Source organism: Mesonia oceanica, from assembly GCF_902499555.1.
Lineage (GTDB): Bacteria > Bacteroidota > Bacteroidia > Flavobacteriales > Flavobacteriaceae > Mesonia > Mesonia oceanica.
The window spans coordinates 57,672-115,342 of sequence record NZ_CABVMM010000003.1 but is presented as its reverse complement, the minus strand read 5'-3'; the positions used below and the strand labels follow the sequence as shown (position 1 = coordinate 115,342).

Annotated in this window: 38 protein-coding genes, 1 tRNA gene and 1 pseudogene (2 of these 40 cut by a window edge); 12 read left to right on the top strand and 28 right to left on the bottom strand. The window is 33.5% G+C overall.

Annotated elements, in window-relative coordinates; genetic code table 11:
* The 3 genes in view from FVB9532_RS04285 to FVB9532_RS04275 are tightly spaced (at most 15 nt apart) and all read right to left on the bottom strand, a layout consistent with a single transcriptional unit that may run on beyond the window.
* Window positions 1–1,684: the 5' portion of a peptide MFS transporter gene (locus tag FVB9532_RS04285; protein ID WP_150543971.1), read on the bottom strand. The gene continues 383 nt to the left of window position 1, outside the view; only the first 1,684 of its 2,067 coding nucleotides appear in the window; the start codon lies at window positions 1,682–1,684; its stop codon lies beyond the left edge, outside the window.
* A gap of 15 nt (window positions 1,685–1,699) precedes the next feature.
* Entirely contained in the window at window positions 1,700–3,265 is a 1,566-nt protein-coding gene (locus FVB9532_RS04280; protein ID WP_150543970.1) for a peptide MFS transporter, read from the bottom strand.
* A 6-nt stretch (window positions 3,266–3,271) separates the two neighbouring features.
* Window positions 3,272–5,449, bottom strand: coding sequence for a S9 family peptidase (locus FVB9532_RS04275; RefSeq protein WP_150543969.1), 2,178 nt, complete (start codon window positions 5,447–5,449; stop codon window positions 3,272–3,274).
* A gap of 202 nt (window positions 5,450–5,651) precedes the next feature.
* Between FVB9532_RS04275 and FVB9532_RS04270 the strand changes: the two genes are divergently transcribed.
* Both FVB9532_RS04270 and FVB9532_RS04265 read left to right on the top strand, forming a co-directional pair.
* Window positions 5,652–6,959 (top strand): hydroxymethylglutaryl-CoA reductase, degradative, encoded by a 1,308-nt coding sequence (locus FVB9532_RS04270; protein ID WP_150543968.1) that lies wholly within the window; start codon window positions 5,652–5,654, stop codon window positions 6,957–6,959.
* Window positions 6,949–7,878: a GYDIA family GHMP kinase gene (locus tag FVB9532_RS04265; protein ID WP_150543967.1), complete on the top strand. Its 930-nt coding sequence runs from the start codon at window positions 6,949–6,951 to the stop codon at window positions 7,876–7,878. The genes FVB9532_RS04270 and FVB9532_RS04265 overlap by 11 nt, the downstream gene beginning before the upstream one ends.
* A gap of 55 nt (window positions 7,879–7,933) precedes the next feature.
* Here the strand turns inward: FVB9532_RS04265 and FVB9532_RS04260 are convergent, their stop codons facing one another.
* The 6 genes from FVB9532_RS04260 to FVB9532_RS04230 form a co-directional block, all read right to left on the bottom strand.
* Window positions 7,934–10,009 (bottom strand): SurA N-terminal domain-containing protein, encoded by a 2,076-nt coding sequence (locus FVB9532_RS04260; RefSeq protein ID WP_150543966.1) that lies wholly within the window; start codon window positions 10,007–10,009, stop codon window positions 7,934–7,936.
* A gap of 232 nt (window positions 10,010–10,241) precedes the next feature.
* Window positions 10,242–11,531, bottom strand: a complete 1,290-nt coding sequence (locus tag FVB9532_RS04255) for a hemolysin family protein (RefSeq protein ID WP_150543965.1) — start codon at window positions 11,529–11,531, stop codon at window positions 10,242–10,244.
* A 190-nt stretch (window positions 11,532–11,721) separates the two neighbouring features.
* Window positions 11,722–12,288 carry an LPS export ABC transporter periplasmic protein LptC gene (gene lptC, locus FVB9532_RS04245; protein ID WP_150543964.1) on the bottom strand — a complete coding sequence of 189 codons (567 nt, stop codon included), beginning with the start codon at window positions 12,286–12,288 and terminating at the stop codon, window positions 11,722–11,724.
* A gap of 10 nt (window positions 12,289–12,298) precedes the next feature.
* Window positions 12,299–13,693: a hypothetical protein gene (locus FVB9532_RS04240; RefSeq protein WP_150543963.1), complete on the bottom strand. Its 1,395-nt coding sequence runs from the start codon at window positions 13,691–13,693 to the stop codon at window positions 12,299–12,301.
* Window positions 13,694–13,710: 17 nt separating this feature from the next.
* A complete protein-coding gene (locus FVB9532_RS04235; protein WP_150543962.1) occupies window positions 13,711–14,949 on the bottom strand; it encodes a beta-barrel assembly machine protein BamG in 1,239 nt (412 codons plus the stop codon).
* Window positions 14,949–15,680 carry a type III pantothenate kinase gene (locus FVB9532_RS04230; protein ID WP_150543961.1) on the bottom strand — a complete coding sequence of 244 codons (732 nt, stop codon included), beginning with the start codon at window positions 15,678–15,680 and terminating at the stop codon, window positions 14,949–14,951. Before FVB9532_RS04230 ends, FVB9532_RS04235 begins: the two co-directional genes overlap by 1 nt.
* 99 nt (window positions 15,681–15,779) lie before the next feature.
* Between FVB9532_RS04230 and FVB9532_RS04225 the strand changes: the two genes are divergently transcribed.
* From FVB9532_RS04225 to FVB9532_RS04190, 7 genes and pseudogenes are all read left to right on the top strand, one after another.
* A tRNA-Phe gene (locus FVB9532_RS04225) sits at window positions 15,780–15,852 on the top strand.
* 288 nt (window positions 15,853–16,140) lie between these two features.
* Window positions 16,141–17,157, top strand: a pseudogene (locus FVB9532_RS04220) (RHS repeat domain-containing protein); the annotation flags it as partial.
* A complete protein-coding gene (locus FVB9532_RS04215) occupies window positions 17,150–17,491 on the top strand; it encodes a hypothetical protein (protein WP_150543959.1) in 342 nt (113 codons plus the stop codon). The pseudogene FVB9532_RS04220 and the gene FVB9532_RS04215, both read left to right, overlap by 8 nt.
* Before the next feature lie 245 nt (window positions 17,492–17,736).
* Window positions 17,737–18,210: a hypothetical protein gene (locus tag FVB9532_RS04210; protein ID WP_150543958.1), complete on the top strand. Its 474-nt coding sequence runs from the start codon at window positions 17,737–17,739 to the stop codon at window positions 18,208–18,210.
* Between the two features lie 420 nt (window positions 18,211–18,630).
* The gene (locus tag FVB9532_RS19970) at window positions 18,631–18,870 is read left to right on the top strand and encodes a hypothetical protein (RefSeq protein WP_317132287.1); all 240 of its coding nucleotides are present in this window, start codon (window positions 18,631–18,633) and stop codon (window positions 18,868–18,870) included.
* Between the two features lie 298 nt (window positions 18,871–19,168).
* Window positions 19,169–19,909: a toxin-antitoxin system YwqK family antitoxin gene (locus FVB9532_RS04195; protein WP_150543955.1), complete on the top strand. Its 741-nt coding sequence runs from the start codon at window positions 19,169–19,171 to the stop codon at window positions 19,907–19,909.
* Between the two features lie 8 nt (window positions 19,910–19,917).
* Window positions 19,918–20,949, top strand: coding sequence for a site-specific integrase (locus tag FVB9532_RS04190; protein WP_150543954.1), 1,032 nt, complete (start codon window positions 19,918–19,920; stop codon window positions 20,947–20,949).
* Window positions 20,950–21,187: 238 nt separating this feature from the next.
* On the opposite strand, the gene FVB9532_RS04185 is transcribed toward FVB9532_RS04190, so the two are convergent.
* The 19 genes from FVB9532_RS04185 to FVB9532_RS04095 all read right to left on the bottom strand — a co-directional run bounded on the left by FVB9532_RS04185 (window position 21,188) and on the right by FVB9532_RS04095 (window position 54,281).
* On the bottom strand, window positions 21,188–30,775 hold the full coding sequence (locus FVB9532_RS04185; RefSeq protein WP_150543953.1) for an RHS repeat-associated core domain-containing protein: 9,588 nt from the start codon (window positions 30,773–30,775) through the stop codon (window positions 21,188–21,190).
* A 24-nt stretch (window positions 30,776–30,799) separates the two neighbouring features.
* Window positions 30,800–31,516 carry a LolA3 family protein gene (locus FVB9532_RS04180; protein ID WP_150543952.1) on the bottom strand — a complete coding sequence of 239 codons (717 nt, stop codon included), beginning with the start codon at window positions 31,514–31,516 and terminating at the stop codon, window positions 30,800–30,802.
* 3 nt (window positions 31,517–31,519) lie between these two features.
* Window positions 31,520–32,950 carry a T9SS type A sorting domain-containing protein gene (locus tag FVB9532_RS04175; protein ID WP_150543951.1) on the bottom strand — a complete coding sequence of 477 codons (1,431 nt, stop codon included), beginning with the start codon at window positions 32,948–32,950 and terminating at the stop codon, window positions 31,520–31,522.
* 3 nt (window positions 32,951–32,953) lie between these two features.
* On the bottom strand, window positions 32,954–34,384 hold the full coding sequence (locus tag FVB9532_RS04170; protein WP_150543950.1) for a T9SS type A sorting domain-containing protein: 1,431 nt from the start codon (window positions 34,382–34,384) through the stop codon (window positions 32,954–32,956).
* A 3-nt stretch (window positions 34,385–34,387) separates the two neighbouring features.
* Window positions 34,388–35,806, bottom strand: a complete 1,419-nt coding sequence (locus FVB9532_RS04165; protein WP_150543949.1) for a fibronectin type III domain-containing protein — start codon at window positions 35,804–35,806, stop codon at window positions 34,388–34,390.
* Between the two features lie 196 nt (window positions 35,807–36,002).
* Complete coding sequence (locus FVB9532_RS04160) at window positions 36,003–41,732, bottom strand: hypothetical protein (RefSeq protein WP_150543948.1); 5,730 nt, start codon at window positions 41,730–41,732, stop codon at window positions 36,003–36,005.
* 214 nt (window positions 41,733–41,946) lie between these two features.
* Complete coding sequence (locus FVB9532_RS04155; protein WP_150543947.1) at window positions 41,947–42,489, bottom strand: hypothetical protein; 543 nt, start codon at window positions 42,487–42,489, stop codon at window positions 41,947–41,949.
* 55 nt (window positions 42,490–42,544) lie between these two features.
* Complete coding sequence (locus tag FVB9532_RS04150; protein ID WP_150543946.1) at window positions 42,545–43,045, bottom strand: hypothetical protein; 501 nt, start codon at window positions 43,043–43,045, stop codon at window positions 42,545–42,547.
* A gap of 2 nt (window positions 43,046–43,047) precedes the next feature.
* The gene (locus FVB9532_RS04145) at window positions 43,048–44,010 is read right to left on the bottom strand and encodes a hypothetical protein (protein ID WP_150543945.1); all 963 of its coding nucleotides are present in this window, start codon (window positions 44,008–44,010) and stop codon (window positions 43,048–43,050) included.
* A complete protein-coding gene (locus FVB9532_RS04140) occupies window positions 43,997–44,527 on the bottom strand; it encodes a hypothetical protein (protein ID WP_150543944.1) in 531 nt (176 codons plus the stop codon). The genes FVB9532_RS04145 and FVB9532_RS04140 overlap by 14 nt, the downstream gene beginning before the upstream one ends.
* Window positions 44,524–45,690, bottom strand: a complete 1,167-nt coding sequence (locus FVB9532_RS04135; protein ID WP_150543943.1) for a hypothetical protein — start codon at window positions 45,688–45,690, stop codon at window positions 44,524–44,526. Before FVB9532_RS04135 ends, FVB9532_RS04140 begins: the two co-directional genes overlap by 4 nt.
* Before the next feature lie 8 nt (window positions 45,691–45,698).
* A complete protein-coding gene (locus FVB9532_RS04130) occupies window positions 45,699–47,603 on the bottom strand; it encodes a type II secretion system protein GspD (protein ID WP_150543942.1) in 1,905 nt (634 codons plus the stop codon).
* Window position 47,604: 1 nt separating this feature from the next.
* Window positions 47,605–48,999 carry a GspE/PulE family protein gene (locus tag FVB9532_RS04125; protein WP_150543941.1) on the bottom strand — a complete coding sequence of 465 codons (1,395 nt, stop codon included), beginning with the start codon at window positions 48,997–48,999 and terminating at the stop codon, window positions 47,605–47,607.
* Window positions 48,996–49,469, bottom strand: a complete 474-nt coding sequence (locus FVB9532_RS20030; RefSeq protein ID WP_194716480.1) for a prepilin peptidase — start codon at window positions 49,467–49,469, stop codon at window positions 48,996–48,998. The genes FVB9532_RS04125 and FVB9532_RS20030 overlap by 4 nt, the downstream gene beginning before the upstream one ends.
* A 4-nt stretch (window positions 49,470–49,473) precedes the next feature.
* Complete coding sequence (locus FVB9532_RS04115; protein WP_150543940.1) at window positions 49,474–49,893, bottom strand: type IV pilin protein; 420 nt, start codon at window positions 49,891–49,893, stop codon at window positions 49,474–49,476.
* 37 nt (window positions 49,894–49,930) lie between these two features.
* Entirely contained in the window at window positions 49,931–51,043 is a 1,113-nt protein-coding gene (locus FVB9532_RS04110; RefSeq protein ID WP_150543939.1) for a type II secretion system F family protein, read from the bottom strand.
* Window positions 51,027–51,500 carry a hypothetical protein gene (locus tag FVB9532_RS04105; RefSeq protein ID WP_150543938.1) on the bottom strand — a complete coding sequence of 158 codons (474 nt, stop codon included), beginning with the start codon at window positions 51,498–51,500 and terminating at the stop codon, window positions 51,027–51,029. Before FVB9532_RS04105 ends, FVB9532_RS04110 begins: the two co-directional genes overlap by 17 nt.
* Before the next feature lie 302 nt (window positions 51,501–51,802).
* Window positions 51,803–53,017 (bottom strand): hypothetical protein, encoded by a 1,215-nt coding sequence (locus tag FVB9532_RS04100; RefSeq protein WP_150543937.1) that lies wholly within the window; start codon window positions 53,015–53,017, stop codon window positions 51,803–51,805.
* A 229-nt stretch (window positions 53,018–53,246) separates the two neighbouring features.
* Window positions 53,247–54,281, bottom strand: a complete 1,035-nt coding sequence (locus FVB9532_RS04095) for a hypothetical protein (RefSeq protein ID WP_150543936.1) — start codon at window positions 54,279–54,281, stop codon at window positions 53,247–53,249.
* A gap of 369 nt (window positions 54,282–54,650) precedes the next feature.
* Here FVB9532_RS04095 and FVB9532_RS04090 point away from each other — a divergent pair, with 369 nt between their 5' ends.
* The 3 genes in view from FVB9532_RS04090 to FVB9532_RS04080 are tightly spaced (at most 5 nt apart) and all read left to right on the top strand, a layout consistent with a single transcriptional unit that may run on beyond the window.
* Window positions 54,651–55,262, top strand: a complete 612-nt coding sequence (locus tag FVB9532_RS04090; RefSeq protein WP_150543935.1) for a heme NO-binding domain-containing protein — start codon at window positions 54,651–54,653, stop codon at window positions 55,260–55,262.
* Complete coding sequence (locus FVB9532_RS04085; RefSeq protein ID WP_150543934.1) at window positions 55,186–57,555, top strand: PAS domain S-box protein; 2,370 nt, start codon at window positions 55,186–55,188, stop codon at window positions 57,553–57,555. Before FVB9532_RS04090 ends, FVB9532_RS04085 begins: the two co-directional genes overlap by 77 nt.
* A gap of 5 nt (window positions 57,556–57,560) precedes the next feature.
* Window positions 57,561–57,671: the 5' portion of an FIST signal transduction protein gene (locus FVB9532_RS04080; protein ID WP_150543933.1), read on the top strand. It continues 1,020 nt past the right edge of the window; the window shows 111 of its 1,131 coding nt (coding positions 1–111); it begins with the start codon at window positions 57,561–57,563; its stop codon lies beyond the right edge, outside the window.

Here is a 57,671-nt window from a genome sequence, read left to right as displayed (position 1 = left end):
GCCCTAATGCATATTTTGTAGCAGCAGAAGGATTGTATTTACTTTCCCACCATTTAGAAAATAAGGAAGCAAAAACAATGATAAAAAATGAGTTAAGAATACTAAACCAAGAAACGGTAATTTCTACTTGATTATCTTTTACTTCTGTTATTGATGCACTAATAATTCTATGATCATCTTTCTCTAATTGCTCAGCATTTGCCATGGACAACTCCATTCTATCATCATCTAAGTAACCAAAAGCAGTTTCTTCGTTATTTTTAGCGATAATATTAACCTTATCCCCTACTTGGAAAGTTATCGGCTCAGCAATGGAAACTTTTCTATCTACAACATTTGCACCATCGGGTACAATAGTCTGTTCTGAAATCGCTCTGTAAGTTATTGTTTCATTACCTTCCTTGTCCTGACCTCTAGTTTCAAAGGCTTGATAAGTCACATCGTAAGCTACCGTATTGAAGTCTCTTTGAATCATCCAACCGACTAATGCCCACATAAACAAGAAACATACTACCAATACAATATTTGAACCTGGTATTTTGTAGAATGTTTTTTTCCATAATAAATATAACACCCAAGAAATGATAATTAAGGGGATAACTGTTAATAAGGTATTTACAATATTAAAAATAATAGCAGAGTTACCTGTTAAGGCTCTATCTACATTATCTCTAGCAAACAACACTAATGATGAAGCTCCTTGCTCGAAAGACAACCAAAAGAAAACCGTAAAAAATGCAAAGATGATAAAGGCGAACATACGATCCCTTATTACCGGTGCATATCGTAATATCCTACCAATAACGAGAATTAAAAATAAAAACAAGCCAAATAAAACAGCCACGTATTGCCCTTGCATACCTCCTATTTCAAAAGCTGAAAAAATATCGACTCCTGCTATTTTGGACATAGGATCGTTAATTGCATAACCTAAGCCAATAGCAGAGCAAATAATAATTAATACTTTATCTAATGTTGTAAAAGGATTTTGCTTTTCTACTTCTTCGCCTTCTTTTCTTTCTGCTTCATTCTCTTTATCCTTTGCAGGTTTTGCTCCTATTTTCCCAAAAAGATTTCCGGAGAACCAAAACTGTAAAGTTCCTAAAAACATAAAGATCCCTGCAAGTCCAAAGCCATACGACCAACCTATTTTCTCTGCTAGATAACCACAAAGCATCATTCCAAAAAACGCCCCGGCATTTACACCCATATAAAATATAGTGTAAGCTCCATCCTTTTTCTCTTCATTTCCTTTATACATTTCAGAAATGATAGAAGTAATGTTGGGTTTAAAAAAGCCTGTACCAATAACAAGCAATGCAAGACCAACATATAAAGATAGTTCTGTTTCTAAGGCCATAGAAGCATGACCTAAGGTCATGATAATTGCTCCAATAATTACTGCCCAACGATAACCTGTTAGCTTATCGGCAATTATACCACCAATAATTGGCGTGATATATAAAAGCATGGCATAAGTACCGAATAAGGCTCCGGCATTTTCTGCAGACCATTCCCAGCCAGGATTATAGCCAATGGCAGCCATGGTTAGGAAGTTAACCAAAAGAACACGCATTCCATAGAAAGAAAAACGCTCCCACATTTCGGTAAAAAACAAAACAAACAATCCTCCTGGATGGCCTAATACTTTATCTTTAAAAAGATTATCTATATCTGTATTCATCTATATAATTATAAATTAAATATTTTCTTCTAGTTCGTAAGGTTCATTATCTTGAACATCTTGAAATTTTCTTTCGTTATCTTCTGCTCCGTGAGTAAGTCTTTTAAGAGGCTTGGTTAATAAAATAAAGATTAAACCGATAACGATGGTAAAAATTAGTATTCCTAAGAAAACTGAATATTCTCCAAAATCTGAAGCTGATTCCCCTACAATTCCTGCTACTTTACTTCCTAAGCCGGTTGCTGCAAAGTAAACACCCATCATTAAAGAGGCATATTTTACCGGTGCTAATTTTGTAATAAAAGAGAGCGCTACCGGTGAAAGACATAATTCCCCAATAGTATGAAAAAAATAAGCCAGAACTAACCAAATCATACTTGAACTTCCTGACTTTTCGAATTGCATTGCCGCAAATACCATAAACAAGAAACCAAATCCCATAATAATAATCCCTGTAGCCATTTTAAATATAGAAGAAGCTTCTTTCCCTTTCAATTTTCTTTTGGCCCAAATATTCGCTACCACTGTTGCAAAAATGATTATAAATCCAGCATTCAAACTTTGGAACATCATCGTAGGCACCGTCCACCCAAATAAATCACGATCGGTTTTAGAGTCGGTATATAAATTCATTAATCCTCCGGCCTGCTCAAATGCACCCCAAAAAATAATGACCATGATGAACGATAAAAGAAGTACCACAAATCTATCTTTATACACCTGCGAATTCAATTCTTTATAAATCATCATCATTAATGCTATAATTGCTGTAAGAAACAAAAACAACAGTCCATACCCCCATTCTAAAAAGAACCAACCTATTATTGAAACTACCACTAAAACAAATGTGATGACCAAATGCTTAGGAGACTTAAATAAGTCGGAATATAATCGTCCATAAGAAACTTCATCAGAAGCTTCGGTATCAGATTTATCTAAATTACCCACATATTTTAAATGCTTATAACCTGCTAAATAAACTACCAAACCTAGCAACATCGCCACACCTGCCATCGCAAAACCAGCGTGCCAACCCCACTCTGCCACAATAAAACCTACCAGTAATGTTGCTAAGAGGGAACCTAAATTTATTCCTATGTAAAATACACTAAAACCTTTATCACGACGAATATCGCCAGGAGCATACAAGCCCCCTACCATAGTAGAAATATTAGGTTTAAGCATTCCAACTCCCAATACTACCAGTCCTAAACCTGTATAAAATGCCCAAAGGTCTTCGATTGCTAAAACCCCGTGTCCTGCACATAAAATTAATGCACCTACGAGTACCGATTTCTTTTGTCCAAGTAATTTATCGGCAATCATTCCTCCAGGAATGGAAAGCACATAAACTAACATGGTGTACCAACCATAAAGTTCTAATGCGTTTTCTTCAGACCAACCTAAACCAATTCCTCTAGGGTCTGTACCCAAGGTAGAAGTTGTCATATAAAGTACGAGGAGAGCTCGCATCCCATAGTAACTGAAACGCTCCCACATTTCAGTAAAAAATAAAATATACAACCCAATTGGGTGACCAAATAGCTGTTTTTGGGTTTGAAGTTGAGATACAGTTGCCATAAATTATTATAAGTTTTCTTTAATGAAATTGGTCATTTTTGTATAGAGGTGAAGTCTTGTATTCCCTCCGTAAATTCCGTGATTTTTATCAGGATAAATCGCCCAATCAAATTGCTTATTTGCTTGAACCAAGGCCTCTACCATTTGCATGGTATTTTGTACGTGAACATTATCATCACCACTTCCATGAATTAATAAGAAATCCCCTTTTAAACCATCTACGTGATTAATAGGAGAATTGTTATCGTAACCAGAAGCATTTTCTTGTGGTGTTGTCATATAGCGTTCTGTATAAATGGTATCGTAAAATCTCCAACTAGTTACCGGAGCTACTGCAATAGCCATAGAAAACGTGTCGTTGCCTTGAAAGATACAGTTTGACGACATAAAACCACCGTAACTCCATCCCCAAATTCCTATTCTATCGGCATCAATATACTCTCTTTCACCTAATTTTTTAGCCGCTTCAATTTGATCTTCTACCTCAAATTTCCCTAATTCTTTCTGCGTCACTTTTTTGAAATCGGCTCCTTTAAAACCAGTTCCTCGACCGTCTACACAAGCAATGATATAACCTTGTTGTGCTAGTAATTGATACCAATAATCATTAGGACCAAAAAAAGTATTGGAAACTTCTTGAGATCCCGGCCCGGAATATTGATACATCAATAATGGATATTTCTTATTAGGATCAAAATCACTTGGCTTGATCATCCACATATTCAATTTGTTCCCATTCACTTCAATGGTAGAAAATTCTTTTTTAGAAAAATTATAAGGTTTTAATTTTTCCAACAAAGCTTTATTGTCTTTAATGTCCCTTATTTTTTTCCCGTTTCTAGCTTTGTGAAGCGTAAACTCGTAAGGAGTGGTAGCGCTAGTGTAAGAATTAATAAAATACGTGAAATCTGCACTGAAATCCGCATCGTTGGTTCCGCGTTTTTGGGTAAGCTGCACTTTATTTTTTCCATTGGCAAGTACTGAAAACACATCACGGTTAATACTTCCGTTTTCTGTACTTTGGAAGTAAATTCTTCCGGTTTTTGGATCAAAGCCATAATATTGAGTCACTTCCCAATCCCCATCAGTCACCTGATCTAATAGTTTTCCGTTTCTATCGTAGTGATAAATATGATTCCACCCATCTTTTTCACTAGTCCAAATAAAACTGTTATCGTTTAAAAAAGTAAGGTTATCCGTAACATCAACGTAAGCTTTATCGGTTTCACTTAAAATTACCTTCGCTGTATTTTCTTTTGCGTTTACAAATATTAAATCCAGCTTATTTTGGTGCCGGTTCATCGCTTGCACGCTTAGTACCTCAGGATCGTTAGTCCATTTAATTCTTGGAATGTATTCGTAAGCTTTAGGTAAGTTAACTGTGGACGTTTTTTTAGTTTTTAAATCATATAAATGAAGACTAACGTCTGAATTTTTCTCACCGGCCTTAGGATATTTGAATACCTCTTGTGAAGGATACAATTGTTTTCCATACGTTCCATACATATCCATCGAGAATTCAGGAACTTCGGTTTCATCAAAACGTAAATAAGCAATTTTATCTCCTGTTTTATTCCAATCGAAAGCCCTTACAAAGGCAAATTCTTCCTCGTAAACCCAATCGGTTACGCCATTAATAATTTCATTTTTCTTTCCGTCAGTTGTAACTTGTGTGGTTTCGCCAGAATTTAAATCTTTGATGTAGATATTATTATCAAAAACATAAGCCACTTTACTCGCATCGGGAGAAAAAGTAGGCTCTTGAATTCTATTATCTGAAATTTTTGTGAGCTTCTCACTTTCAAAATCGTACACATAATAAACACCGGTAGTGGAATGTCTGTAAATGGATTGAACTTCGGTAGAAAGAATTACTTTATTTTCATTTTCACTCAAGGTATAATCCTGAAAAAAGTCTAAACCTTCAATATTGGCAGAACTAATTAGTGTTCTCGTTTTTTCACCCGTTTCGTAGCTATACACATCTACATTCATCGTTCCGGTAGCACGATCAAAGTTTCTTACGGCATATTCTTCCCCATTATTTAAAGAACGTAGGGACTGCATGTATTCTTGCCTAAACTCACCACCCCAAATCTCTTCTAGTGTAACTTCTTTGTTTTGAGCATTTATAAAACTTGTCGCTACCAAAAAAGCAGCCACAAAAACAGTATGTAATTTCATATATATTAGAAAATTCAAATTTTGAAGGTCAAGTTTACTAAAAAATCGCCAAAAAATAGGCAATATAGATGTTAAATACTAAGGTTTTGTTAAAGAAACTTCTTTAAAATATTGTTTTGAAATTTGCTTTCTCACTTCAACTATTCAAAATTTAGGGTGACGAATTGTATCTTTGCCCATTCAACAGAATTACAACAGACTCATGAAGCAGGTAAAAGGCTTTTCAAAACTTAGCAAAGAAGAAAAAATAAATTGGCTAACAGAAAACTATTTCAGCAATGCACAAAAAACAAAAGAGACCCTAAAACTCTATTGGAACAAAGACGAAAAGTTGCAAAAACTGCACGATGAGTTTACCGAAAATACGATTTCTAACTACTATTTACCTTTTGGTGTCGCTCCTAATTTTTTAATTAACGAACAGCTTTACACCATCCCGATGGCGATTGAAGAAAGTTCGGTGGTAGCTGCGGCTAGCAATGCTGCTAAATTTTGGTTTGACAAAGGCGGCTTTAAAGCAGAAGTACTTTCGACTCAAAAAGTAGGTCAGGTTCATTTTAATTCAACTGCAGATTTTCAAAAACTGAAAGAATTTTTCAAGCAAGTAAAACCAAAACTGATTGAAGAGGTAAAAGCGATTACCAAAAATATGGAGAAACGCGGTGGCGGAATTTCTTCTATCGAGCTTCGCAATAAAACCCAAGAATTGGCAAATTACTATCAACTGCATTGCACTTTTGAAACGCTAGATGCAATGGGCGCCAACTTCATTAACTCTTGTTTAGAGCAAATTGCAGAAACTTTTACCCGGGAAGCTGAAAATTATTTTACTACGGAAGAACAGCCGGAAATAATTATGAGCATTCTTTCCAACTATGTTCCAGAATGCTTGGTAAGGGCAGAAGTAAGCTGTCCTGTGGAAGAATTATTGCCGAATATAACCGATGCCAGAAAATTTGCTCACAAGTTTGTAGAAGCGGTTAAAATTGCCAAAATAGAACCTTACCGTGCCGTTACCCACAACAAAGGAATCATGAATGGAATTGACGCTGTGGTATTGGCTACCGGTAACGACTTTAGGGCCATTGAAGCCGGCGTTCACGCATATGCCGCTAAAGATGGAAGCTACAGCAGTTTAACCGATGCTTCTGTTGAAAACGGAATGTTTAAATTTTGGATGGAAGTTCCATTGGCCTTGGGAACGGTAGGCGGACTCACCAGTCTTCATCCATTAGTAAAATTGGCTTTAGAAATGTTGCAAAAACCTTCTGCTAAAGAATTAATGCAAATTGTAGCTGTAGCAGGATTAGCACAAAACTTTGCCGCTTTACGTTCGTTAACTACCACGGGAATACAACAAGGACATATGAAAATGCACTTGATGAATATCCTTAATCAATTTGAAGCAAACGAAAGTGAACGCCAACAAGTAATTGAACATTTTAAAAGCAATACGGTAAGCCATAGTGCCGTGGTTGAAATTATTCAAGGTTTACGTAATGAAAACTAATTTCTACAGTCACGGTAAACTTTTACTTACCGCAGAATATTTGGTATTGGATGGCGCCAAAGCATTAGCTGTACCTACAAAAAAGGGACAGTTCTTAAAAGTTGACGAAGCAGGGAAAAATCAAATTTTCTGGAAGAGTGTTGATTGCCATGGAAATACTTGGTTTGAACAGGAATACGAAATGAGAGCGCATCAGTTTCTTCCGAAAAACCGATTACCAAGCCAACAAGAAAATTTAGTTGATAAGTCTTTACAGAATATTCTTTCGAAATTAAAAGCACTTCAACCGGAATTATTTCAACATACAGGATTTTCATTCACTACAGAATTGGAATTTCCCAAGGATTGGGGATTGGGTTCTTCTTCCACGCTAATTAACAATCTGGCGACTTGGGCAAATGTAAGCCCTTATGAATTGTTAGTCGAAACTTTTGGTGGCAGTGGGTACGATTTAGCTTGTGCCAAACATGCACATCCAATTTTATTTCAGCTTCAAAAAGAAACAAATCCTATGGTAGAGGAAGTGGAATTTTCTCCAAATTTTCAAGAGGAATTGTTTTTTGTTCACTTAAATCAAAAACAAAATAGCCGAGAAGGCATTCTGCATTACCGAAAGCAAGATTTAGCAAAAAAGAAAGATTGGATTCAAGAAGCAGATAAAATCACTACTGAAATTTTGAAGGCTGAATCGATTTCAACTTTTGAAAATTTAATTGAACGCCACGAAACTTTACTTACCAGAATTTTAGGAATGCCAACGGTTAAACAAAGGCTGTTTTCTGACTATACCAGAAGCTTAAAAAGTTTAGGTGCTTGGGGTGGTGATTTTATTTTAGCCACGGGAAACGAAGCTGAAAAAACGTATTTTAAAGAAAAAGGTTATGCTACGATTCTCGGTTTTTCTGAAATGGTTCTGTAAAACAAAAAACCGCTCCTAAAGGAACGGTTTTTTATAATTTATAAGGCTTCTATTGTTAGTAGAACTCTGCTCTGTTATCTTCAATTTTCGCTGAACTTTCTAAAGCTTTGTTTACTCGCTGCACAGCAGTTGCAGACCTAGCGGCTGATTCTCTCTTCGCTATTGTTCTGTAAGAATCTAAAGGCGTAGGTTCATTTTTCTTTATTAATTCTACCACATAAACTCCTTTTTCACCGGCAATCGGCTCAGAAGTCTCTCCTGCTTCTAAAGAAAATGCTGTACCAACTACTTCCGGCTCTTTGGTTGCTCCAGGTAAGGTTGGACTATTTAAATTTACAGCATTAGCCGTTTGAACTTTTCTGTTTTCACTATTGGCAATTTCTGAAATGCTTTTTCCGGCAATCTCCTTTTTAATGATTTCAGCTTGCTTTTGCTTTCTTAAGATTGGAGTTACTTTAGGAGAAGCTTCTTCTACAGATTCTACTCCTTTTTTGTTTCTAGCGGTTAGTTTTACTACTGCATAACCTCCATCAATATCAAAACGTTTTACGTCTCCAACTTTAGTTTCTTTGTTAAAAGTCCACTGCACAATACCTCTTTGGTTTCCTAATGTACTGTTCAGTTTCTCTTGCATTGCTTTAATGTTGTTTACAGACTTCACTTCGTAAGCGTCTTCTTTGGCAGCTGTATCAAAATCTGCTTCTTTCGCTTCCATTTCAAACTTTGTGGTAGTTGTATAAAGGTCGCTAGAAGTTTTTTCTGAAGGCTCAATTTCTACAGCAATAGTTGCTACTTGAACCGCTTTCTGCATATTGGTAACTTCCTCTACCATCACGATGTGATAGCCTAATTGGTTTTCGATTACCTCAATGCTTCCTTCTTCATTATTGTAAACAAATTCTTTTACTTCAGGCATTAGACGGGCATTGGTGTAACGATTCCACCCCATATCACCTCCTTGATCTTTATAACGTGGATCATCGGTATATTCACCTGCCAATTCTGCAAATTTGCCAGCATCATTTTTAACCACTCCTACCAAGCTATCGGCTAAAGCTTCTGCTTGCTCTTGGGTTCTGGTCATATCTCCTTGATCTACTGGAGTACCTTGGTAAGAAACCAATATTTTTCTAACTTTTACTGAATCTGGAATTTGTTTAACTCCAGTAACCTTGCTGTATTTCCAGAAATCACCTTCTTTGTAAGGTCCATAAGTTCCTCCTTCTTCTAGGTTGAAAATTTGGTTAGCGCTTTCTGATGGCAAAGCAGATTTAAATACGAAATCACCATTGTAAGGCATTTCTGAATTTTGATTAACAAATGCTTCTACATCTTGAGCTTTATTGAAATCCTGAATTAAATCATCCAGTTTTTCTTTGGTAGCTTCATCATCTTCTGAAGAAGGTTTTTCTTCAAAATAAACATATTTTATGGCTGTATTTGCTTCTTTCTCGAAACGGGTTTTATGTTTGTTGATGTAGCTTTTTATTTCTTCTTTAGAAACCTCTACTTGATCAACAGAAGTGTAAGGCACTAAAACGTATTTTAAATCTACGCTTTCGTTTTCCATTAAATAAGCTTGCTTAGCTTCCTCTAAAGTAGCTCCAACACCGGCTCTAATCATATTGTAATAGATTTGCCTTTTGGCTTGATCTTCAATACGATCTTCCATCGCCTCCCATTGCTGAAACGCTTGAGGAGAAGTAGCTTGTAGATTGGCCACATATTCTTTAAGAATGGCTTTATCAAACATTCCTGCAGCATTAGTAAAGTTTGGATTTCCTGCATAAATTTCACGCAAAGCGTTGTCAAACTGTTGCTCTCCAACTCTTATCCCTGCTTTTTCTAATTGCTCTTCAATTAGTGTTTCTTGAAGCGTCATATCCCATACTTGATTGGCCGCTTGGGTAGTAGTTATATTTCTTCTATTTCTTTGGAAGTTTTCTACCTGTCTGGCAAAATCTTCACGGTCTATATCTTCACCATTTATAGTAGCAATGGTATTTTGTGCTTTTTGACCGGTAAAGCCTCCGCTTTTAAACAAATCTGCCAATACAAACGAGAAAAGCGCAAGAGCGATAATAACAATTAAGAAAACAGAACGCTGTCTGATTTTATTTAATACTGCCATTTTATATGATTTTTAACTAAATAGTGGGCGAAAATAAGATATTTCAGGTAATTATAAAATTTATATGACTTAAAAAGTAAACTATATTAGCCTGTTATATATTTTAAGCTGAAAAGCTTCTTTTTTTAAGTTGATTTTTAAACTTGAAGAAAAATTTTAAAAGTTACTCCTCGATACCGTTTCGGCTTCACTAGCATTAGGCTAAAACCAAACAGAGTTATTTTTTTAGCCATTAATCTTCTTCTAAAACTTCAAGTTCCACAAGCTCTATTTTTGTATTGGATACTTCTAATATAGTGACTTTATAAGGTTGTATATAAAGCGTACCTCCTTGTTCGGGAATTTCTTCGGTGTGGTTGACAATCCACCCCCCAAGCGTCTCGTAATTTTCTTCTTCCGGCAGGTTGAGTTTGTAGGTTTCGTTTATGTAATCTACTTCCAAACGAGCTGAAAATTTGTATTTATTTTCGGCTAATTCTTCCTCTACCAACACCACAGCATCATGTTCGTCTTCAATTTCACCAAAAACTTCTTCCACAATATCCTCTACCGTCATCATTCCGCTAGTTCCTCCGTATTCATCGATAACTACGGCAATACTTTTTCTTTTTTTTATAAGAACATTCAATACATCTTGTGCCAACATAGTACCGGGAACATACAAAACAGGCATGAGAATGGACTGTAGGTCTTTTGGCTTTTTGAATAGTTCAAAACTATGGATATAGCCAATGATATCGTCATTGGTTTCTTTATAAACCAAGATTTTCGAAAGCCCTGTTTCGGTAAAGATTTCGATTAATTTATTGGGTGATTCATTGATATCTACAGAAATGATTTCGTTACGCGGAATCATCACTTCCCTTGATTTTACTTCTGAAAACTCTAGTGCGTTTTTAAAAATCTGAATTTCAGAATCTAACTCATCGTGCTCTTCGACAGTTTCCATTTGTTCTGAAATGTAATTCCCCAATTCTACTTTGCTAAAGGCAAGTTGTACTTCGTCTCCTTCGGTTTTAAAGAAAAGCTTCAGTACCATATCTGATATCCAAATGATAAATGCAGAAATAAATGTAAAAATGATGTAGAAAAAATAGGCGGGTACCGCGAAAAATTTCAACATGGAATTGGCATAAATCTGAAAAAACACTTTTGGAAGGAATTCTGCCGTAAAGAGAATGACTAAAGTAGATATAAGGGTTTGGGTTAGAATAAGCCCATCGTTAATCCAATAATTAAAAAACGCATTGCTAAACGGCCCCATTTGCATAAGCCAATTCACCAACAAGTCACCCATATAAAAACCATAAACAACCAAAGCGATATTATTGCCCACCAACATGGTGGCAATAAACTTGGAAGGTTTTTTAGTAAGGCGCTCTAGGATTTTACCCAAGAAATCTCCCTGCTTTTTTTCTATTTCTATATGAATCTTATTGGAAGAGACATAGGCTATTTCCATCCCCGAAAAAAAAGCTGAAAGGATTAAAGAAAGTACTATTATAATTATATCTACTTCCATTAAGGTTTATTACGGTCTTCTAACTTTTTTCTAAACCTTCGTTTAAAAAAAAACATAAAAATTGCCAATCCGCCTAGGCCTAAAAAAAGGTAAGTACGGCTTCCTTCTTGCCCCCAGCTACGGTAAGACTCTATAAAAAAAAGCACGGCGAATATGAGGTAAGCGTATTCAAAATATCTGTAATACTTCATTATTTTTCAGATTCATCAATAAATTGCACTCCAACGTTGGAACGTGAAATGAATTTATCAAAATTTTCGTTAGCATCAAAACCTTCTCCATCGTTTACTGCTCCATTATTCATTTGAATGTCGTATTCAACATCTGAAAACACCCAACTCCGGTCTTGGTCCCAGTACAATTGTTCAGCATTTAAGATAGTACTATCGCTGGTTACAATTTTTACGTTGCCTTGAAGGTCGATTAAATTTGTTTGGTTATAAACGATTCCATAATCTGCTACGATAGTTGTTTTTTCTTTTTCTTCATTGAAAAAATCTACCTCTACTCCATCGGGAAATTCACGGTAAGGAAATTCCTGATTGGTAAAATCTAGCATTCTTGGACTTCGTAGGTTGGCTCTTACGTTCCCGCTATCTGTATAAAACAAATTCACACCTTCTCCTACCGTTTGTGGTGAGGCTTTGTCTGTTTCAAACTTTCGGGCTTCGTTTAAACCGTTTTGACATGAAAAAAGCATTGTCGCTAAAATCATCACGACAATGCCTTTTAAAATATATTGATATGCTATTTGCATGAATTGTTTACTATAGTGAAGGAACTTTCACGCTTCCTCCTATCCAACAGCCAAAGCTAATGGAATCTCCAGGTTTGTAATCTGAAGTAAATACATCTGACTTTTGCGGTGCTCTACCTCTATAAGCAACAGCGGTCTGCTCTGCATTAGATTTTAAAGAAGGATCTACTCTTGCTGCCCTATCTGCATAATCTGCCGCTAACCAATATACGGCTCTTTTTTCAAAACTTGTATTCCCACAATTGTTAGCACTTTTAGCGTACATATCTGCAATTCTCAAATAAGCAATACCTAAAGAAGGCTGATATTTTAAAGCTTTGTTATAAAATGATCTTGCTTGAGAATAGCTTCCTTTGTTTTTGTACTTGTTAGCAATCACATAATACACTTTAGCTTTATCAACAGGATCTTCTTCTAACTCTGCAGATTGATTATAATATTCTAATGCTTTTGCACTGTTACCATCTTTATCGGCTAACTGACCTAGGTAGTAGGCAGACTTAGCTGATGGTTCTGCTTCGTGAAGCGCTTCCACTAACTTAAAGAACAATGGGTCGTCACATTCTTTAGCTGAAAGTCTCTTCGCGGCTCTCTTCAACCAATCTACATCACCTTTTTTATTCTCAAAATCTTTGGTATAAAGCGGAATTAAATTATCACAATCTGCTTTATCTCCAAGCACTTGATTAATAGAACCTTTAATTTTCATAAAGTTAGTCAGGTAGATGTCTGTATTTTTCAACAATCTTGTCTCCTCTTCACTTAGCTCTTCCCCTGCATCTTGTTTTTTCATTACAGGTTCAGCTTGTTCTGCACGGTAAATCTCCTGCTTCTCTATCTTTTGCATTAATTCATCGTACTTTGCAAATACATCCTGTAGGTCTTTTGACCCATCTTCTTGCAACTTAACAATAAGGTTAAAATAAGAGTAAAGCGCCTTTGGACTGTTAAATGATTCTTTATCTGCTTTCCAAGCATCGTCAAAAGCTTCATATTGCTCTTCTGTATCTCCAATTTTATTATCGAATTTTACTTGGGCAATATCAGCTAAAACTTCTCCTTTTTTAGTGTCATTTGGAAAATTTTCTAGCCTTAACTCATAATTTTCAATTAATTGTTGTGCCAATTCTTTTTGCTTGGCCGTATTACCGCTTTCTGCAGCTTGGTCGATTAATGCCTTTAGCATACGTTCTCCATACTGATAAGTAGCGATATGATAATCTTTACAGCCTTCGATTAGTTTATCGTAATAAGGCTTTGCAGATTTATAATCTTTGATTTTAGCACTCTGAAAAAATAAACTTCCAGTAGTGTTACAGTCTACTTCTTGAGCACTAGCCTGCCCGCTGGCCAGACCCGTCCCTAAAAGGGCTAAGTTTATTAATGTTAACAGTTTGGTTTTCATAGTTGATTATAATAAAATTAATTAAACTTTCTTTTTTGAAACCATCTATCGTTTAATGATAGACTTACGAAGAAACTCATAAAGTTTTCTTCTATTAATCCGGCATTTGTGGTTCCACGTTTACCGAATTCTACACCAAGGTTTAAATTGGTGAGCAGTCTTCCTGCGGGTAAGCCAACTCCAAAAGATATGCCAAACTCATTTATATCTTCTCCATTTACATTTAAACCATTTTCCCCATATCGTACTCCGGCACGGTAAACTATTCTTTTAAAGTAACTTGTAATATCGTTATAATCGGGAATAAAATATCCTCCTGCCCTAAAGGTAGAAGCGTCTGTATATTGCACATTATTCAATTCAAAAGAACGATTGGAATATTCGCTAGAGCTCAATCGCTGATATTCTAAACCGGCGAACCATTTTCTTTTTTGCCCAATTCCTGCTCCCAATCTTACTTCTGAAGGAATTTTCATTTCATCGTTTGGCACATCTATTTCTTCTGCATCTGCAATCACTTCAGTATTACTGATAGGACTATAGGTGGCCAATTCCCTAAAATTATCTGAGCTTAAATTAGACGACGGCGTATAGCTGGCAGAACCTGTAATTTGTAGGTTATTTTTTATTTCTTTTTCAAACTGAACTCCAAATTTTACACTAAAACCGCTAAAATCGGAACGATTGATTTCGCGAGTTCCAAATTGAAGCCCTTTTTGATAACTTAAATTTTTATTTTGAATATTCCCGAAGTTATAGCTTCCTTCTACACCAACTCTCCAGTTATCGTTTATTTTATAACCCGTAGCTAAGAAGAGTGTATTTAAGCCTCCACGGCCTGTAAATTTTGAAACTTTTGATTCATCTTCACTTTCAAGCTCATAGCCTACCGAGGTAAAAGGCTTGATTCCCAGCCCAAAACCTAATTTTCCGGCAGGAATACCTATGGCCAAATAATCTATATTAGTACTTGACAAATCGTCTTCTGCATTACTACTGCTAATGGTGTTTTCTGTATGCGACAAACCTACGGTGTACGTGGTTAAGCCTAAAGCGCCATAACCTGCGGGATTTTGTAAGTTCATGTGAATACTATCTGATGCTATGCTCAAACCTCCCATGGCTCTATTTTCTGCAGTCCCTTTAAACTTTTGAAGACCTATTCCAAAAAATGAATACGGGGAAGAGGTAATTTCTTGAGCGCTTAGGCTTACTGCAAAAAACAAGATGGCTACTGTAACTAACTTTCTAATCATTAACTTTTATTAAATTCTAAAATATAATTCAATCCTTCTAGCAGGAAATTTGAGGGGGCAAATATGCTATTTTTTACGGTCTTAGACAAAATTTCGGTATCACCTCCGCTTAAAATAACTGTTAAATCTTCAAATTTATTTTTATACTCCTCAATAAATCCATCAATTTCTAACGAAGTTGCTTTTAAAACCCCCAATTGCAAAGAGGTTTCTGTAGTATTTCCAATAAAAAAATCTAAGGGTTTATTAATTTCCACCAATGGTAATTTATCGGTAAACTGGTGCATAGCTTTAGTTCGCATTTGCAATCCCGGAGAGATCACTCCGCCTAGGTATTCGTTTTTCCGGTTAAGAATATCGTAGGTAATGCATGTACCGGCATCAATAATCAGTGTATTTTTACCGGAAAATTTTTTGGAAGCGGCGGCTACCAGCGCCATCCGATCTACCCCTAAAGTTCGTGGAGTTTTATAGTGATTTTGAAAAGGTACTTTCGTTGTTCCTGAAAGCAAAAGGAATTTTGTTTTTTGTTGAAGGGTTTTTCCCCAGTTTTCTTCTACATTTTTCACGCTGCTAAGGATGGAAAATTGAATTTCTGGAAATTTTTGAAAAATTTCTTTTAGCTTTAAATGAAATTGGGAAGCATCAAACCGAATTGTGTACTGCAATTCATCCTCCTGAAAAACAGCTACTTTAATTTGGGTATTGCCCACATCTATAATTAAATTCATCTGCAAAAATTATTTTGCAAAGCTACGAAAACATATTTTTTTAAATTTTTGTTGTGCATTTCTAAAAATGAATATATATTTGCCACCGCTTAACGCACTGGTGCCTTAGCTCAGTTGGTAGAGCAAAGGACTGAAAATCCTTGTGTCCCTGGTTCGATTCCTGGAGGCACCACCGCAGAAACCTCGATCTTACGATCGGGGTTTTTTGTTTTTAGCAGTTTCTTCTTTTGTAAAGACCGAGTATTTGTGTTGGTGTTGCAGAAAATCTTGACCTTATGATTTTCTTTTCTCTAGAATACTTACAAATATCTACCTCATAGTTTTATTTTTTGTGAAAATGTTTATTTTTATACGAACAAATGACCATTTTAAGTGATTTTACAGTTTACTGAAAAGGGCTAATCATTTGTTAAGTTATTTGACATCAATATTTTAAACAGACTATGATTACTATCCTTTCGGGATGCTACAGCCCAACCGCCACGCCAGCACCCCCGATTACCGCTACGGCTTCCAAGGTCAAGAGATGGACAACGAAATTAAGGGAGAGGGCAACAGCATAAACTACAAGTACCGTATGCACGACCCAAGGATTGGAAGGTTTTTTGCGGTGGATCCGTTGGCAGCTAAATATCCTTGGAACTCGCCTTATGCTTTTAGCGAGAATCGGGTTATTGATGGAATTGAATTAGAAGGTAAAGAAATTTGGTTGGGACCCCTCATATCAGATGGATATTCAAAAATAATTAAAGTAGCGAAATCTTTTGACAAATATATTAATGATGTAAGTCAGGGATTTGTTGAACATGGTGTAGCAGAACTAAAAGGAACAGTAGAGGGAGCAATTTATATTTCTACCGGAGAAGCATATCGAGATGCTCAGCCAATTATTAATGCCGGTAAAGATCTTTTAATGCAACCTCACCTAGCAACTGTAGATCCTAAAATGGGACAAAATGAAATTGATGAATTTATAAGGGTTACAGAACCTGTCGTTAAAAGATCCGAAGCAGTTGTAAAAGATGCTTATGTAACTACTAAAGAAGCATTTCAAGGAGATGGAAAAGCTGGTGGGGCTGTTTTGTTCGAAGTTGCTATGTTCTTTACCGATGGAGATAATGCTAGATTTGCCCCTAAAATTTTGAAGGAGATAAAGTCTGGAAGGAGGTTTACTGCTATAGGTAGAATGGATAACCTAACTAAGTTTGATGACATTCCAAATGTAGATACTTGGCGAAAATCAGGTAGAATTCCTGAAGTTGGGGATAAAAAGGTCTCTTGGAAAGAAAATAGAAAATGGCTACAAGAAAGAATTGATAAAGGAGATACTTTTATAATGACTATGGATCCTTCAAAATTACCTGAGAAATATATTCCTGGTCAACCCAATGGTTCTTTCACTAAAATGGAATATGAAATGCTATTAAGACAAAAAGCGAGAGGAGCTGATATAAAAATAATTTATGATTATGACTGAAAAAAATAAATCTATAGGAGTTTCAAAATTTATAATTGAACAAAGAGACAGTTTTACTTACGCTAATTTGAAGTTAGAACTATTTATATCAAAGAAACCAAATGTTATAATATCAGATAAAATAGATATTGATGATGATTTAAAGAAACAATTAATCATTAAAATGAAAAAGTGGGTTGATTTTTATGCTAATAAAGATATTTATATTACAGCAAATCTCGTTAGTTTTAAATTGATGAACGGTAATCTAGATATTTCTCGCGGTATAACTTTAGCATTCCATGATGGACTACCTAAAATAGGTATTAAACCCCCACAAATTTTTACATTATAAAACCTGCATTGGAAAAACAGAGCTCTCAATGCTAAAGATGGAGAATTTAGCGTTAGCAATTTGGAAAGAATGAGAAAAGGTAGGGCTCCGCAACGCTATAATGAACAAACTGGAAAAAATGGAGAGTATGGAGTTAGATCATAAACCACCTCAATGAGATGGTGGACTTTTTGACTTTGAGGAGGTTTGGCCGGATCAACACGCAGCGCAAGATCCATTCAGACATACTGGAAATAATAATAACAATGGAGGATAAAGAATTAGATCTAGATGAGCTTTTTAGAAAAGCAGAAGGAAAACCTATAGAGGTAAATGGTAAGTCTTTAGTTCGAATTGATCGTTTCACTCTACCTCGAAAAAAAATATCTTTAAAATTTAATTTTTTAGAGATAAATAGTGAATGGAAACAAGGATTTATTTTGAAAACTAGAGGGAGTTTTAAAGTAAATCAAAATAGTATTATTAAAAATGCAATTGTTCTTTGGGAAGATACTGCTCCAAATGAGTTTGTTTTAAATGTTGATTCTAAAGATGGAGTGCTTTTAGTTTATAATGTTTGGGATTTCGGTGATGGTGTTACGCAAGCTTGGCATAATGGTGCCGCCATTAATATCGAACGGTCATTTAGTAAAAAGGTTTATCATTGTAATGATGGTCATCTTGGGTTAGACTTGAACAATTTAGTATTCAGTATGTCTTGGGAACAAAACGATTTATGATTATATACAAAAACTCTTTAAGTTTTTTGTAGTAGGCATTTTATCAAAATCCCCCCCCCCCCCGCTAGCGCCAATATTAACTATTTGGCATTAAAGAGAGATAAATAAAAGCAAAGCCTTTGCATTCTGAACTGCAAGGGCTTTTTTTCTGCCTTAAAGCGAAGCGACATTTTTATTAAAAAAGTCCTTGAACTTCTTTTTGGTCAGCATCGTATCGATGATTTTAAGGATAGTGGACCTATCTTCCCCGCTCCCTCTAGTATTTACTAGTGGAGCAAAGGGACTTATTGTAGAACAGAAAAAGGGATGGAGCTTTATTGTTATTGTTTTATGCCCAGTCACATACATTTTATAGTTAGGTCTAGTATTGGCCAACCCTCAGAATTATTAAGGGATTTTAAACGGCATACTTCAAAAAGAGTGATAGAAGCCATAGAAAGCAATCCACAAGAAAGCCTTAAAAAATGGTTGTTATGGATGTTTAATCGCGCAGGTAAAAAGAGTGCCGCCACTAGCAAATCCCAATTTTGGCAACACCATAATAAACCTATAGAATTATGGAGTGAAAAAGTCATCAAGCAAAAAATAGATTATATTCATAACAATCCTGTATGGATTGGTTTTGTAGTCAATACAGAGGATTGGAAATATTCAAGCTAAAGAAACTGTCAAGGAGAAAATACGGTTTTAGAAATAGATGATATTGGGTTTATAGCTTAAAATAGCGGACATTTTTCACAGAATAATTTCTTTAATTTTTGTTGATAAGCATCTTAATAGATCATCCTGTAAAACGAACTCTAAAGATTTATATTCAAACGATTAGCTCCTTCCCCCATACTTTACTTATTTTTAATTATTGCTATTTTCTAGAAAACATCATTTGCTTAGGTCATATAAATTAATTCCTTTTCCAACCTTCTGTAGAAATTAATATATTTACCCTAAAATTAGTTATATGCAAAAGCGCATTTACGGAGCGATGGTTTTAGGGATAATTATTTGTTCGTTTACGTTTATAAAAGTCCAGAAAAAACTTATTCGTCAAGAGGGTTACGATATTGAGTGTTTTGTTTATTTAGAAGAACTTACTTCTTTTGATGAGGGTAAAACCTACTATTGGTTTAGAAATAGCCAAATACACCAATCTAATGGTTTTGCAGGTGGCTTGGTACTTCATGATGCTTATACCAAGTATTACCGTTCTAACCAACTGGCAGAAAAAGGAGCTTTTGATTTAGGCTTAAAAGATGGGGTTTGGCTAACTTGGTACGAAAACGGCAGCTTAAAATCTTCGCAAGAATGGTGGAACGGGGTGAAGCATGGCGACTATCGTTATTACGATACCGAGGGCAAGTTAATTTACCAAGGAAATTACAAACGCGATACACGCCACGGAGAATGGATAGACCACCTTAAAAAAGATACGCTTAATTACAAGCGAGGAGAGGTGATTATAGAAGAGGTGGATACTGTACAAAAGCCCAGCTTCTTAAAAAGATTGTTTGGCAAAAAAGAAAAAGATTCCTTAGAAGAAAACAAACCGGGATTTTTTAAACGTTTGTTTACTAAAAAGAACGATAGCCTTCAGCAAAATAAGCCACTAAATAAAGAAAAAGATACCGCTGCCTCGCCTAACTTCTTTCAACGCTTATTCGGTGAAAAAGAAAAGAAAAAGCAGGAAAAAAATAAAAAGTAAGCGTTGCTATGAAAAAAACAACGCCACTCCTGCCATTATTTGAGCAGTTTATAAAAGATAGCAAAACAGGAAAGCGTTTAAAAAAGAATGGAGAAAAAATAACACAAGGGACCATTAATAATTACACTTATGTGTATCGCAACCTTGTCCTCTTTTGTGAAAAAAGCCAGTTTGAATTAAGACTCTGCGACTACCACAAGCTCACGAAACGAGAGCGTATTTCTGAAAAAAACTACTGGAAAAAGTTTTATAAAAAATTTACCGAATTTTTATATAAAAAAGGCTGTTACGACAATTATGTAGGAGCCAATATTAAACAGCTACGCACTTTTTTTAATTGGTTAGCCCACGATAAAGAATTGGCTACAGGGAACTATCAGCGTTTGTTTTATGTACGCAAAGAAAAAATTTCCATTTTGGTGCTTTCTCCAGATCAATTAAAATTTCTTATCCATAATGAAGATTTTCACAACTTACTAACACCGGCAGAACAACGCATTAAAGATGCTTTTGTTTTTGGTTGCACTACGGGACTGCGGTTTTCAGATTTGTACCAGCTCACTTCTAAAAACTTTGAACAACAGGAAAACAATTGGTATATAAAAATACGTTCAAAAAAAACAAAGACTTATACCTCTATAAAGTTACCGCCCTACGCCATTTCTATTTATAAAAAATATAAACCTGATCGGGTAAAGCAGACTATTTTTAAACCAGTAAGCCTTTTTATTTTTAATAGAACGCTAAAAGAAATAGGAAAAAAAGCTGCTTTTGATACTCCCATAGAAATCAACCGGGAAAAACTAGGGAGGCTAAAAACTACTACTTCTACGAGTTTAAGGTTTTACGATAAAATGAGTTCGCATATGATGCGTAGAACCGCTATAACCACTTTACTTATTCTAGGAATGCCCGAACATTTGGTACGTAAAATAAGCGGCCATAGCCCTAATAGCTCTTCCTTTAACCGTTATATTCAATATGCTCAAGTATATTTAGATAAAGAGGTAGATAAGGTTTATGAAAAGTTGGTTGAATAGTTTTTAATGAAAAAACTGTACGAGTAAACCAAAATAGGGCTTAGCTACAAAACATAAAAAAAGCCCTCGCACAATTCCGCGAAGGCTTCTCTTTTATTTGGTTCCTATGTTAACTTTTTTACTCCTGCCGCCACTGGTTGCAAACTAGCTCGGGGGGAATAAGATGTTTGAGAAGTTGGCTAAAACTTGATATATTTTAAAAGATTAACAAAACCACCATAAATTAAAAAAATCTTTCTTAATCTTCTTCTTCTCCAAATATAAAATTTTTAACATAATTGAACATTTCGGAAGTACCCATTTGAAGAATAGTATTTCCAGAAAACTCTAAAGAATTTTTAGCAGCTTTATAATCTAAATTCTTAAGGCCATTACCTAATCCATCACCTAATTTACCTCCAAATACTCCAGAAGCAACATCAACACCAAAATCTGATATACTTTGTGTTTCCCATCCATTATTAAATGTATAATTATAACGTCCTCCTAGAACAGTACCTCCTAAATTACTTGTCATTGTTGACATACCTATATCAAACCAATCTGCATTACCAAAACCATTTGTCAAAGTTTGATCCACAAAAGTTGATCCTCCCGATATAATTTTAAGCCTAGTAGAGTTTAATGCAAAAGAACTACCAATCATTTTCACCCATAAAGGACCAGATTCAGCCATTAAACTTATTTCAGCTCCAATATAAGGTAATGCTGCAGCCCCTAATTCTACCGAAGCTCCAGCAGCAAAAGGTAATGAAGCTATTGCTCCAACGGTATAAGTTGCATATTTTGCCTCACGACTTGCTCTGGCAACTTTATTTTTAAATTTCTTTTCAACCGCCGGTAAACTTTGTAATTTTTTCTGAAATTCTTTTTCACTCTTTACATTATAGTCAGGATCCAAATTATCAGCTAAATTTAATCCTGACCATTCACCAAACATTTTATCAAATAAACTTCCTAGAGTCCAATCTCCGTTATTATTTTTCTTTTCTAAACCTTCTAATTCAATAAACTTTATCACTTGATTCTCGCTAAAAGCATAAGGCGAGTTCCAAGGATATTTAGCTGCCAACGGATCCACCGCAAAAAACCTTCCAATCCTTGGGTCGTGCATACGGTACTTGTAGTTTATGCTGTTGCCCTCTCCCTTAATTTCGTTGTCCATCTCTTGACCTTGGAAGCCGTAGCGGTAATCGGGGGTGCTGGCGTGGCGGTTGGGCTGTAGCATCCCGAAAGGATAGTAATCGTTATAGGCAATTACATCTGGGGTAAATACCTCATCGCCGTAAGGACCGGGTCTATAATTTTTTCTATCTGAGATAACACTTAATACATTGCCTAAGTGGTTGGAGAGCTCATATTTTTTGTTTCCAATATCGTTTTTATATAATTCGGTATTTATAACTGAATAAGCTGCGGCCCGGCCGGTATAATTTTCATTATCCTCTATAGTTTGTACGATATTGTCTTTAGGATAATTTATACCTATACGTGAACTCCCGTAAATATGTTGTTCACTAATTTTGTACTCTAAATTGGTAGGAGCTTCTAGATTATTTACGATTTTAGCGTGAAAATCACTTTCTAGCTTACTATGGAATCCTGGTTTTAAAGTAATGGAATTACCGGCTTCAAGGTCTAATTGCGCATTTGGCTCTACCGTATAGGTATTTAAGCCTCCTGCTACTTCTATATTATTAAGAGCCTGTAGAACGTTACCAATTGTATTAACAGTAGCACTCTCTAATATTAAATCGTAATCGATTGTAGTTGGGTCTTGACCAACTCTTTCGTCCTCAGCTTCATAAACGGCCAGTACATTGCCTTGTGCATCTCGAGCATAATAATATACCTTTCTCTGAGCATAATCGTGTTTTGCTATTCGATTTCCTAAACCATCATATTCAAATTTGTAAACTTCATCTTCTGGTGTTACTTTTTCTATACGCCTTACTTTTCCACTTGCGGTCCACTCTATGTTTTGAATGTTTTCATCTAAATCTTGAGTGAGTTGCCCTATTTCATCATATTGATAATTATTTGTATGATTTTTTATATCGTTATCAAAATTATTAGAGGTAATGGCATCACCTAATCTTCTTAACCTATTGTTAATAAGCTTATTGGAAGCATCCAGGTTATAATGATAAGTCAGGTTATCCATATCTGCAATGCCCCCATTTTCAGTTTTTCCACTTCTAAAAAGTGTTTTTAAATTACCATTTCTATCGTAACTATAAGAAGTTTTTGGTCCCGCATTTCCATTTACAACTCCATAGGGATCTCCATATTGGGAATTCATCGCAGTTATACGGTTCAACTGATCGTAGGTATAGGTATTAAATGTTTTATCTAAGGGTTGTTCTTCTACATCTAATAACGCGGTAGTCATCCCCCGTACGTTTCCATTCATCAAATCTGTATTGGATGCATAATAATTTTGACTTAAAGCAAATGGACTAGCTATTGAATTTACTCTTGGTTGGTAATCCCCATCATAATAGGACAACGAGTAACTAAATGCATCTCTGGCCACATTATTTGCAACGGCATCTTTCCCTACTTCATGCAAATCGAGATGTTCATTATTTACTCCTTTGAGCCACCCTTGCAAGGTATATACATAATCTATACCTTGTACTTTTTTATCTCCTAATAATACTCTAGCCAAAGGACCGTGATTATAATATTGGTATTCGGCATCTTCTTCCCATATGTAACCATCTTCCGATGTTTCTACTTTTGTAATGCGATTATCTGCGTCGTATGAAAATCTATGGATAAATTGATCCTGTTTGCCCTGCTGTAGAGTTACCTTATTTACATTACCACTAATGAGATCATATTTATAATTTACAGAAATAGGATTTAAGAAAATTCCTTCTTGTAACTTATCCTTGTCCGCTATAAGAGTTAACATTTGTTTTACATTTCCATGAATATCATAATCGTATATGATAAAATTATCAACCCAACCATCAAGCGATCCATCTGTTAAACTATCATCCCCATTATACTCTTCATAGTATAATACCGCGACTACCCTATTACGTGAATTTCCTGCATAAGGTTCTGCAAGGCCGCCACCCGGACCGGCATATAAATAATAGAGATCAACATTATTAATGTCGTCATAAAAAGTTTTAGTAACATCGTGAAACTTATTATTTCCTGCTAAATTGTAAGGGAAATCAGGTTGATTAACATGGGCTTCCGTTGTAGAACCATACATTAATTTTCCATTTGAGTTGATCTGATATCCATTAGAAAGCTCAACTTCACCAGCTTCAATAATTCTACCTAGCGCATCATAGCGGGTATAAGAGTACTTCTCTAAATTACCTGATAACTCATTTAGTTGTTTTTCATTTTGTGAGGCCACTATTCTTCCCAAGGCATCGTATGCAAAACGCGTTACCCCAGCATCAGGTGTTTTTTGCCATACAAGTTGGTTTAAAGAGTTATACTTATATTCTGTTTTTAAGGTGTGTTGTTGATTATTTCTATCTACACCTTCGGGTGGTACGGTTTGTGTTAAGTTTCCTGCTTGATCGTAATAATACAGCGTATATTGATACTCTTTATCGAAATAGGATAAATCAAAATGCTCTACAACTGCACTTGTAGCATATTCTATATATTCCTTAATGAATTTTTGCTTTAAAGTTTCTACATAAGCATAATAAGCGTCTTGGTTATAAGCTTCTGTAATGTTTTTTGTGAAAACATCACATTCAGATTTAACATCTGGTAAGTTTATTTTTACATTTACCGGAAGCAATGCTGGTGGACATATATCTGGATTCACGTCAAAATAAATACTCACAAAATCTCCCCAAGCCATGGGTGAATCTGTTTCGGTGTGCGTATCTAAAAAGTCTGGCAAGTAATCATTGTTATAATAATTGGCATATTCATTTATTATTGCTGTCATGCCATTATAACCGTAGTTAGCTTCTGTAGCTCCAAACTCTGCTATGGTTATATAGCCCATATCCTGCACAGAAGTAATGTTTAATTTATCTAAGTAATAGAGATAATCATCTACTAAGTATTGGTATTTGGCACTGCAAAAATATTCTTGATTATAATACTCAGGTGCTCGATAGTCTCTTACTTTTCTATCTAAATCTTTCAGGAATTTTATATAAGAATCTGGGGTGCAAGTAACCGGGGCAACGGTTTGAGGAACACAAGGGCAGCTCTGAGGATGAGCACAAAATCCCATAAATATACTTTGATAGGAACGATTCTTATAATCTATATCGAAACGAATATATTCTGTTATTGTATTATCATCATTATCTATATAATTTATATTACCATAACTAGTCAGAACTCCTACAAAATCAGACCATTCATCAGGACCATAATTAACAACAATATTTTCTACATGATTAACTTGATTTAATAAAGAGCCTTCAAAAAGCCGAAATTTAACGTCAATTTCATCAAAATAAATATAGGAATCTTCTGAATTAGCTAAAGCACTGCTAGAATCAATAAACTTAGCTTGATTAGGATTAAAATCCCAATCTTCTGAGATATATCCCGAATAAATAAAATTCTTATAGAAAAACTCTTTTAAAAATAGGGAGTAAGCATTCGGTAATTGATCTGCAAGATTAATATTAGCACTTCCATTATTTAGAATAGCATTTATAAGATTTTTCATATTAATCTCATAATACAATTTCACCTGCTCTAAATTATAAGTAGAGCAATCAAGCATATCACTTACATAGGTTTGATTATTGCTATTAAGTAAAATTTGACTTTCAGTATCTATTAAACCTAATAACACATTTTGCCTAGATGTTGAACTTTCTATAGAAGATTGTTCTAAACTAGACCTAGCAGAACTTGAACTTTCATAATCCAAATCTGACGAACCTGTACCACAAGCAATACCATAACTTGATAAATTGGGAGAAGGGTAACAATAAGAATAAGGATTACCATTAACCCACTTTCCTGAACCGTGTCCATTTACTCCAAAAAAACCATCTCCAGGTCCACTCCCAGCATTTCCAAATGGCATCACAACAACTGATTCAATACTAGAAGCTGACTGAAAATCAAAACTTACTCCAACTCCTGAAGAATTATCTGCTAAGATTATATAATCTAAACCAAGCTTTAAAGTAGTAGATATTAGCGAACTATTTTTACAATGTACAAAGTTGACTATTTTTGCATTATTTACATCTTCTTCGCTTATATTTTCCATTACTAAAAACCACTCTCTTACAGTTTCAGAAAGTTCTATATCAACTGAAGAATTAGATAAATAGTAACCATTGTTCAATATTTCAGTAAAAAAATCTTTAAAAGCTTCATCTTTATTTTCAATGAACGGTGGGGTACATACAGAACTATCACAATTAACATCATCTATTACTTCTCCTGGACCTGAAGGCGAAGTTGGATCTCCTATGTAACATTCTCCTATTTGTGCGTGGGTTTCCCCTGAAATGACGACTTCACTATAAGTTCCAGTACTAAAATCTTTTACTACTGCTAAAATTTGAAAGTTGAATACATCTGGATTACCATTTATATAATTGGTATAGTTAAGCTGATCCATATGCAGAATCATCCAATCTGTACCATACTCATTCCATACAAAACTATTGGCAGGTAAACTTAAGCTGATTTTTTCTATGGTACCTCCGCTAGTCATTAAATCTAAACTAAAATCCTGTGAGTTAATTGGTGTTCCTTTTATTTGTAGATTTATATTGGAGCCTATTATTCCTCCAAAATTTGTAAATAAATCTTGGGAAAGGTATAATCCTGTATAATTACGGATACCAAGTATATCAGGATTTTCTTCTACAAAACCATTTAAAAAGGCTTGCAAGTCTAATGCTAAAGGACAAAGACCTGAATTGATAAGATTGTGATAATCTGCGAATTCTCCCAAACTATCCAGTATATCTTGATTGTCTTCCTCGGAATCGTATAGGTTATCTATAGGGATAAATCTTCTAGTTTTATATTGGTACTCATCTCCTGTTATGGAATTACAAACGGTTTCTGAAGGTTCTGAGAAAGAAATAGAGCTAATATTATTATTGTAATAGTCTTCAATTACATTATCTACCCCATTCAGGCTTGAATCGTATTCTCCGTTTTCTATACAACCATTATACCCCCCTTGTGAGGCTGCATAGTAATTCATTAACACATAGTTTATTTTTTGTTTTAGTGATAGGTAATGCCCTCTATAGCTTTCCCAAAACCTATTTTTTTGTGTTGTAGATAGGTTATTGACACTAGAAAGAACCTGTTGGTTGGTGAGCGCTGTTAAATCTGAATTTTCACAAACCTCTATACTATTACAGATGGCATTGGCATAGGAAACTTGAATAATGGAAGCACTCATACCTTCATAATCACCATTATTTACATAATTACCACACCCTAATGCCATCTTCATAATTTCATTTTTCACCTCATAAAATGAATCACCATTAATATCTACTCCCAACCCGCTTTGTAAAGTAAAAAAAGGATCTTTTTCTAGAAGAAAACAAGGATTTCCCAAAAGCCCCATATTTTTGGCAATAGTAAAGGAAGTAGCCTCTTCCAGTAAATTGTCAAATCCATCAGAATTTAAAGTAATGTTGGTACTCGTATAGGAGTTATTATCTTCATCATAAATATTTAGATTTATTTGAGAAATTTGTTCTGCTACATCTATGGTATATTCTAAATATTTATATTCAGGATGATAAACAATCAATGATTCTCCCCAATTACTTTGATAACTACTTACAAAATCCTCTAAATTAGCCAAAAATTGAGGCTCTACCATAAAAGTAGTAGGGCTAGTAGTTGGCTCTAAATCATTATTGGATATACCAGCTAAAAGTGGAGGGTTATATTCTGGATTCTGATTAGAGTTCTCAGGAGTTTCAATTTTTTCTACATATACATAGGCGATCTCTCCTGAAGGAGTAAAATAATGATTGGGACTACCGTTACTATCGGTAAATTTATAGTGTATTGGGTTTCTCCAATTTATGTTTTCATCGTGAAAGATTGGGTTTCCTGAGTTGGTTTCAATATAAACCAATTGGTTAGCATTTTCCCCATTTTCATCTCCCTCATTATAAATGTTGTAAATCGCTCCTTCCTGTCCTAAGCTTTGATCTACGGTGACTGTCATTTCTTCGTCATCTTCATCATCGGCTTCGTAAGATATTCCATACTGTCCTCCATGTGGTTGCATATCAGAAACCATTACTCCAATAGCGTTTACTACCGAAATAGATTCAGCAACATTTGTATTAGTTAAACTCGTCCCATCTACTCTACACGGTTGCATACAAGCTTCTACCATCAGTTCAAACTCTCTTTCAAATCTTGCTATCAATTGTTGCCACTCTACAGAGCTTGTGGTCCCATCTCCATAATCACTTACATTATAAAATCCATTTTCTGGACTAAGCATGTAATTACGGTACTCTTCTTTATTGCTAAAGCCTAAACCATCTATACAATCCTGACAACTTTGAAAACATCCTTCAATACTTGTGTTTGGAGCAAAATCGTCCCAATCTACATAGCAAACATTATTTTTATCTGTTAACCTTCTTACATAGTCCTCAGCAAACACCTCTAAAGCATCTTCATTAACTTTTAACTCTTTTTTGATTCCATAAGCTCCTACATTTAAACCTGGAATTGGAATAGGATTTTCTAAACTATAGGACAGTTGAGTAGTTGCATTTGGAGTAGCTTCAATATAACCGCTTGTAGCATTATAATTGTATTCACCCACAGTAGACTTAAGGGGTTCAAAGTGATTAGTTTCCAGCATAGATTCACCACAATTGTTGGTTACATCAATTTCTAAATCGTAGACCAACGGATACAAGAAACACATATCATTTTCAGGACTATTAAAGGTCTTCGCAGGTACCGTAAATGAATAATCTACTTTCAAATCAGTTGGCTCTGTAGTAACGAGTCTTTGACTATCTGACAATAAACCATCGTAGTAATTGGCAAAGTTACCTGTGGTAAACAACACATTGTTATCTTGATTTGTGTCTGGATCTGCAAAATTATCTTTATTTAAAAGATCTGTAACTACCGTCTGATGAGCGCCATGAACTTCATCTTCTAAAGGTTCTAGAATTTTACCATCATTGTTAGCAGGATGGTTTCCGGCAAGAGCAGTAGCTATTGTTTTCCCTTTAGGATCTATATAACTCACACTCACTTGTAAATTAGGGTCTACTACTACATTTTTTTTATAAAAATTGGCATTCCCTACATTATTCCCAAATAATCTATTTAATTCTTGCTGGGTAGGGATTCCATAAAAGTATTTCATTTCATTATTCGTCCCTAATTGGTGATTGGGGCCTACCCCTCCTTTTCTAGCAATTCTTCCCGTGTTATCTTGGGTATATTCAATTTGAGAAAAAGGGAAATTTTGAGCGTCGGGAACGAAGTCCTGATAATTGTTCTGTAGCTCTGAATCTGAATAATATTTACTTGCCCCCGATGAAGCTTTCATCCCTTTGGCAAGATTATTACAAGCCTCTTCCACGGTCCAATCAAAGTCTAAATGGTTATATTTATCACCATCCATATTTTGATTAAAATTTTTATAGTAATGAAGCCCTTCATTAGAAGTGTTACTAACTGTACTGGTGGGTACAGGTAAAATTTCAATGGCTGCCCTACCTTGGGTATCATAAACAGTCTCCCCAACAATTGTTAAATTATCGGTATTTATATTAGTGATGGTTTGCCTGTTTCGTAATGATCCATCAAAGTAGCTTAATACTTCTTTCTTTTTTCCATCTTCTGCATAACTTGCTTGAAATTGCCAGTTTTTAGTATCGTGATTAACATTTTGTACGGGATAATAACTCCCCCACTGTTGAACGGTTTGTAAACTACTTCCTGAAATTGACCAAGGTCCAAAAAGTTCTTTATCTACCTCATTTACAAATCTACCTACGGCCCTTACCCTAAAAACCAAATATCCTTTTGAGTAAACTAAAGGGATACTATAATTAGTTTTTGAGGTAGAAATCCTCGAACTATTGTGTTGAAACTGAGCTTCTGTTAACTCTACTTGACTTGCGGTAAGGTCAGGACCACCTACAATCTGATTAAAATTATCGATCCACGTCCATTCTAGTTCGTATCTTTCTGCACCATTAATAGAATTCCAATTTAATAAAACATCCCTATCCCAAGTATTTCCGTCCTCGTCTGTATACGTTTGGGAAGTGATGGTTAAAGAGGGTAAAGTTTGTTCATCCAAGGCATAATACCTGGTCGCCGCAAACCCCAATTCAACAGTTACATTGGCTGGGGTTGCTGTAGAAGACACATTGGGATATTCTGTAATAAGCTCCAGTACTTTAACTTCTACTTGTTTGGCATTTTCTAATTTATAATATTGATTATCTACAAAATCTCCCGCTTGATAGTTATACCGTTCTAGTGAGAAAACCTTTTCTTCTTCATAAAGCCCATTGGCATAATCGGTAGCTGTGATTTTTAATTTTATGCTATAACTAAAATCTTCAAAATCTCCTACCTGATTCTCGATAGCTGCATCATTAGTTCCTAAAGGTGTATTTTCATCAATAAAAATTTTTATATAGGAATATGCGTTGGCAGTAGTAGCTGATGCTGATGCTGAATCAGGATCTTCAGCTCCAGTCAAAACAGCTCCTATATTAATTTGATTACCAGAAAACTGATTATTTACTTCTACTGTTTGCGCATTTATGCCCAACACACAGCTAAAAAGTAAAAACGTGAAGAAATATTTTGAAGTAGAAAAATCCATAACTTAATGCTTGGTTAATTGATTTTAAATTCTATTGATTACTTTATAATTGGCAAAGTTATTAGCAGGTTGAATTACGCCTTTGTTTTGAACAATATAATAAGACTTATTAAAAACCTCTTTTTCCAGCAAACTTACTGGCTTTACCTGTGAAAAATTAATTTCTAGTTTTGGATAGCTCACTACCATTTCTCCTTTTTCATTTTTATATTCTGAAGAATGTAGGTAGTACATTACTTGACGCTGTAATGAATAATCTTTTTTATTGATATACAGTATAATTTTTCCATATGGCAACGAAGTAAGTTCCGGGGCTAAGAGTTCACATCTAATCACCTCTTCTTTTTGAACCACTTTATAATCTTTAAAAGATTTTAAAAACCCTGAAATATTAAAAATAGCTTCAGCACCGTTTGGTGTATTATTGCTGACTTCTATTGCTTTTTGATCGTGACTTGCTTTAATCATGATATCATTCCCTACATACATCTCTGTCCCTAAAACATTGTTATAATAAGTATTCTTCATTTTTCCCATTTCACCTTTATAAGTACTTAAAGGATGGGAATCTTTATGGTTTTCAAATAATTTATATTGGATTTCTATGTAATAACTAGATTCATTTTTATAGAAATCCTGTGTTTTTTTTAATATTTCATCTAAGTCGACAACACTTGTATTTACCTGAGCCTGAAGTGCAAATTGACTTAATAGAAAAATTAAACTTACAATAAACCTCATACCTTACTCTGATTTTTGTGTACCGGAACGGGTTTCTTGAATGGTATAAACCCCACGTTCAGTTTCTTTTTTTACCCGAATTAAGCCTCCTTCACTATCATATTCATAAAAGGTGGCATAATTATTTTCGTCCAGTTCTGCCATTAGCTTTTGTGTTTTCTGGTCGTAAACAAAAGACTTTAAATTACTATTATATGGATGAATCCTGATATCGTCAAAATAACAGGCCACATCTGTGTTATTATTAATTAAAGAGATATTAATATTAGTTGCATTTAATGGAACCACAAACTCTCCATATATTTGTTGCCAACCTTCTATAATTTCCCCTCTTGTGGCACATACGTCTATTTGCGAACTCCCGTTATAGGATAGTTCTATAAAACTATTATCATATGAAGTTTGTTGGGCAGCATGCCCCTCTTTTACCCAAGCATTCAATACATATTTTTCTTTTGGCATTAATTTAAAGGAATTACAATTTGGACAGATTTCACAACAGATTACTTGTATTTCTGATATATGCGTTGAAGGACAAGAGCCTGGTGGATTTACTGTTATTTCTACAGTATAACTGCCTGATTCAAGATTATCTAACAAAATACTTTGGCCATTATAGTAAGTTATAAGACTACCACTCATATCATATATATCCCATTGATAATTAGTATTATTTATTGGCGTGGGATGATCAAAAAACAATTCTACGGGATCATCACATGTAATAATTTCTGGACCAATAATAGTACCCTCTGATAAACTATGCGAAACATTTACACCATCTAGTAAAATATATTTTGTACTATGGTCAAAAGTATAATTTGTATTAATATCAGTTCTTGCTTCGAAGTTTAATGTCATTGATGTGTTATCTGCAGTAAATAATAAAGTCTGATAAGACCAGTTTGAGGATTCATGTGCAGCAATGATTTCTGCATAAATAGGGGTATTATTACCTATAGTAACCCTCCAAGCCATATAATCTTCATTCCCAGTTGTGGTTACGTGACCATTAGCTTGATAAAAACCCAATACATATTCTTCACCTACCACTAAACCATTAATTGTAGTTTCAAACTCTTCACCTTCGTCCCAAATATAAAACTCTCCTCCGCCTGCTTCAGCTCCTGCATACATACCTCCTTGAGGTGAAGGATCAATTATTTCTTGATTCCCTGCACAGGTTTGTGGATTAAAAACTTTTGGCCCATAAGATTCCCCTCCATCATATTGATATTCATTATAATCAATAACACCTGTCACTAACCAATTAGCACATGTAACTGATGTATAGCAAGCGGAGGACAATTCCGTTGCACAAGATTCAAAATTCCCATTACCTTCAAGTGTTGGTGGACATAAACTCATGGAAGTAATTTGGGAATACGTGATGGAAGAAATGGTAAATGCTATTAGTATACATATTAATCTCATACCTTACTCTGATTTTTGTGTACCGGAACGGGTTTCTTGAATGGTATAAACCCCACGTTCAGTTTCTTTTTTTACCCGAATTAAGCCTCCTTCACTATCATATTCATAAAAGGTGGCATAATTATTTTCGTCCAGTTCTGCCATTAGCTTTTGTGTTTTCTGGTCGTAAACAAAAGACTTTAAATTACTATTATATGGATGAATCCTGATATCGTCAAAATAACAGGCCACATCTGTGTTATTATTAATTAAAGAGATATTAATATTAGTTGCATTTAATGGAACCACAAACTCTCCATATATTTGTTGCCAACCTTCTATAATTTCCCCTCTTGTGGCACATACATCTATTTGCGAACTCCCGTTATAGGATAGTTCTATAGAACTATTATCATATGAAGTTTGTTGAGCAGCATGCCCTTCTTTTACCCAAGCGTTCAATACATATTTTTCTTTTGGCATTAATTTAAAGGAATTACAATTTGGACAGATTTCACAACAGATTACTTGTATTTCTGATATATGCGTTGAAGGACAAGAGCCTGGTGGATTTACTGTTATTTCTACAGTATAACTGCCTGATTCAAGATTATCTAACAAAATACTTTGGCCATTATAGTAAGTTATAAGACTACCACTCATATCATATATATCCCATTGATAATTAGTATTATTTATTGGCGTGGGATGATCAAAAAACAATTCTACGGGATCATCACATGTAATAATTTCTGGACCAATAATAGTACCCTCTGATAAACTATGCGAAACATTTACACCATCTAGTAAAATATATTTTGTACTATGGTCAAAAGTATAATTTGTATTAATATCAGTTCTTGCTTCGAAGTTTAATGTCATTGATGTGTTATCTGCAGTAAATAATAAAGTCTGATAAGACCAGTTTGAGGATTCATGTGCAGCAATGATTTCTGCATAAATAGGGGTATTATTACCTATAGTAACCCTCCAAGCCATATAATCTTCATTCCCAGTTGTGGTTACGTGACCATTAGCTTGATAAAAACCCAATACATATTCTTCACCTACCACTAAACCATTAATTGTAGTTTCAAACTCTTCACCTTCGTCCCAAATATAAAACTCTCCTCCGCCTGCTTCAGCTCCTGCATACATACCTCCTTGAGGTGAAGGATCAATTATTTCTTGATTCCCTGCACAGGTTTGTGGATTAAAAACTTTTGGCCCATAAGATTCCCCTCCATCATATTGATATTCATTATAATCAATAACACCTGTCACTAACCAATTAGCACATGTAACTGATGTATAGCAAGCGGAGGACAATTCCGTTGCACAAGATTCAAAATTCCCATTACCTTCAAGTGTTGGTGGACATAAACTCATGGAAGTAATTTGGGAATACGTGATGGAAGAAATGGTAAATGCTATTAGTATACATATTAATCTCATACCTTACTCTGATTTTTGTGTACCGGAACGGGTTTCTTGAATGGTATAAACCCCACGTTCAGTTTCTTTTTTTACCCGAATTAAGCCTCCTTCGTTATCATATTCATAAAAGGTGGCATAATTATTTTCATCAAGTTCTGCCATTAACTTTTGTGTTTTCTGGTCGTACACAAAAGATTTTAAGTTACTATTGTATGGATGAATCCTGATATCGTCAAAATAACAAGCCACATCATTATTATTGTTGATTAAAGAGATATTGATATTGGTTGCATTAGCAGGAACCACAAACTCTCCATACACTTGTTGCCAACCTTCTATTAATTTTCCACTAGTAGTACATACATCTATTTGCGAACTCCCGTTATAGGATAGTTCTATAGAACTATTATCATATGAAGTTTGTTGAGCAGCATGCCCTTCTTTTACCCAAGCGTTCAATACATATTTCTCGTTTGGTTCTAATTTAAATGAATTACAATTGGGGCAAGGAATACATACATTTATACTTATAGGTCCTGTATATAAGCTTACATCGTTAGCACTACATCTTGACCTTACATAAAAATCATAAGTCTGATCTCCTTCTAAACCTTCTATTAACAAAGGATTATCGTTAGTAATAATGCTTTGTCCTTCTGTATAAGGTGAAAAACCCTCTACCCCATAAACTACCTCCCATTCCGATGAAAGAGGAGAATTAGTTTCAGACCAGCTAAAAATAACTGAGTAAGAATTAGAATTATTTTCTAAAGGTTCAACATGTAAATTTTGAGGTGGGTAACAATCAATGCAACTTATTAAATACATCTTTTTTAATACATCACCTAAATCAGTAAAATAGTTTAAAGAAGCCCAATAATCATTATTATACAAGTCATCACTTACATACAATTCTTCCGCTTTGTTTGGAACATCTATACCATTATAATAATACTCTAAAGCCCATCGCGCATAGTTTGTGCTATTAGGACCTCCTTCGAGATAATACTCATCACCAGGATATTGAGATCCGGGAGGGGTTTCATGGAGATAAGCTGAATCTCCTAGATCTAAGCAAAAAAATAAATGGGAATTATTATTAATATTTTGAATATTACTTTGAAGTAAATTATATGCACTTTGTGTTCCCCCATTAGGAGCCCAATTACTTGGTACTGGTCCAAAATAATTATCATGAGAAACTACTACAACAATATCGGGATAATCATTTATATACAAATCATTTAAAGTTTGAAATCCAGAATTCCAATAATGAGAACCTGGTCCATCGGAAGTATTATAAATATTACTAATGTAGTTTTCAAAAATTGAATAATTATTGGAATTTAAATATGCTGGTCCAATATAATTATCAGACGACTCAAAATCACTACTCATAAGTCCAATAAAAGATAATTCAATAGTTCCGTCTTGAGGCAAAGAATTAAGGAAATCTAAAAGATTTTGTTCAAGTATATCTTTTTCTGAGCCACTGAGAGAACCACATCGATTTAGTAAAAAAGAAAATCTTTTAGTACAATCCTGAGGAAACATAACGCCAAAGCTCAATAAGTAAATTATTAGGAGGTATTTTGTCTTAATCATATTATTTGACTTAATTTATTTTTATAAAAAGCTACTCTTCACAATCTTCTAAATTTTTGGTTAGTTTAATATTACTATTTGGTAGCACGATAATACTTTTACGTCCTGTATGTGCTTCTTTTTCTGTAAGGTCGTTAAGGTCAATCTCCTCTCCATTCGCTTCTTCTCCATCCTGAAAGCTAAAATGCTTTTCACCTTCAGCAATGGTGTTTTCTTCATAATCTTCAAAACCGTCGTAGCCCATCTTGCCATAGCTACTGTTACTAGCTACTGCTGTTGGCAAGGTATAGTGATAACCATATTGAGCAGAAGAGTACCTTCCTAAAGCATCCCTGTTTTCCAGTTCGGCTCCGTAAGGACTATATTGAGTAACTTCACTGGCAAATGTCCAGTCTTCCAACTCTTCCGGTAAATTTTCTACCCAAGCATCTCCATCTTCATTTGGGATGTAATAGGGCGTAAAAGAGGTGAAAAAACCTTCATGTTGTAAATTTGCTGACGAAGCGGAAGATCTACCGGTTAAAAACGCATAGGATCGTTTTGGTTTATAATCTCCCTTTATATTGAACACGTAAGGATTATAAGGAAAATATTCACAGATATCGTAAATACTGTAATTTTCTTCTCCACCGCTACCTGCTGTAAAATACGTATAAGGTAAATTGGCTTCACATTGGGCCGCCCAAAAATCGGTAAACTCAACTGCAGAAGCATTGATAACTCTTACTGCACTGTTGGAAGAACTTACATAAAAATCTGAATCTTCAATAAGATCATTATCTAAAGGGTTTTTCATTAAAGTTATTGAAGCCATCGAGGAGTTTTGTTGGTTCCTGTAACCTGACCTTACTACTTCAAAATGTAGAAATTGAGATAAGATACTACTACTGTAATTCAATACATTTCCTTCTCTATCCATCAACACCACTCCTGATCCATCGGCATTATAATCGACCACCCAGCATCTATTTCTTTCAATACCCCAAGAACCAAATTCTTGAACATATTCAGAAAGTATAATTTCATCTCCTAACCTTAAGTATTGAGAAATATCTGTATTATTGTAGGAAGAGGATAATTTGAAGGCATTATCATTGTATCTCATTCTTCCTTTTAGACCTATATTTTTGGACGCCCTTCCCATATTCTCGTATTTGGGGTTCCATCGTGCCGGGAAGTTAAACGTATAATAGGTGTCGTTATACTCGTTATTGGTTTCGGTTAACAAAACTTCCCCGGTATCTTCACTCCATGCTAAATTCTTTGTACTTACCCTAGCTCCTAAATCGTAAGCTACTTTCTCTTCAAGAATAGCCGTTGTATGGATGACTTTGGTAGTAGAAGTTCCTTTATATACCGTTTCATGATCTGCCCTACTAGAGAAAACGGTTGGAATTACTATTGGAAATATACCTATTGTAAAAATAGCTACATTGGTTTGCACACCAAAGACTTCTGTTTTTGAATAATTTTTTCTAAAATCATTGATAATATCATATTGCACCCCTATCTCTTTATCCTTTACGACTCCATCTTTACCAATTACCTTAACTACATTATCAAGTTCACTAGAATTGGTACTGCTTACTTTGTATTTATAATCTATTCCAGAAATAAGGTTTCCTGACTCATTATAAATTTTTTCGCTTTTAGGCTTTCCGTTCATATCGTTAGTTCTCACCACAAAGCCTTGTGAAAGGGCGAGTTCTGTCATCGTACTAACATCTGCATTTAAGAGTGATTTGATAGAGTTGAGTACGGCGTCGTTCGCATTGGTATAGTAATTCCCATCTAAATCACCCATACTCGTATGGTCGGTAATTGTCGGGAAATCTTTAGTGGTATAAAACTCTTTTACCGTTTTACCTGTACCGCTTTTTTGATTGGTAAATGTTTGCGAGCTTTCTTGATAATCTTCCGGCAATATACTTTTTACCTCTACACGACTATAAGTTACAGTTGGTGAAGGAAAAAAAGACTGCCCAAAAGGTTTCTCTACATAATTTGTCTCTTTAGGTGCAGTTAACCTCTCGCCATCATTATAAAAGGGTTCAACAAAAGGATTTTCGTGAGAGCCCAGTGGTTCATAAGAAGCTACACCACTACTTGAAGTTCCATCGGTTAATGTATAAGAATAAGTTTGCCCGTACTTTTGGTTATAGCGAGCATCTGCATCACTTTCTTTTACCATGGGGCCCCAATTATCACTTAGTTTTACCGATTTAACCCTTGAACCTCCTCCCAATTTATTTTTATCACCATTTTGTAATCTAATCCACGATTTAGACGAGGCAAAATTACGTGCACACATTTTATCGTTTCTTAGCCTAGCATTTGGACCAAATAAAATTTCTTTTGCATTGGCTAAAGTAGACATGAGCTGTCTGGCTATATCTTCTACATTAACCCCTCCACCTTCACTAAAACCATATACTACTTTATTCATATATTTTCTACCAAAATACCATCCCGCTTTAGATATTGGATTCACCTTTTTATTTCCATTTACCCCTCCTTCTAAATCTAGAAACTCCATCGCGATAGCCGCATACACCTCATTATTTAATTGAAAAACATTTACCTCTGGGAGACTCTCTGAATTTTTGCGGATGTTAAAATAGCCACTTACATAATCATATTCACTGTTCAAGCTATTTTGTCCGGCTTTCGTCATATTGAGAAGAAACCTGAAGTAAATAGGTTTGTTTGCGTGTACCCCTAAATAATTTCTTCTAAATTCTGAATTGGAAATCGGGGTTTGTTCATCTAATTTCACATACAAGTACTTATAATCTGTACTTCCAGAAAACAATTTTGTTCTATTGACTGCTGATGAGGAAGGAGCCGAACTGTTTCCTGCTCCGGAAACTTTAAACATTCGCATTGCTTTTTTATTTTGAACGTATTTATAATCATCAGATTCATATTCTACGTTAATCTCACCTCCTGACGGCAATTTTATATTAGCTAAGGACCAACTTTGTGACCATCGGTCTTGTTGAGTTTTATCTTGCTCTACAAAAGGAAATTCTGGAGCTGTTAGACCTTCACTTGCTCGACACCCCCCTTGATTTTTTTTGTAATTACCCCATACATTATAGTCTTTAACCCCGTAATCAGGATTTTCATTACTGTAATTAAAAGTATACGGAGTATATTTACCCATATGAGAATCTTTATAAGTAAAATACACTTTAGAAAGTGTTAATTTACCATCTTCATTTTCCAAATCTTCAGGATCATACTCAATATGATTTGGTAAGTTTTTACAAAGCGAATAATTATATTCAAAAAAAGCAGTTTTAATTGGAGAAACAGAGATATTCTGTAAATTTCCGTTTCCCTGTTTTATAATATTAAAATCGGCTGTATTTAACTCTGGTTTAGAATAAAGTTCTATTTTGTGCAATCGATACATTTTAGCACTATTACTTCTACCTCCATCTTTACCCGAGACCCCATAACCGTCTTTTCTTGGTTTTAAAGAAAACACAGCCACATGGGTCTTAGTCTCAATATACCGTATATATTTTAACTCTTTCTCCCCATAAATATAATTTCCTTTTTGATCTTTTTTAAGCGTCTTTAAACCTTCATTATATGTTGCTTTTCTATACTGAAAAGGCACCCTCCATTTATAATTGCTATTTTTAGTTACATAGTTAAATTTTGTGTAAGCACCTAAATCATCATCTGAAACCCCATCACCTGTCAAGTCTTCGTAATCAGCAGAAAGAATAGAACTTAACAAAAAAGTATGCGCATAAGAAGGAGTGGTGACACCATTATACAAATGATCATTCCCTGATGAATTACTTAAACCATCTTCTGAAGAACCGTATTCTACTAACCCCTTCGTGCAGTCAACAGAATTTTGATTTTGATTTACTGCAAAAGTAGTTTCTTTTTTCGTCCAGTTATAAGCGGTTTCCCCATAAATGTATCTTGTACCTCCTGGCTGCAATAATTTATAAGCGGCGGTATGGTGAGGTTTAATTTTAGGATCAATAGTTTCTAGATTTGCATTAGAAGCCACATCCCCATCTATCATTATAAAAGGGTCATTATTATCTATCGCTTCTTCAACACTAAATTTTTGAATAGAAGTATTTCTTTTCGCCCTTGATTCCCTTTTAATTTTATCATGAATAGGAATATTAGCATGCTCGTCAAGCAATTGCCCGATCTCTGTTTTCTGACGATACACATTCAATGCTTTTTTGTTGGAAGAATTCCCCATTATATCTAAAGAAATAGGATCTTTGCCGCCAACTAACACATTATTAAGAGTTGATGGATCTTCTTCATTAAGTGTTTGATAATTTAAATCTTCATCAACACTCATTTCCCCTATCAATTGATAATAAGTAGGTTCATAAAGCAAATCATTATTTTCACTTTTTTCAAAGTATTGGTTAGCAACTGTATTCCAAACACCTGTATTACTTACAGAAGGAGAATCTGTTATATCTAAACCTACATGAACTCCAGTACCGGCCTCTGCTTCTCCACCCAAAGACAAACTAGAAGACACATCCTGTACAAAAGGATCATATACATAACCTACCTGACTTTTAAAAGGACGAAACATACCCCCAATTCCTTGACCATTGATGGAGTAAATATCGTGAGTATAGTTTAGCACAGGCAAAACCCTTGTGTTTTTATTGACCACTTTGTCATTTTCCCTATTAAAGTCTAGAACGTCGGCATTGGTAGCATGTTCTGTATTTTCATAACCATAAGCCTTACTTGTAAAGCTTCTAAAATCATCATCTATTTTTTGATAGCTACCAAACGCAGAACCTCCAATTTCGCCATCTATACCCCAAAAATCTCCTCCATAGGAAAATGCAAAGGTGTAATTTTTATTAACGTAGGGAACCCTCTTGGTTGGAGTAAAAGTATTGGTTAAGTAAGAAATTTTACCGCTACCACTAAGCCCTATAACCTTTTTAGAGTTTTTATCTTCTGTTATTTCCTTACTGCTGTCTTTTTTATCCCACTTTCTTTGATATGCGCTTAACGACATACTGGATTGCAAATTTAAACTGGACAATCCCTGTCTGGAATTATAGGTTATCCCTACTCCATAATTTGCTGAAAGCCCACTTTGAAAGGCATGATCGGTAAAACCCATTGTCGTACTTAACGAAAGATTCGGAGAAATAGAAACCCCCTCAATAGCTGATGCATTTAAAGACATCCCTACATTTACCGTATTCGCCATATTAAAAGAAAATGACCGCGATGTAGAAACAGAAACCCCTTGATAATTATTATATTGTGCCGTCACACCACCACCCACATTAAGGCCCAATGACTCTATACCAAAAGCCTGAGCATTTACATTTGCTCCCACCCCAACCGTTAAATTAGGTTTGGTGTTATTTTCATAAGTTATTTCATCACCGTCAAAATCATCCGGAATACCTCTTATTTGCCTATTAATCTGCCCAACGTTTAAATTCCAACCTAAGCCCACCCAAGAAGCCTCTTGATCCATAGTTACTCCAGAATCATAAGCTAAGTTTAATGGATAGCCTCCAACATCCATTATCGGAATATTGTAATTAAAATTACCAGAGGTCAAGCTAACCATATCTGAAGTACCTATAGGCGTAAATGAGTTAAACTCGGGCTGAGAAGGTCCTCCGGTTAAAGCATAAATATATGAAGGCTGAACTATTGAAATTACTAGTTGCAACGATAAATAAACAGCAACAACTTTAGCTAATTTACTTTTTCTAATATGGCGCATATACGGAAATGTTTATCTTATTATTTTTATTACAGAACTTGATCTATTAAATACTAATTTCAATATATCTTTAATGTATGAACTTCTTAACCTCTTACTATATTTTGTTTTTTAATGTAATCTATCCCAAACAACCTACTAATGAACATAGTATTCCAAAAGAAAAAGCACGACAAACAAAAAATCATTCTGAAAACCATATTTCTTTCAAAATTTACAGTTTAACAGGCTTGTTTCCTAAATTGAAATCCATGATACCTTTTTTATATAATTTATCATTATAAACCAGACGAACATCTTCCCCTTCACTAACACCATTAAAATAGAGGAGAACTCTTTTAAACGGAGTTACTTTATAAGTCCTCTCAAAGTGAGCGCCTAAACATGAAAGCGTGTCGCCTTCTGAGTTTACTATTTTAAAGTCATTTTGTATTTGAAAAGAAAGATATTTTATTGTGTTTTCTAAATCTTTACCCGTAAGATTTTCTCCCAAAAGGTCTTCTGTATTATTTTTAAATTCAAACCCAACTACAAGTTCTTTTTGCAAATTATTCTTTACTAGGGTATCTTCTTCCACAAAAATTTCACTAGGCAACCTATAGGCTGTGTACGTATTATCATCTATATGGATTTGAGACTTCTTGACCTTAAAGACCTCTTCACCCCTATTTATCATCTTATATTGGGAATCATTTTCTTTTTTACAAGAAAAAATAAAGACAAAAAATGCCACGAAAGCAAAAAAGTTTTTTTGCATTTGTAGAGGGTTCTTGGTTAGTTTAGAATTACATCGTAAATATATATAATTTTCCCTAACTTTTCTTAAAACGGATAATTTTTTTTACTTTTTTCTCTTTTTCAACAAATAAGGTATCTGAATATGCATTACGAATAAGAACACCATCCACCTCTTCACTTTCCCGTAGCTTAAAGAGCCTGCCGCCAATCTCCACTAGCACTAATTTATTTTTATTAATTCCATTTTTCACAAAACCATAATACTTAATAAGGGGAAAGCTTATATTATTACGGCTATTTGCATTTGATGGAGAATTAACAAATCTGCTCGAAAGATTATCCTTCTTTGGTTTTGATAAAAAACTTTTATTTTGCTGAAAAGGGTTTTTTAGAATTCGTAATTGAAAAGTGTCTTTGGGTTTTAAATTCAACTCCATTTTCATACTTACGTCAGAGGCCATATAATCAAAGGAGTTGATTTTTTCTTTTGTGCCAAAAAATTTATAAATAACAGCTCCCCAAATCAAAATGAAAAAAAATACAAGAACAATATTTAGCTTTTTCTTCCTATCCATAATTATTCTTCTATCGTGAATGTCCTTCTAATACTGTAACCTCCATCGTTACCAGCCAAATCATAAGAAAAAACACGCCAATAATAATCCCCCGGATCATCAAACTCAAATTGTATAGAAGTATTTTGGGTATCTTCTGAAAAAATAATATTAGAAAAATTTTCTTGAGATGAAACTTCTATTAAATACGAAACGGCTGATTGATAATTAGAATTATTATTTACAGTTTGCCAATTAAAAATTACAGTTGGATTTAAAACCTCAAAAGTTTCTTGGTCATCTGGAGACGAGAGCAAAGGAGCTGATGGGGAAGAAGTATCAATATAAAAATCTCTTTCACTAAAAACTGTTCCTGAGGTTTCATTAACCCCTCTTACCTTCCAAGTATATTTTCCCTCTTCATTTATAACACTTTCGTCTATCGTTAAGCTAGTATTTTCTATATTAGATTCTTGGTATTCAGTAGTTTCCCCATTATTAATCCTAGAAATTTCTAATTCATAATAATCGACCGCAGGTAAATCACCCCAGGTAAATGTAATATCGGTAGTATTAAAAAAATGTCCATTAGAGGGAGTATGCTGTATTACCGTTTGTGTGTTCAAATCATCTGACGGTGTAACGGTAAACTTCAAAGGAAGGCTATAGGGGGAATAGTAAGCAAAATTCTCCCCTCTAACCCTCCACTTGTAACTTCCCGGATTTAGGGAGTAAGTGAAATTTATTGAATTAACCAGTGAGTCTAATATATAAGTTTGATTTTCATCGAAAACTTGAACCCTATAATCATCGGTATCATTGATATACTCCCAAGAAAAGTTAACGGTATTTCCATATACCGTATCGTTATCCCTTGGGTAAATCCCTTGTATCTTAGCGGAAGATATGTCTTCTTCCAAAATATCGTCACAGGAAGACATCATAATTAATATTGAGAGGAGAGAGAGAAAACTAGATACTTTCATAATTTTGAAATATTATTTTAAGATATAAAAAATCCTTTTTTTCAGCGTAATTTCTTTCTTTATATATTTTTGCGCTTATAATTCTTGACTCAATAAATTTCTTTTCTGTTTCATATAGTAATTCCAACAAGTTCTCATAATCCCCTTTAAAAATCACTTGATTGGTATATATGGAAAAATCCTTATCTCTATAAAAATGAGTCTTAGTTATAGAAATTAATTCTACCTGAAAATTTGTATTTGCAATAAAGTTTAAATATTCTTTAGGGACGTTTTCAAAGTTAGCATTTTTAGACCCAATAATATTATTTACATAAGTTAACTGAGACTTTAAATTTGCTATGTTTTTTTTTGTTTGAGGAGAGTTCTGTATAGAATATTCCAACTCATTTATTTTATGACGGGTTTCAAAAATTTTTTTATACGTTTTAAAATATAACGCCACTAATAATATTAAAAAAAATATTATCACCAGCACTAACTTTTGTTTGGAAGAAGGATTGCTTTTTAAACTCAAAGTGATAATTCAATTATAAAATTATGTTGCTTATTTTCCTTAAATGAACTTGTAAGGTATAATTTATTTACCCAATTCAATTTTTCTATCGCTTTCATATAGCTATTCAAAGCTTCTTCGTTACTAGAATTTCCTTTTAAAATTATTTTACTAAAATCATTCTTGATTTTATGATCTTCATCATCAATTCTATTTAACAGAGGGAAACAATTAATTTCGTTAATTGTTAAGCCTTTTGTTTTACGATTACCTAAATCTAGAAAGTATTTTGTAAGAAAATTATTAATCTTCACCCCACTACCTTCCATTATTTTTATTTTATCTTGCTTTTCTTTTTTTAAAGTATTTTCTATTTCTAAATTTTTATTCACTTGTGAATAAGACACTTCCGCACTTCTTAATACTCCTGAATAAAAATCCAACAATAAGTGTCCTGTAAGCAATACAACTAATAAAAATATGGCCCCAATAACAATACTCTTTTTATAGAGTTTATCATAAACAAAATTTTCTTGCTGTTCATCAGAGTTATAGTTAAGCGATATAGTTATTTGAGGCTTGTACAGATATGTTCCCAACAAAGGTATTTCATATATAGATAATTTTTCCTCGTCTATTTTATAAACAAAATCATCATTAACCCCCTTTTCAATAGCTAGTAATTTTCCTTCTGAAAAATTCAATTTATAAAAAGAGGAATATATCTGCCTGTTTATTGATAATGCTTTTGCTAAAGGAAGTACCATTAAAGGGCCAAAATAAAAACCTAATAAGTTATCTTTCACCGCTATAGATTCAACAATAGTTTGTATTGCCTTTTTCCTCCCAAAAGAAAGAAACACTTCACTTTCTACTATATACTCAATGGAATAATACTCTTCTATATTTGAATTGAACAATAATTCTTGTTCGTAACCAGGTGAATATTCACCTTTTCTTGTGATAGTAATATCACCGTCAATATAAATTTTTACAGGTAAATTTTTAACGGATGATAAATATTCATTTAAACTTTGAAGGTTATCAAATTCATACCTGCTTAATATCTCTAAATCTTCCTTCTTCTTAAGCACAGATATTACCCTGTAAAAGGTTTGTTCGCTATGAACATACACACCGACTAAAATGGTTTTCTTTAAGAAAAAATCGTTTAAAGCTTTCATCTATACATTTAATAAATGACAGTTGGTTTTATAAATATATGCAGTTTAGATTTCTCTTTTCTTTTAGACCTGCTACTAAAAAACCATTTGATAATAGGAATCCTAGACAGAAGAGGGGTTCCCGTTCCAGAATTTTCATTATCCAACTCATCAAGCCCACCCAATAATACCATTTCATTATTTTTAACTCTAATCATTGATTCAAATTTTTGGGTAGATTTTCCTGGAGGGGCATTTTCACCTGCTCTTCCCAAAAAAGAACTTTTTTCTACAGATACAGTCAAAGTTACATTTTCATCTTTTGAAACCAAGGGTTTAATATTAATACTTAAATTTGCTTCAGTAGCTTTCCAAGTTCCACTTTGCAATATATTATCGTTTATCCCCGAATTAATAAGTCTATTATTTTGCTCAAAATAATAATTTGTTTCACCAATAGAAGAACTTGCCTCATGACCGTTTAGTGTAACCAATTTAGGTGTAGACGAGACATTAATTAAAGAATTATTTTCTAACGCCTGTAAGTTTAAATAAAACTGCTGAGTAACTTTCCCTAAGTTTACTATTCCTAACCCATTGAAGGCATCTATTAAATTATTTACAGAAGAAGAGTTTAAGTTCATATTCGTACTAGGGAATAATTGCCCAGAAGTGGTTCTTTCTTTATTATCTATACCTGCTTGGATTCCTGTTTGTATCTCATATGATTTTTGATATTGTACAATAATAACTTCTATTTGTATGACGGGAACTACCCGGTCTATCTCCCTAATATAATCTTTAAACTCTTTTATATTAATTTTTGATCCCGAAACAACAAAACCATTTAACTCACTAAACTCTTTAATATCTACATCCTGAACAACCGCTTTAGGCAAGGTATTAAGTACCGTTTCTATTGTTCTATTTTCAAGTTGTATTAATTCTGTATACCTCAAGCCCTGAGTTTGATGTTCTCCTATTAAGTATAAATTATCTATATTTTTATAAGTGAATTTTTCCCCTTTGAAGAGATGTGTTAAGAGCATATCAAAAGTTAAACCCTTTGCTTCAAGGGTAGCTTGTATATTCTCAGGAGAATCGTACATAAAATAATTAACATTTAACTCTCTAGCGGCCTCTTTAATAACAGAAGCAACATTTGCATTATAGGCTATTACGTCTAAAAATCCATTTTTATTTTTTTGAATCTGAAAACCTGTATTTGTCTGATTATTATTTTGACTAAAATTTAGATTCCTTTTATTGTTGACACTTGAGCTTTCTATTGTATTACCTGTCCCTCTTTGAAAGTAGTAATTATTATCTTCATCTTTTACAAAACTTAAGTTATTGGATTTAGCCATTAAATCTAACACTTGATCAAAAGGCCTGTTTAAAATATAAGCCGAAATCAAATCTGTTTTGACATCCGGAGAAAGAACGATATTTTTCCCTGAGACATCTGTAATGGCTTTTGCCACACGCGGTAAAGAATCGTTACGTAATTTTACCGACAAAAAATCATTTAACTCATTATAAGTGACATCTATTTTCTTAGGTGGTTTCGGAGGCTCAATAAAAACCTCTTGGGGTTTTTTCTTAAAAACAATTATATTGTTAATGATCTCTACTTCTAAATCATATTTTTTAACTAAAAAGAGGAAGACATCTTTTATATTTAAGTCAAAAAAATTACTCCTTACTATTTCATTTAGATCAGTACTTACACTCACATTTATTTTATGCTCTTCAGCCAATGTTGTAATAAAATCATACAGCGTTAAACCAGAAAGGTCCACCCTAACTGTTTCTTGTAACTCAGGTTTACTTTTAGCTAGTTCATTTAGCCTGTTACTCAAAGTAGTATAACTTTCTTGAGCCAACAAAACAGGCATAAAAAAAAGCATTATAATAGTAAATATTTTTCTCATATTAACTTGTAATTAACAACGAATACACTTCATCTAATGAAGTAACCCCTTCTTTTAATAAACCGAAAGCTTTGTAAGATAGCTTATTACTGTCTTTTATTTTAATTTCACTAATTTTATTAACCTTTATAGACTCTGCTATTTCGTCCTCTATATTTACGATTTCATAAATAGCCTCCCTACCATTATATCCAGTATAAGAACACTCTTCACAACCAACTTGTTCAAAACACTCTTCAATTGAAAATGGCGGACGAAAGTTATTGGGAAAAGAATCATTAGCTATTTCAACCTTCTTTTTACAATTTTCACAAAGTTTTCTTATTAATCTTTGAGCTATGGATAGTTTTAATGTATCTGCAATTAAAAAAGGAGGCACTCCCATATCTATTAATCTAGAAATAGTACCCAATGCAGAATTTGTATGGATTGTAGAAAAGACCAAATGACCTGTTAAAGAAGCCCTAATTGCCATTTGAGCAGTTTCACTATCTCTAATCTCACCAACCATAATAATATCTGGATCTTGCCTAAGAAAAGATTTTAAGGCTGCTACAAAACCAAAACCTATACTTTCTTTAAGCTGAACTTGGTTGATTCCTTTAAGTGTATATTCAATAGGATCTTCAATAGTGCTTATATTACGGTCTATATCATTTAATGATTTTAAACTTGCATATAAGGTTGTAGTTTTCCCTGAACCTGTAGGTCCGCTAATTAATATAATACCATTATTATTTTTAATTCCTTCAGTATAAACCTTAAAATCTTCTTCACTAAAACCTAAATCGATGAGACTAAGATTTGAAGCATCCCTTCCTAAAATTCTTAAAACGGCTTTTTCTCCATAGTGTGTAGGTAAAACGGAAACCCTAATATCAAACTCTTCATATTCAATTCTGCCGTCCTGGGGCAAGCGTTTTTCTGTGATATCTAGGTTTGATTTAATCTTAACTTGATTGATTAGTTCTAAATAATTATTAAGATCTATTACCTTATGTTCCAAAAGCTTTCCATCTATTCTAAACCTTATCCTAGCTTCATCGGAATATATTTCTATATGTATATCACTAACCCCAGCATTAAAGGCATCAAATATAACTTCATCAACAAAATTACCCTTGGAAGAATATTTACTTTCTTTTTTTTCTTTTTGATAGTATTTAGATAATAATATAGATATGTCTTTCTCACTCAACAGTTCAAAAGAAACTTTTTTACCTAAGATTAATTCTAACTCTTTTTCGAGGCTTTGTAAATTATTTGCTCGTCCATCACTTAACCAAAGTGTCAATTTTTCGCTATTATAGTCCTTCGGGATTACACTATAAAACCGAGCTATTTTTGGGTTTATTTGCTGTAATAATTTTGTATTTAAAACCGGTAATTCTTTCAAAATATTAAAAAGCTATTATTGGTTAGGATTTTAAAAAAGATTAAGGTGAATAAATAAATTGAAAAATATCCAGCCAAAGGTATATACTTATCTCTGGTTAACCTTGTAAAAACTAGTGTTAGTATTAATGCCAATATAAAAAATAAAATAAAATTTTTTAATGAGAAAATAGGTGATATCGCAAAAAAAAACAATACATCCCCCCAACCTAGAGTTACATTAAGTGGGTTATATATTTTTCTACTTTTAATTGAATAATATATGATTAAACCAACAATATTTATAAGTATAAAAGTTACATTATAAATTAAGTTTTTATACCCTAAATTAAGTTTCACACCTAAGTAAGCTGACAAGAGAAAAAGAACAATTAATACCACAATATGAATGTGGCGATGTTTGAAGTCTTGATAGACCAAAATACATAAACATACACCTATTAAAATTTGTGAGATTAAAATACCACTCACAGCACTAATCTTTTACAATCTCTTTCAAATTCTTCTCTTCATCAATTTGCCAAGTATTGTATGCTCCATCGCCGTCAAAATCTTGAAGAGAGGTGGCGGTAGCTTCAAAACTATTCAAATCTGCTTTGATCACTTCTATTTTATATACAGCTTTTCCCCCTTCATCAATTGTTTTTTCGGGTTCAAACCCTATATCGCTTAAACTGTTAGAATATTTAGAATTTTTATAAAAATAATTTTTTTCCAAGCTGTAAACCATATTCAACATATTTTGAGCTTCTATCGATTTTGCACTTGTTACAACTGAAGTTTGGTTGGGAACCACCAAGTATATTAGAATGCCTATAATACATAATACGATTAGAATTTCTGAAAGTGAGTACGCTTTTAGGTATCCCGTTCTTCTGGTATTTTTATTTCTCATAACTAACGGTTTATAATTTTCGAAGATATAATAAATATTAATTTTCTAAAATTTTACTTAAATTAAAAATTGGCGAATATAAAGCAACCATAATAAAGCCTACAATACTTCCTATAATTACTATCATTACCGGCTCTATAACAGTACCCAACACCTTTGTATAATGCTCTATTTCTTCTTCATATTGTTGTGAAAGTTCAGAATACATTAAATCTAACTCATTTGTTTCTTCACCTATTTGTGTAAGCGATATTAATTTTGCAGGAAATAACGGCTCTTCACTTAAAGACCGATAAAAACTTTCTCCTTTTGTAATCTTTTTCTTAATCCGGACAATAGAGGTGTTAAAGGGAGCAAAAACCAATATTTTATTTACCAAGTCTAAAGAATTTAAAAGAGGGGTTTTTGCACTAAGTAACAAACTTAAAGATTGACAAAATCTTGCTAAATAAATTTTCTTTATCAAATTTCCCACTAGAGGGATTTTTAAAAGCAAGTTACTAACAAACAAAAGATAATCCTGATTCTTTTTCATATAAGTATGAAACAAAAAAATCATTAATACACTACCGGCTAAAAAAGCAGAAAAAGTTTTAAAACTTTGAGAGATATTAATAACTATCTGGGTAATTGCAGGTAAATCTTTTCCAAACTGACTAAAGATAGAGGAAAACATAGGCACCACGTAAGACAACATAAAATACAAAACCCCCATTGTGATAACTATTACTAATAAAGGATAAGTAAGTGCCGAAATTATTTGACGCCTAATTTTTAATTTTCTTTTAAAATAAATATTTAATTGATCAAATACTTTTGTTAATTGACGTGTTTCCTCACCTATTTTAATACTAAAAACTTCATATGGAGTAAAGTTGCCGCTTTCCTCTAAAGCGACATAAAGGCTTTTCCCCTTAATAATCTTCTTTCGAACTTCCTGTAAGATCGATACGAGAAGTTCAGATTGCTCTTGTTTTTCCAACAAAAGCAATGCTGTATTAAAATCGATTCCTGATCTTAGAAGTATTGAAAATTCCCTATAAAAAGCTTCTTTCTTTTTTAAATTGATTTTTCGCCGTAAAGAAAAATTCCATTTACGTTTTTTTGTTTTTTTACTTAAGACTTTATTATTTTCAGCGGTAATCTTCATTACTATTTATTATATCTTCACAATCCTTTTCCAACAAAAAACTAGCAGTCATCAACTTACCATTTAGCTCAAGATCAAATTTAACCAAACTTTTATTCTTATTAGCGGAGGGGATATGTTCAAAATTTTTAATCTCTATATTATAACTTGAGCTTAAGCTATTAAATTTTCTACTTATTTTATCATTTATATATATGTATTCAATTTTACTCCCACTATACGTATACAAAGCAATCGTATCTCCAGAAACTTTATAGTTAACGCTACTATTTATATCTTCAATTATATTGCTTTTTAATAATTTATACTCTAAAAATTTAATTTTAGAAAGGTTAAAATCATTAACTTGATTAGAGAAAAAAAACACAAAAGAATACATCAAACCCATAATTATCGAAATTAAGAGTAAGTTTAATATCACTTCAGATATTGTATATGCTTTTTTATAGGTTTTCAAAATATTTTCTTTGCAAAAGAGTATCTAGATTGTTAGTTATTAAATATTCTACCTCAAACAATTGATCCTTCATATTCACTTTCCTGCGAATAGTATATTCTTTATAATTATAGTTCTTATCTTTATAACTAGTATTTAATTTCATTTCCTGAAAATCTAGTTCCACGTGATTGTTTAAGACTTCAATGTTTATATTATCATACTTCAAAACATTTGAATAGATTGTCACTCCAAGTAATATACAAATAGAAATTATTGCAATTGCTATTATAGATTCTATTAAAGAACTCCCTTTTAATCTGCTATAATTCTTTGATTTCATAATAATTTGGATTGCCACCTAAAAACCTACCATATGAACAAAAATCGGAAGGTATTTTATCTGTATTAAGCTCTACATTATAAAGAACATTTTCATATTCTGCACTTTTAGTATGAAGAAATAGTTTTTTTGTGACCAAACCTCCAAAAACAGTTCCTTCAACCTCAGTAATACCGTTACAATAAATTGTTCCTACGACTTTAGTGCCTTTACTTAATTTTAGATGGTTATCATATTTAAAGTTCACATATAACTTATCAACTATAATATTTCCCCTTACTACTGATAACGAATCAACCACTATTTCATTTGATATTAATTCATTATTAGATTTCATATAAAGCCCTGAAGGATAAGTCAAAGTTACATTTTTTTCGATCATAATTTTATTAGTGGCATACACCTGGAGATTACCTCTAAATTCATTTTCAAAAACAACCACCGGAGCTTTCACTATAATATCTTCTATCAAATTATTTTTAGAAAAAATTACGGTATCATTAGACTCAATATATATATTTCCTTTTAACACCTGATTATCTATTCTTTGTGTCTTGCTAAAACTCAAAAAAACAGTTTTTTTATTAAATTCCTGAATCACCTTTTCTTTTAGGCTTTTCAACATCAAACTGTTAAAATCAATAAAATTTTTATCCTCTAGATAATTGTTTTTAAAAGTTAAATCTGTTTTTTTATTTTTCCCACGACGACTAATAGAATTTTTTTGATTATTTATATGTATTTGTTCAAAATCTCCATAAGGAACTAAAATATCCCCAAAAAGCTTTACATCTCCTCCCAATTTCAATGGTTTATTGTTTTCTGCCAATTCTAACACCGGTATATCTCTTTTAATAACTTCACCCAAAATAGAAGACTTACTTATAGTATCACCCTCTCTATAAGTAGAAGCTATCAATACAGTATATACTCCCCATTTCTTTTCTTCTAAAGAGAAATTAAACTGTGGAAATTCTCCTTGAAAAGAAGTTATGATTTCCGAGTTTGATTTACTTCCTAAATTTTGAACTGAAAAATTGAAAAAAGATTCATTAGCCTGATTAAGCTTTATCTTGTTTTCATATTTACTACCTATAAGATTGGTATAATGATAGGTTAACACTAAAGCTCCACAAAACAAAGAAATTAATAAACAGACAAAGATAGCTTGCACCAAAGAAGTGGCTTTTAACAAAACATTTCATTTTAAATATTATAACAAATGTAAACTACAAAATATAGCTTTTCTTATAACAATGAATTTATTTAAATTTTCATAGATGAAAAATTCTACCAGAAATCTTTAAGAAACTGCAATTTCCTCAAACTAAAATGCACTAAATCAACACTTAGAAAGTTTACTTTGAAAATTAGGGCTACTCATGCTTTTTTGAGGAATTAGGGACAACCATCATTATTTTCATTTAATTTAATTTAACTATTACTTTTTTTAGTTCGGTAAGCTCATTATTTAATTTCTTGATTTCTTTATGCTGTTGAATGGTATACAAGGTTAATTCTTCTGTTTTCTGCAAAAGTTGCCTTGATAACTCTCCTACATTTGCTCCTTTTTTCATCTCCTCAGCAGAAGCTATCTCGGGTAATCTCTTATTTTCTTTCACGTAAATTTCAACCTCTTTAAGAGATCTTAGCTCATAGTTAGGTTCAAACACGAAATCTGCACCATCCAAATTAATTTTAATTTCATTTGCCCTCACTGGGCCATCAATATCTAGTCTATAATCTGAATTTTGCTGAGTTGTTTGCCCTATAAGAACATTTCCTCCAGCATCATTCATAACAATATTTCCAGAGTCATCAGGTCCTATCTTGCTTCTAATATATAAATCACCCTCATCAGCAAGATGTTCTAAAATGAAGGTATTTGATGTGCCAAATGTTCTAAGTCTAAACTTATTATCTAAATTTATTCCGTCGTGATTTAAATTTGCTAGTTCCAGTTTATTTTGTGGGTTATTAGTACCTATTCCCACTCTATCTTGTATAATACTCATATACTGTCTAGTCTTAGAATTAGAAACAATAACAGGATCGCTAATATTTAAATTAGCAATTATCGCATCAACATTACTCTTCTTTCTTATCAAACCTTCAACCTGTATCACAATTTCATTTCCCGCAGAAGATAAATGATAAATAGGTATACGAAGGTTATTTTCATCAAAATCCCCAATACACCACTGGTCTGCCAACACTCCAAATGCAATTGGGACCTCTGTTAAATCACTAAAGTAATTCGAAGTATTACGAACCATAGCAAATCTCTTTTTCAATATACCTTTATTCAATCTATGGTTATAGCCTCCAGTAATTGTAACCTCAAAATATCCCCATAAAACAATATCTGGAAAGTTTATATAAGCCACCTGATTAGCTTCACCATCAATAAACTTTTTTTCAAAGGTTAGCTTGAAATAGTTATCAGATTGTGCATACACCTTGGATTTATTTACTAAAATGGTAACAAATACAATAAATAAACACAGTAATTTTTTTCATTTTTTACTTGCTTAACATCCACCCACAAACATAACGAAATTCAATATAACTTTTTTTGATGTTTTATTTTTTTATTAAAATAAATAATAGTTTTTTAAATCTTATCAAAACCGAAAAACCATCCAAACGTTTACAAAAAGTAACTTTTATCAGAACTAAAACTACCACTTTTAACCTTTCATCGACATTAAATTTCGCTCTGTCGAAATCTATTAAAAAAACTTCATAATATGTTGATTTTTGAAGTATGGAAAATAAACTTCTATTTTAAATAATCGAAGTAGTTATTAACCCATAAAAAATTTACTATGAAAGGAATCGTATTTACAGAGTTTTTAGAGATGGTTGAAGAGAAATTTGGAATAGAAAAAGTAGACCATATTATAAACCATTCCAAGCTTCCTTCAAAAGGAAGTTATACTACGGTAGGCACCTATGATTTTATGGAAATGCAACAACTATTGTTTCATTTAAGTAACCTCACTCAAATCCCTATCAACGATTTAATCTATAATTATGGGCTTTACTTCTTTAAAACCTTAACAGACCACCACCCCTATATATTTCAACATTATAAGTCCCCTATAGATTTGGTAGAATCTATAGAAGATCATATTCATGTTCAGGTTAGAAAAATATATCCGGATGCAGAACTGCCTTCCTTCAAAATTATCGATAAGTCTTCCGAATGTTTAAGCTTATTATACAAATCAGAAAGAAGCATGTATATGTTTGCAAAAGCATTAATGGAAAAAACATTTGAATATTACCAAGAAAATGTCGACATTAATTTTGAATTATTAAATGAAAAAGGTTCAGAAGTTAAGTTTACAATCATATCACATGGAGGAGTCATTGAAGAAAATAGAAATATTGGAGCGAGCCGTACTGCGGGAAAAAAATGCCCGGCGAAAAGCTGAAGCTATCCTAGAAGAAAAATCTGACGAACTATATCAATTATCGGAAGCATTAAAAACCTCTAACCAAAAACTTTCAAAATTACTTAAAGAAAAAACCAATCAATTAGAGGGAGTATTCACCAACATTATAGATGCATATGTAGTCATAGACATTCACGGCTATGTATTAAATATGAATGAAGCCGCCAAAAAGCTGCTAGGTTTTGATCATGAAAAAGAAAATATAAGCTTGGTAGAACTGGTAAAACCGGAATACAAATCTTACAGTAAAGATGCTTTTAAAAAACTATACCAAGAAGGTATGTTTTCCAATTATAAAGTAAAGCTCATTACCAAAGATAAAAAAGAAAAAACCGTACAAATCAATGCCAGTTTAATCTATGATGATGAAGGAATTCCTATTGCCGCCCAAGGAATAGCCCGTGACATTACCAATGAAAATTTTCTTAAGACACAGCTAGAGGAGCAAAAAAGGCAATTAGAAATTATCATGGACAATTCCCCTATTGGAATTAGCCTTGCAAAAATTGGTCAAGAAGGATTGTTAATTGCCAATAAGCGATTAGCAAAATTACTAGGCTATACACAAGATGAATTAAATAACTTAGACCCTAGAGATATTACCCATCCCGAAGACAAAGAATGGTCTTTAAAATACCTAAAAAAATTACTGGAAGGAAAAATAGATCACTATTCTGTAGAAAAAAGATATATTAAAAAGAACGGGGAAGTCATTTGGTTAAAGACTTCTGCTGCAGCAGTTAAAGTCTCGAAAGAAGAAAATTTCTACACAGTAGCCACCTTTGAAGATATCTCTAAAGAAAAAGAAGCCCTAGAAAAATTAAAAGAATCAGAAAATAGGTTAGCCGCGCTTATTGTGAACCTCCAAACAGGAGTTTTGCTGGAAGATGAAGGCCGAAATATCCTGCTTACCAATCCCCGTTTCTGTAATATGTTTGGGATTGATGCCCCTCCGGAAGCATTAATAGGAATGAATTGTGACAATGCGGCAGAACAAAACAAAGTTTTCTTTAAAGACGAGGAAGGCTTTGTGAATAGAATAGAAGAACTCCTCCAACAGAGAAAAACAGCCCTTAACGACACTCTTTACCTAAAAGACGGAAGGGTTTTCGAGCGAAGTTATATTCCTATTTATCATCAAAAAGATTACAAAGGACATTTATGGAGCTATACCGATGTAACCATACAAAAAAAGTATAGGGAAAGCCTTAAGGCTCAAAAAGAAAAATATAGCAGTATTATAGCTCATATCAATTTAGGCTTATTGGAAAATGATATAGAAGACAAAATAGTATTCTCTAACCAAACCTTCTCTAAGATGAGTGGTTACTCTCAAGAAGAACTTTTAGGCAAAAGAGCAATCGATTTATTTCTAACAAAAAAATCTTCAAAAGACTATTTTAACAGGCTTGAGGACAGAGATCCAAACACCACCGATTCTTATGAGCTAGAGATTAGGAATAAAAAAGGCGAAAAACGTTACTGGCTTATTAGTACAGCTCCAAATTATGATGTTAAAGGCAATAAAACAGGCTCCGTTGGCATTCATTTAGACATCACCCAAATAAAAGAATTGGAAAAACAAAAGGAGCAGCTACTTAGCAACCTAGAAAAACAGAATGAACAACTTAACGAATATGCCCATATTGTTTCGCACGATTTAAAATCACCATTAAGAAATATTTCGGCACTATTAAGTTGGACCAAAGAAGACTTTAGGGATAAATTGGGAGAAGAAAGCCTAGCCAATCTGGATCTTATGCAAAATAAGGTTGAAAAAATGGATCACCTTATTGAAAACATCCTAAAATACTCCAGTATCGAAAGTGATATATTAACCGAGGAAAATATAGACCTAAACCAACTCATCGAGACGATTGTGGAAATGATTTATATCCCTGACCATGTTAGTGTCAAGATTAAGAGTAATTTACCCACAATTAAAGCAGATAAAACCCGAATCCAGCAACTTTTTCAAAATCTAATTGGTAATGCTGTAAATTACATAGATAAAGAAAAAGGACTTATAGAAGTAAATCATTCAGAAAATAACACCCATCACATATTTTCTATAAAAGATAACGGAATAGGTATTGCGAAAGAACACCATGAAAGAATTTTCAAAATTTTCAGTTCACTAGGAAACCATGAAAAATCTACAGGAATAGGATTAAGTATTGTGAAAAAAATCGTTGACCTATACAACGGTAAAATTTGGTTAGAAAGTGAAGTAGGCATAGGTACTACTTTCTATTTCAGCATAAAAAAATAAAGAAAATGAAAGTTATTCAAGCCTATTGGCAAAATAATACTTGGACCTATATAAAACCTAAACTAAAATTGAAGGACCCTTTGGTTTTGGTTTTTGCTGAAAGAACGCTACTGGAA

What these genes read in the sequence shown, in the direction of transcription:
- FVB9532_RS04280 (WP_150543970.1), bottom strand. Translation starts at nt 3,265, where the DNA reads ATGGCAACTGTATCTCAACTTCAAACCCAAAAACAGCTATTTGGTCAC.
- FVB9532_RS04275 (WP_150543969.1), bottom strand. Translation starts at nt 5,449, where the DNA reads ATGAAATTACATACTGTTTTTGTGGCTGCTTTTTTGGTAGCGACAAGT.
- FVB9532_RS04270 (WP_150543968.1), top strand. Translation starts at nt 5,652, where the DNA reads ATGAAGCAGGTAAAAGGCTTTTCAAAACTTAGCAAAGAAGAAAAAATA.
- FVB9532_RS04265 (WP_150543967.1), top strand. Translation starts at nt 6,949, where the DNA reads ATGAAAACTAATTTCTACAGTCACGGTAAACTTTTACTTACCGCAGAA.
- FVB9532_RS04260 (WP_150543966.1), bottom strand. Translation starts at nt 10,009, where the DNA reads ATGGCAGTATTAAATAAAATCAGACAGCGTTCTGTTTTCTTAATTGTT.
- FVB9532_RS04255 (WP_150543965.1), bottom strand. Translation starts at nt 11,531, where the DNA reads ATGGAAGTAGATATAATTATAATAGTACTTTCTTTAATCCTTTCAGCT.
- lptC (WP_150543964.1), bottom strand. Translation starts at nt 12,288, where the DNA reads ATGCAAATAGCATATCAATATATTTTAAAAGGCATTGTCGTGATGATT.
- FVB9532_RS04240 (WP_150543963.1), bottom strand. Translation starts at nt 13,693, where the DNA reads ATGAAAACCAAACTGTTAACATTAATAAACTTAGCCCTTTTAGGGACG.
- FVB9532_RS04235 (WP_150543962.1), bottom strand. Translation starts at nt 14,949, where the DNA reads ATGATTAGAAAGTTAGTTACAGTAGCCATCTTGTTTTTTGCAGTAAGC.
- FVB9532_RS04230 (WP_150543961.1), bottom strand. Translation starts at nt 15,680, where the DNA reads ATGAATTTAATTATAGATGTGGGCAATACCCAAATTAAAGTAGCTGTT.
- FVB9532_RS04215 (WP_150543959.1), top strand. Translation starts at nt 17,150, where the DNA reads ATGACTGAAAAAAATAAATCTATAGGAGTTTCAAAATTTATAATTGAA.
- FVB9532_RS04210 (WP_150543958.1), top strand. Translation starts at nt 17,737, where the DNA reads ATGGAGGATAAAGAATTAGATCTAGATGAGCTTTTTAGAAAAGCAGAA.
- FVB9532_RS04195 (WP_150543955.1), top strand. Translation starts at nt 19,169, where the DNA reads ATGCAAAAGCGCATTTACGGAGCGATGGTTTTAGGGATAATTATTTGT.
- FVB9532_RS04190 (WP_150543954.1), top strand. Translation starts at nt 19,918, where the DNA reads ATGAAAAAAACAACGCCACTCCTGCCATTATTTGAGCAGTTTATAAAA.
- FVB9532_RS04185 (WP_150543953.1), bottom strand. Translation starts at nt 30,775, where the DNA reads ATGGATTTTTCTACTTCAAAATATTTCTTCACGTTTTTACTTTTTAGC.
- FVB9532_RS04180 (WP_150543952.1), bottom strand. Translation starts at nt 31,516, where the DNA reads ATGAGGTTTATTGTAAGTTTAATTTTTCTATTAAGTCAATTTGCACTT.
- FVB9532_RS04175 (WP_150543951.1), bottom strand. Translation starts at nt 32,950, where the DNA reads ATGAGATTAATATGTATACTAATAGCATTTACCATTTCTTCCATCACG.
- FVB9532_RS04170 (WP_150543950.1), bottom strand. Translation starts at nt 34,384, where the DNA reads ATGAGATTAATATGTATACTAATAGCATTTACCATTTCTTCCATCACG.
- FVB9532_RS04160 (WP_150543948.1), bottom strand. Translation starts at nt 41,732, where the DNA reads ATGCGCCATATTAGAAAAAGTAAATTAGCTAAAGTTGTTGCTGTTTAT.
- FVB9532_RS04155 (WP_150543947.1), bottom strand. Translation starts at nt 42,489, where the DNA reads ATGCAAAAAAACTTTTTTGCTTTCGTGGCATTTTTTGTCTTTATTTTT.
- FVB9532_RS04150 (WP_150543946.1), bottom strand. Translation starts at nt 43,045, where the DNA reads ATGGATAGGAAGAAAAAGCTAAATATTGTTCTTGTATTTTTTTTCATT.
- FVB9532_RS04145 (WP_150543945.1), bottom strand. Translation starts at nt 44,010, where the DNA reads ATGAAAGTATCTAGTTTTCTCTCTCTCCTCTCAATATTAATTATGATG.
- FVB9532_RS04135 (WP_150543943.1), bottom strand. Translation starts at nt 45,690, where the DNA reads ATGAAAGCTTTAAACGATTTTTTCTTAAAGAAAACCATTTTAGTCGGT.
- FVB9532_RS04130 (WP_150543942.1), bottom strand. Translation starts at nt 47,603, where the DNA reads ATGAGAAAAATATTTACTATTATAATGCTTTTTTTTATGCCTGTTTTG.
- FVB9532_RS04115 (WP_150543940.1), bottom strand. Translation starts at nt 49,893, where the DNA reads ATGAGAAATAAAAATACCAGAAGAACGGGATACCTAAAAGCGTACTCA.
- FVB9532_RS04110 (WP_150543939.1), bottom strand. Translation starts at nt 51,043, where the DNA reads ATGAAGATTACCGCTGAAAATAATAAAGTCTTAAGTAAAAAAACAAAA.
- FVB9532_RS04090 (WP_150543935.1), top strand. Translation starts at nt 54,651, where the DNA reads ATGAAAGGAATCGTATTTACAGAGTTTTTAGAGATGGTTGAAGAGAAA.
- FVB9532_RS04085 (WP_150543934.1), top strand. Translation starts at nt 55,186, where the DNA reads ATGGAGGAGTCATTGAAGAAAATAGAAATATTGGAGCGAGCCGTACTG.